Raw genomic sequence first — 54,601 nt, 5'->3', positions numbered from 1 at the left:
CATATAGCAGGCGACATTGGGGTTGTCGCCGAGGGCTGGCATGACGGAGTTGCCGCTCTTGCGGCCGCTCGCGACGACCGAGACGAAGTCGCCATAGCTCATCGTCTTCAGCGATTCCTGTAACGCTGGCGCATAGGTCGATCCCATCCCGTCGGGGCCATGGCAGACGTGGCATTCGGAATGATAGCGACGGTATCCGGAGTAGGTGTACCAATCGACCGTGCCATCGGCCCCGACTTTGTATGTCGGGTTTCCTTCCTTGTCGAAATACTTACCGTCCTCGGTCTTGACCGCGGCAGCATCGTCCGCAGCGAAGGCAATATTTCCCGGCGCCACCAACGTGAGAGCGGCCGCAATCAACCAGATTTTACGCAAGAGCTCATCCTCGATATCAGATGCAGGCCACAACCGGCGCGTGGAGCAAGCCACGCGCCGGACGAGGTGGTCCTGCTTTACTGCGGCAGCGCGAACACGGTGAGCGTGCCGCCAAGTGCGGTATAGTTGCTCAACGCGGCATAGCCACCGACGGCACCGAGGCCCGCAGTCGGATCGGTCAGACCTGCGGCAAGGCCGATACCCGCCCAGCCGCCAACACCGGACAGCACTGCAACATACTGCCTGCCGCCCTGCTCATAGGTGTTGACGTTACCGATGATACCGGACGGGGTCTTGAACTTGTAGAGCTCCTTGCCCGTCTTGGCATCGACCGCCTTGAAGTAACCTTCGAGCGTTCCGTAGAACACCACGCCGCCGGCGGTAGCGAGCGCACCTGACCACACCGAGAACGGCTCCTTGTTCGACCAGACGATCTTGCCCTTGTTGTCCCAGGCGATGAAATTGCCCATATGGCTTTCGCCTTGGGGCGGATACATCGAGAGCGTCGCGCCGACGTAAGGCTGACCCGCCGTGTAGCTCACCTTGAACGGCTCATAGTCCATGCAGACGTGGTTGGTCGGGACATAGAACAGTTGCGTATCGGGCGAGTAGGCTGCCGGTTGCTGGTCCTTGGTGCCGAGCGCGGCCGGGCAGATACCCTTGACGTTTACGTCCTCACCCGCCTTGTCGGTCGAGTACTGGTCCACCACCTTCGGTCGACCGTAGGTAGGCGAGTTCTTGTTCATGTCGACGCCTGTGGTCCAGTTAACCTTCGGGTCGTACTTCTCGGCCACCAGCAGTTCACCGCTTTCGCGATCCATCGTATAGGCGAGCCCGTTGCGGTCGAAGTGGGTCAGCAGCTTGCGAGGCTGGCCATTGAACGGCTGATCGGTAAGGATCATTTCGTTGACGCCGTCATAATCCCATTCGTCGTGAGGCGTCATCTGATAGACCCACTTGGCCATTCCGTCGTCGGCATTGCGCGCGAAGATGGTCATCGACCACTTGTTGTCGCCGGGACGCTGCTTCGGATTCCAGGTCGAGGGATTTCCCGAGCCGTAGTAGACGAGGTTCAGGCTGGGATCATAGGACAGCCAGCCCCATGTGCAGCCGCCGCCGATCTTCCACTGGTCGCCCTGCCAGGTTTTGAGGCTCGAGTCCTTGCCGACCGGCTTTCCGAGCTCGGTGGTCTTCACGGGATCCACCTTGATCATATCGTCCGGCCCTTCCGAGTAGGCGCGCCAGACCTGCTTGCCGCTCTTGAGGTCGTAAGCCGTGACGTGGCAATGCACGCCGAATTCGCCTCCCGAGATACCGATTAGAACCTTGTCCTTGACGACCAGCGGCGAAGAAGTGCCCGTCTCGCCCTTGGCGGGGTCGCCGTTCTTCGTGGTCCACTCCACCTTGCCGGTCTTGGCATCGAGGGCGACCAGGGTGGTGTCGGCCTGATGCAGGAAGATCTTGCCGTCGCCATAGGCTACGCCGCGATTAACCGTGTCGCAGCACATCACCGGAATGACGTTCGGATCCTGCTTCGGCTCGTACTTCCAGACGATCTTGTTGTCCTGCGAAAGGTCAAGAGCATAGACCTTGTTCGGGAACGGAGTATGGACGTACATCATGTTGCCGATGACGAGCGGGCCGCCTTCGTGGCCGCGCAGCACGCCGGTCGAGAAGGTCCAGGCGACCTGGAGTTTGCCGACATTGGATGCATTGATCTGATTAAGTTTCGAGTAGCGAGTGTTGGCGTAGTCGCCGGCCGGCTGCACCCAGTCCTTTGGGTTCTGCGACATCTTGATCAGTTCTTCGTTGGCGTATGCGACACCGACAACGAATGTCGCCATAGCGCCAAGACAGGCTGCGGATAGCACCTTGCGCATAGTGGTTTCCTCCAAGATACGAGTTCTGGGTTTCCGCCGAAACGGCCCATTCTTCCATTATTGGTCCCTATTCCTATCCCGCCCGGAGATGGGAAACTTGCCCAAGAGCGAAGCGCGTTTGCTCAATAGCGAAACCCAACTGAATTTTTTAGTTTCGCGCTGGCACGCTGTTTCGGCCGCGATGCTGCGAAGCATCATGCCGTGGGCGTGTTCCCACGGCCTTCCCTGCGCGACTCTCGGTCTAGGTTTCCCTTGACGCCGCCGAAACTAAGTTGGAGGATTGTCAAAGGGATATTGGGAAGAATCTGCGCGCTTTCCTGACGACTGCCTAAATTGGGGCCAAATGTCGCGACCATCTGACCGACGCCTCGGCGGAGGTTGTAGCCTGTTCTCAAATCGGTGGCTGGGCAATGCCTGATACGGTTCGTTCACTCAGCACTTCCGGGTTAGCGCCGAAGAAGCAGATCCAAACTTGGTCAGACGCACTGACCGATCTATGTGGCCAGTTTGATGTCGATCCGCTGGAAGGTTCCTCGCTGGAGGGGCGGATAAATTACACCACCGTCTCGCAGCTCAAACTCTGTCAGATCGAGGCGAGCCAGCATCGTATCGCGCATACGATCTCGGGCACGAAGCTGAGCGAACATCCCTACGTCAAGATACTGTTCCAGACCTACGGCATCTCGCATTTCGAACAGAACGGCCGCCGCATCGATATCATGCCTGGCGATTGTCTTGCCTATGATGTCTCATGTCCGCACACGATCGTGAGCCCCTCATTGACCCGGCATGAGGTCGTGATCGTCCCGAAGGAGCTGCTTCACGAGCGCGGCTTCCGGACGGCGAAGATGTTGCCTTGCAAGCTCTCTGCGCGCAACGGCACCGGCCGCATCGCCTACGACTTCGTGCACACCGCGTTTGATGAAGCAAAGAGACTGTCGCCTCACAACGCCATCGGCGTCGCCGATTCGCTCATTGATCTCTTGCTGTTACCGCTGCGCGAGGCCGACACGATGTTCGATCGCGTCGGTCCCGAAGCAATGTACATTCGCGCGCAGGCCTTCATCCGCGAACATTTGCGCGACCCGGATCTTTGCATCGACCAGATATCCGCGGCATTGGGCTGCACCAAGCGCTATCTGCACATGCTGTTCAGCGACAAGGGCATGACCGTCAGCGATTACATCTGGCGGGCGAGACTGCTGCACTGCCGGCAGGAGCTGGAGACCCAGCACGGAAAGACGATCACCGATGTCGCGTTTTCGTGGGGCTTTTCGAGTTCGTCGCACTTCAGCCGCGTGTTCCGGAAGCATTTTGGCTTCGTTCCGTCCGCGATCCACAAGGCGCACTGCGTCGATCCGTCGCCGGATGTTTCCTGACGAGAACATCCCGGTGGTGCGCCAAGCTGAACACTCTGCCGCGCATCATCGCTGAGCCGCCTTTGCGCTTCCCACTCTCTAGAAGGTTGCCTTCAGGCCCGCGTAAAAGGCGCGCGGCCGAGCCGGGCTGACCGAGCGGGCGTCAGTAAAGTCCGCACCACCATTGGCGAAGTTGGGGATGTCATCTTTTTCGAAGAACGTCCCGTAAACCGCATAGCGGTGGTCCAGGATGTTGTCGACGCGGGCATAGAGCTGGAACGTCTTGTTGATCTGATACGAGGCGTGCACGTTGAAAACGGAATACCCTGGCAGCCTCGCTGCCTGATTAGATTCATCGCCGACAAAATACTGGCTGCCGACGAACAATGCATCGCCACCGACCTTGAAGGCGTCTGTGATCGAATAGTCGATGCCAACTTTGACCCGGTTGCGGGGTATCGCCGGAATGCGATTGCCGGGCAGAACCTGAATATTCCCGTCGGCATCGGCGAACGGGCTGTTGGAAGTGAGCGTCAGAGGGTCGAGGAAGCGCGCATCCACGAGGGCATAGCTGGCATAAAGTTGCAGCGTTTTTGACGTCAGATTGACCTGAGCCTCGATACCCTGGCGGCGCGTCCGGCCTACGTTCTGGAAATAGCCAAATCCCTGCAACTCCGGGCTCGGGATCGCCAGGATGTCATCGGCATTGGTTGCGCGGAACGCGCCAACCTTCCATCCGAGCGTTCCGATATTCAGCTCCTTGGTGCCGCGGAAGCCCGCCTCAAAGGTGCGAGACACAACCTGCTTCAGCGGCGGGTCCGCGATCAGGAAGGCCGCGATGAGACAGGGGCGCGCAGGATCGGCGCATGCGAGTTCCAACGGGGTCGGCGCGCGATTGGCTTCAGAATACCCGGCATAGGCCGTCAGTTCTGGCGTAATCTTGTAGGTGCCGCCGATCATCGGATTGAAGCGGCTGAAGGTATGATTGCCGTTGAGCGCAGTGCCGATCTGATCCTGAAGCACGATGCTTGCGTAGTTGAACCGGCCGCCACCAGAGATTGAGAACGCGTCCGTCACGTCGAACGTGTCGAGCGCATAAAGCCCGGTGTAGCGGTTGGTGGCACGAAGCGAGACCGGGCCGATGGATACGGGCTCGCCGGACGGGCCGAGAAATATGCCACTGCCGCTGACGACGTAGTTTGAGCCGATCGTGCCCAGTTCCGCGCTGGCACCGAAGCGGGTGACGCCGGAATCAAAACTGGTGCCAATCATGAACTGGTTGTTGTGGCCGAACAACTGGTCGGTGTTCGTTGCCTGCAGGGTCGCCCCTGTCGTGGTCGAACGGGTTGTCGTCCGATCGATCTGCCCCAACACGGCGTCGGCGGGGAACGGATTTGCGAGTTGGACGCCGTTAAGGCCATTTGCTGGCACGTCATCGTCGTTGAAGCAAAGCAGCCCCGGATCGGCGGCACACGGCTCCGTCTCGGTCGGGTTTCCGTCCACCGTCTTCTGCCGGAAGGCGCGGACGCGCGCCGAGCCTTCGATCGTCCAGGTCGGCGTAACCTCGACCTTGCCGGTCAAATTGGCGTAGGCAACGCGGTTATCCGTGGTCTGCGGTGTCGTATAGGTCGCGCCCCAATATCTCTGGAGCAGTTCGACCGGAACGGCCGCCGCCGCGCCAAAGTTATTCTTGGCGACGCCCACGTTGAGGTGAAACTCACTGCTGTCGGTCCGGTAGCCCACGTCACCGTAAAACCGGCGAATCGCCGATTCCGAAAAATTGCGATAGCCGTTGTCGCGCACGCCTTCGAGCGCGCCATAGACGGAAACATTGTCGATCTGCTTGCCATACTGCGCCGAGCTCTGGATCCGTCCGAACGAGCCTCCCATGGTGTTGATCTCAGCGCCTTGATAGTTGAAGCCGTCCTTCATCAGTACGTTGACGGCTCCGCCGAGCGCGTTGAGGCCGAACGCGGGGTTGTTGGTTACGACGGTAACGGACCTGATTGCGGCGGTCGGGATCAAGTCCCAATTGACGGTATCGCCGAACGCTTCGTTAATGCGCACCCCGTTCTGGTAAACCGCCAGTCCTTGGGGAGTGCCGGAGACCGGAGATGCAACGAAACCTCGAAATTGCACGTCGGGCATAAAGGGATTGCCGGTCGTATCACTGAGGACGATACCCGGGACCCGTTGCTGTAATGCATCCGCGATGTTCAGCGAGTCGGTGCGGGCGATTTGGGCGGCACCCACGGCATTGATCGCTGCCGGTACCTTATCGACATCCATTCCCGATCGCGCCGTCGGCGTAGGCGCGGTCGGGTAAACATAGACCCTCCGCACATTTCGGGTGGCTCGAGGTGCGGTACTGCCGCGGGCTGGTCTGGCTGATGTCGGCGGGGCGACTACCTCGATGGCGGGCAAGACTTCACTCTCGCCAGATGCGGTTTGGGCCTCGGCATGGTCGATCCCGGGAACCAGGCATAGTGAGATTGTCCCGATCACCAGTACGCGTACGCCCATGTCCCACCCCACGAGATTCCGGCGCATTGGCGATGCCGGTTCGATGCGGACGATACTAGTGAGAAGGCATCGACGCGCGCTAGCCGCAAAAGGTCGGGCTTCCCAAATGTCCTCCTTCCCGAAGAAACCGGGAAAAATTCCCGCCCACGCTCGCCGCCTCAGTGCGATCCGTGGGGAACTATCGCCTCTACCGTGAGGCCCCCGTTGCCGGAGACCACATTCAGTGTCCCGCCCAGCGCCAGTATTCTCTCGCGCATGCCGATCAAGCCGAAACCAAGCTTGTGATCCGGCGCCAAACCGCGGCCGTTGTCGCTGACGCGCACCAAGGCGCAGGCGCGACTTCCATGCATTCCTGCAGCCTGTTCCACCGTGACGCTGACGGCGGTCGCGTCGGCGTGGCGGAAGGCATTCGTCAGGGCTTCCTGGACGATGCGGTAAACCGTCAAGTCCGTGACTTCTCCAGTCTCGTCCGGCGCGTCCGCAATGTTCGCGTCGATGGTTACGTCGGGACGGGATTCACGCCACAAACGCAAGAGCACGCCGAGCGCCTCGCGCAGTCCAAGCTCTGCAAGCCCAACGGGCCTCAGCTTTTCCAGTATCCTGCGGTTGAATTGCTGGAGTGCGTTGATCTGCTCCATGATTGCGGCGCCATGCTTGCGTAACGCATCCGCGCTCGGCGCGCGCCCGTCCTCCGCTAGCCGCATCAGGGCGCCAGCGTGAGCACGCAGCGTAAAGAGATAGGGCCCAAACTCATCATGTAGCTCGCGCGCAATCTCCTTGCGTTCCATATCCTGCAGCGAGACCGTGCGCTCGGCGAGCCGCCGCTTGTCCTCGACAGCTTCGCCAAGGGCGCCCGCGAGGTGGTTCAGCTTGGCACAGATCGCCGCCAGTTCGGGCGTGCCGCCGGGCTCGACGCGTGATCCATAGTGCCCGGCCTCGATGTTTGCCATGGTCTGCGAAAGCGCCTGCAGCGGCGCCAGCGCGCGACCAACCACGACTATCGTCACCAGAAAGAGCGCGATGGCGAGCGCGGAACTAACCGCTAGCTGGGTAACGATTCCGTCCCAGATTTCGGCCATTTCGTCGTTCGGATGCGAGGTGATCAGGAGCGACTGCGGCTTTCCGTGGATCGTGATCGGTACGCTTACGGTGGTCGTTTCGGGATGCACGAGCGTGATAAACCATGCCGGCGGCGATCGTTCGTCGCCGCCATCGGCCGAGCGCTCGGCCACGCTTGCATCGCCCTGCCGCGTGATACTGACGTGACGGAGCCTGCTGAGGTCGTGGACGATCTGGTTTAGCCGCGCCTCCGGATCTGCCGCCTCGTTCAGGCCGGGAACGATCGTCTCCACGAATTCGCGTGCCAGCCGGATGACGCTCTGATCTTCGGCCCGGACACGGGGCGCCGCTTCGACCACCAGCCGCGCGATATTGATCGCCAGGCCAAGCGTGAGTCCCAGCGCCAGCAGCAAATTGATCCGCCCGCGCAACGATAATTTCTGCCACATGACGTCTGCCCCAATCGCGTCGCAATCAGTTCCCCGTCGAGAGGACCGTTGACAGCCGAAAAACCGACGATCAGATTGAAGCGTACAGCAATCTCGCAGGCATTGCATGACCGGCTCGCGCCGATGTCGATGCAGCTTGACGCGATGCAACAACGCGAGCGAAGCAGCTATCGGGGATCTATGCCATGCGAGTACTGATCGTCGACGATCATCCCATCGTTGCTTCGGGCTGCCGCACCGTATTTGCCGACGAACCGGAGGTCGTGCTGCTGGAGGCCGCCGACGCGGAGAGCGGCGAACGCGTATTCGTCACTGAGCGCCCCGACATCTGCGTGATCGATATCAATCTTCCCACCGTCTCGGGGTTTGAACTGGCGCGGCGCATTCTTGCGCGAACTGCGTCGGCACGAATCATCATGTTCAGCATGAACGACGATCCGGTCTTCGCCGCGCGCGCCATCGAGATCGGCGCCAAAGGCTATGTCGCGAAAACGGGCGATCCGCAGGATCTGGTCGAGGCCATCCGTGAAGTCGGCAAGGGCGGGGTCTACCTGCCCTCCGCGATTGCGCGAAGCATCGCATTCGCCGGACCCGCTTTCGCTCGCAGCCCGCTTGCAAAACTCACCTCGCGGGAGATGGAGATCCTGCGCCTGCTCAGCGCGGGCAAGAGTCTTTCCGAGATCGCGTGGCTGGTTCATTCCTCGTACAAAACCGTTGCCAACACATCCTCGATCATGCGCCAAAAGCTCGGCGTGCGAACTTCCGCCGAACTGGTGCGGCTGGCAATCGAAAGTGGCATTGGCATAAGCGTGCCGCACGGCGCCGGAGTAGCAAGGCCATGAGCATGCAGACGGTTTCACTGAACAAGGCATATGGCGGAACGCAAGGCGTCTACCGGCACGCCAGCCGCGAAACCCGGACCGACATGACGTTCTCGGTGTATGTGCCTCCGCACGCCGCCGGCACCAAGCTGCCGGTCGTCTGGTATCTCTCAGGCCTGACCTGCACCCACGCCAACGTGACGGAAAAGGGCGAATTCCGCAGCGCCTGCGCCGAACTCGGCCTGATCTTTGTTGCGCCCGACACCAGCCCGCGCGGCGAAGGCGTGCCGGGCGATCCCGCCAATGCCTACGATTTCGGGCTCGGCGCCGGCTTCTATGTCGATGCGACGCAGGAGCCGTTCGCCCGCAATTACCGCATGTGGAGCTATGTCACGGAGGAACTGCCAAAACAGGTCGCCGAAAACTTTCCTGTCGATGCAAGCCGGCAATCCATTCTTGGCCATTCCATGGGCGGCCACGGCGCACTGACGATCGCCCTGCGCCATCCCGACCGCTACCGCGCTGCCAGTGCCTTTGCGCCGATTGTCGCTCCCTCGCAGGTGCCATGGGGCATCAAGGCGCTCGGCGGCTATCTCGGCAGCGACCGGCAAGCATGGCGCAAGCACGATGCGGTAGCCCTGATCGAGGACGGCGCCAGATTACCCGATCTGCTGGTCGACTATGGCGATGCCGATCAGTTTCTAACCGAACAGCTCCGCCCGGAGCTGCTGCAAGGCACCTGCGAGAGAGCCCAAATCCCCCTCACCTTGCGCCGGCAGCCTGGCTACGACCACAGCTACTACTTCATCTCCACATTCATGGCCGATCATCTGCGTTGGCACGCCGCACGCCTGAAGGGCTGAAACGACGCGAAGTCGGCGCAACAGAATTGAGTTGCAAGCCCAGACAATTCGGTCATGGTTCGAGCCAAAGGTCTTCCATACCAAATCGAGAAGACCTGTCAGGGAGAAGCCATGATCCGATGCTTGGTCGCTGCGATCGGCTTGAGCATTGCAGCTACCTCCGTGCTCGCGGCCGCCCCCATCGAGATCGGCGTCGGCTATCTTGGCCGCGCCGGCATCAAGGCGAAATTGTCCCTCGTCGAACTGCCGGCGGAGAACGACGGGTTTGCCGGCGCGCGCCTTGCCATCGAGGACAACAACACAACGGGCAAGTTCCTCAATCAGCGCTTCACGCTGGAAGAGGTCCGACTCAAGGACGATGAGGACGTCGCGAAGACTGCCGCGGCGCTTGCCGAGCGCACCGGCTTCATCATTGCCGACCTTCCGGCAGACGACCTGCTGAAGGCCGCCAACGCACTTCGCGAACGTGGGACGTTGCTGTTGAACGCCGGAGCAATCGACGATCGCCTGCGCGAGCAGGATTGTCGCGGCAACGTGATCCATGTTGCGCCGACGCGCTCGATGCTTGCGGATGCGCTCGCGCAATATCTGGTGTGGAAGCAATGGAAGCGCTGGTTGCTCGTGGTCGGCTCGCATGATCAGGACAAGCTCTACGCCGACGCACTGCGGCGCGCGGCCACCCGCTTTGGCGCCAAGATCGTTCAGGAGCGAACCTTTGAAGATACCGGCGGCGCGCGCCGCACAGACAGTGGCGTCACACTGATCCAGCGGCAAATTCCGGTATTCACCCAGCAAGCACCCGCCTATGACGTCCTCGTGGCAGCCGACGAAAGCGAGGTGTTCGCGTCCTACCTGCCCTACCGCACCTGGGATCCGCGCCCGGTTGCCGGCTCGGCGGGCCTCGTTCCGACCAGTTGGCACGCCGCACAGGATCAGTGGGGCGCGATCCAGATTCAGAACCGATTTGCCAAACTGAACTCGCGACACATGAGCGCATTGGACATGAAGGCCTGGACGGCAGCACGCATGGTCGGTGAAGCTGCGTCGCGCACGAAGTCTGGCGACCCAAAGGTGGTGTCGGATTTTATTAGAGGGAAAGACTTTTCCGTTGCTGCGTTCAAAGGCCGGCGGTTGACGCTGCGGGACTGGAATTTGCAACTTCGCCAGCCGATCCTTTTGGTCGATGGACGCATGGTGGTCTCGGTTTCGCCGCAGGAGGGTTTCCTGCATCAGGTGTCGGAGCTCGACACGCTTGGCGTTGATCGGCCGGAAACCAAATGCAAGCTGAATTGAAGGAGGATGGATTGCATATGTGGCGTCATTGCCTGCTTTTCGGGGTGGCTGCATGGCTCGCGGCGGCGACGCCCGCATCGGCCTTCATCGCCTATGTGTCCAACGAGAAGAGCAACACCGTATCGGTGATCGATACGAACAGTTGGACCGTCACCAAGACCATCAAGGTCGGCCAGCGGCCACGCGGCATCGAATTCACCAGGGACGGCAAGTTTGTGTTCGTCGCGGTCGGCGACGATGACAGCATTCAGGTCATCGACGTTGCGAAGCAGGAGGTCGTCGACTCCCTGCCCTCCGGCCCGGACCCCGAGCTGTTCGCCCTCGATGCCGACGGCAAGATTCTCTATGTCGCCAATGAGAACGACAATACGGTGACCATCATCGACGTCGAGAAGCGCGCCCGTCTCGGCGAGATCCAGGTCGGCGTCGAACCGGAGGGAATGGCGATCAGCCCGGACGGCAAAATCCTGATCAATACGTCCGAGACGACCAACATGGCGCATTTCATCGACACCACGACGCGCGAGATCGTCGCCAACGTTCTAGTCGATGCGCGCCCGCGCTACGCCGAGTTCAAACGTGACAATTCCGAGGTGTGGGTATCGTCGGAGATCGGCGGTACTGTTTCAGTGATCGACCCGGCCAAGCGGGAGGTGACGAAGAAGATTTCATTCGAAATTCCCGGCCTGCGAAGTGAAGCCATCCAGCCGGTCGGCATCGGCATGACCAAGGACGGCAAGACCGCTTTCGTCGCACTCGGCCCGGCCAATCGCGTCGCCGTCGTCGACGCCGTTAGCCACAAGGTCACCAAATATCTGCTGGTGGGCCAGCGTGTCTGGCACATGGCATTCACGCCGGACGAGAAATATCTGCTGACCACCAATGGCGTATCGAACGACGTCTCGGTGATCGATGTCGCAGCCCAAAAGGTGATCAAGACGATCCAGGTCGGCGAACTGCCCTGGGGTATGACGATTGCACAGCCATGACGGCCACTGACGCCTTTTCCGCCGGTCAGAGCACGCAGGGTTTCCCTCCCCGGCCCGATACCGTCGGGATGCCTGCGCTGTCGATCGAAGGCGTCAGCCATGTCTATGGCACCCGGCGCGCGCTGATCGACATCGCCTTTTCGGTCGCCCCGGCAAGTTTCACCGCGTTGCTCGGCCTGAACGGCGCCGGCAAGAGCACCCTGTTCTCGCTGATCACACGGCTGTTCGGAATTCAGCACGGACGTATCGGGATTTTCGGCCATGACGTCGCGCAGACACCAGGCGAAGCCTTGCGGCTGCTCGGCGTGGTGTTTCAGCCCCGTACGCTCGATCTCGACCTCTCGGTGACGCAGAATCTGCTTTATCACGCCGCCTTGCACGGCATCGGCAGGCGCGATGCCCGCGCGCGCAGCGGTGAGGTGCTTGCGCGCATCGGCCTTGCCGACCGGGCCGGCAGCAAGGTGCGCGATCTCTCCGGCGGCCAGATGCGACGATTGGAAATCGCGCGAGCGCTGCTGCATCGCCCGCGCCTGCTCCTGCTCGACGAGGCAACGGTCGGCCTCGACGTCAAGGCGCGCGCCGACATCCTCAACCACGTTCGGCAGCTCGTTGCCGAACAGGGAATAAGCGTGCTTTGGGCGACGCATCTGTTCGACGAGATCGGTTCGAACGACGATCTCGTCGTGCTGCATCAGGGCCGCGTATTGGCCCAGGGCAAAGTGGCGCGGGTCATCGCCGATGCTGCCGGCAGCGATATCAACACGGCGTTCATGCGGCTGACCGGCTCCACTGCTCAGAGCGGGAGTCCAACGTCATGACATCGACAGCCATGACGCCAATCCAGCGCGGCTTCTCGGCGGCCGAATATCTGATCTGCTTGAACGGCATTGTGTGGCGCGAGGCGCTTCGGTTCCTGCACCAGCGCGAACGCTTCATCTCCGCGCTCGTGCGCCCCCTGGTGTGGCTGTTCATCTTCGCCGCCGGCTTCCGCCAGGTGCTCGGCCTCTCCATCATCCCCCCATATGAGACCTACATTCTTTACGAGGTCTATATCGCGCCCGGGCTGATGGCGATGATCCAGCTTTTCAACGGCATGCAGTCCTCGCTTTCCATGGTCTACGACCGCGAAATGGGCAATATGCGGACCTTGCTGGTGAGCCCGCTGCCGCGATGGTTCCTCCTGTCCTGCAAGCTTCTGGCGGGAACCGCGGTCTCGCTGCTTCAGGTCTATGCCTTCCTGCTGATCGCCTGGTTCTGGGATATCGCCGCGCCCCCGACCGGCTATCTTACGGTGCTGCCGGCGCTGGTCCTCTCTGGCCTGATGCTCGGGGCGTTGGGCATGCTGATCTCGTCCGGCATCAAACAGCTCGAGAACTTTGCGGGCGTGATGAACTTTGTCATCTTTCCGATGTTCTTTGCTTCCTCGGCGCTCTATCCGCTGTGGCGCATCCTGGAGAGCAGCCCGATGCTCTATTATGTCTGCCTGTTCAATCCGTTCACGCATGCGGTGGAGCTGATTCGTTTTGCGCTGTATGGGCAAATGAACTGGATCGCGCTCGCAGTGGTGGGAGGCTGCACGATCGCCTTCATGATCGGCGCCATCCTCGCCTACGATCCATCGCGTGGTCTGATCCGCCGCGGCCCGGCCGGAGGCGAGACATGAAATACCGGATCGCGATCTCCGTACTCCTCCTTGCCGGCGCGGCCATGAGCGGGTACGGCCATGCCGCCGATCCGCGCTATCCGGACTGGCCGTGCACGCAGGCCAAGGTGCCCGAGATATCCGTCGCCGCGGTGTGGGCAGGCCCGCCGCTCGACGATGTCTCCGGCAAGTGGAAGGACGATGCCAAGGTCAGCGCGCTGGTTGCGAAGCTCGCGGCAAGGCGGACCCCGCTCGAGGAGGCGCAAAAGGCAATCACGGAATATTTGAACGGTGCAGCCGACAAGGCCGCAAGCGGGAAACTGCTGTTTGCCGGCCTGTTCGAATCTCTCAATGTCCAACGCTCCCAGGTTATGAACGGGCTGGAGCGCGTCACCCGCAAACAGCGCGAGGCAGCGGATAAAATCCGCAGCGACACGCTGGCCTTGCAAGCGCTGCAAGGCGAAACCCCACCCAACCAAGCGAAGATCGACGAGCTCTCAAATCAGGTCATCTGGCAAACGCGCATCTTCGAAGACCGGCGGAACGTCATCAAATTCGTCTGCGAGGTGCCGACGGCGATCGACCAGCGGCTGTTCGCCCTCGGACGAACGATTCAGCAGGAGATCGAGTAGTCGCTAACGCGGCGATGCGATCTCCTCGCCTGTCCGCGGCTCCGGTTGCGACTCCACCAGCGCCAGACCGGCCCGTTCCCAGCCATCAGTCCCGTCAGGATACCACGCCACGTTGGAATAGCCGTAAGTGAGGATGCGCTTGGCGGCGTTCCAGGACATCCAGCAATCCGCAAGGCAGTAGATCACCAGCAGCGCGGCCTTGTTGCCGGCCGTCGCGCGGGCAAGCCCGCGCTGCAGATCGTCTTCCGTTACGGCCGCGAGCTTTCCGTAGCCGGTGTCCGGCAGCCACACGCTGCCGGGAATGTTGAGCCGCGGCTTGTCGCGCCAGATGGTGCCTTCGGGAAGATTCTGCGGCTTCGGCGCGCGAGGCATGACGTCGATGAATGCTCCGGCCTTGGCGCGCCAGATCGCCTCGGCCTCTGCGGTGGTCAGCACGCGTACGCCGGCAAGGGTCGCGGGAACGGGCGCACGGTAGTCTTCCATGCGGTACCCGTCGGGCTCGGGAGGCCTCTCCTGCGCGAAGGTCGAGACGATGAATGGGAATGTCGCAAGGATCAGGCCTGCGAGCGCTGCTCTCATGGCGTTTTGGTTGCCGTCTCCGCGCCGATCGGTCGGTCATTCTCGTCGAGCAAGGGAACGCCGAAGTCCAGCAGTATCTTGTTGACGGCCGGCTGGTTTTCCTGGATCAGGCGATTGAGCTGCCGCTTCCAGTTCTGGTCGGCGGCACGCACTCCCATGCCGATACGGTACGCCAATCGAGGACCTGTCTTTTCCTTCACGAGGGGCGTGACATGGAGCGGCGGGTCCGCCTTTTTCGCATAGAAGCCTGCCATTGGCCCCCAGAGAATGCCGGCGTCGATCTTCCCCGACTTCAGGTCGGCTATCATCGCCTCCGCTGACGAATCCAAACGGGTATCGACCATCAACTGATACGGTTTGGCATTCGCCATCAGGCCGTTGACCGCCATATTCGTGGCAGGCGGTGTTCCGGCCACGATGCCGATGTGCTTGCCCTTGAGACGCTCGTCTTCCAGCGTGGTCACTTCGTCGAGGCCACTGCCCTTCTTGGCGACCAGCGCGTAGGCGGTGCGGTAATAGGGATTGGTGCCCTGAACGAGGTCATCTCCCTGTGGGAAGCCCATGATGACGTCGCAACGATGGGCGCCAAGCGTCATCCGGACGAAGCCCGTAGCCTGCGGGAAGTACATGTAGTCCAGTTTCTTGTTCAGCTTCTCGGCGAACAGTTCGGCGAGCTTGTTCTCGAACCCCTCGCCCTTGTCGTTGGAAAACGGCAAATTGTGCGGATCGGCACAGACGCGCAGCACCTTGGGATCGACGAGCTCAATCGACAGATCGCCGCCTTCCTTGATCTGCGCGCGCGCAACATCGCGCCCGAAAAACGCCGCGAGCATCACCAAACTTGAAATCGCCAGCCAGCGCTTCTGTCTGGCACATGTCATCGAAAGCTGCAGCACTTCCGGCTCGCTATTGTTGCCAACTCGCAAAAGATATCGGCAACCTCGACGAATGAAGTTCCGTAGAAGCCGCAGACACGCAAAATGCTATGCTTGTCAATTGGGGCGCGCAACAGGAATAATCCCGGCGAACTCGCCGCCCGTGCTGCGACGCAAACGCGGCATCGATGAAACGCTGAATTGCCGGCTGCGCTTCGTGGAGAGACGAAGGCCGAATTATGGCTCATCCCGCCTGGATCCTTGCCGCGCTCGCGATGATCGCGACGATCACCGCTTCCTTCGCGCAGCAACAGGAGCTGCCCGTCAACTCCATTGCGAATGGCGTATTCGTACACAACGGCCAAACCGCGCAGATGACGCGCGAGAACGCCGGTGCGATCGCCAATGTCGGGTTCATCGTTGGCCAGGATGCCGTCGCGGTGATCGATACCGGCGGCAGCCTTCGCGGGGGACGGCAGTTGCTGGCCGCCATTCGCGCCCGGACCGACAAGCCGATCCGCTACGTCATCAATACGCACGGCCACCCCGATCACGTCTTCGGCAACGGCGCTTTCGTGCAGGACGGAACGACGTTTGTCGGCCACGCGAACCTGCCGCGTGCGCTGGCGGCGCGCGGTCAATTCTATCTCGACGCATTTCGCCGCACGATGGGTGATCAATTGATCGACGAAATACGCATCGTGCCCCCGACGCTGCTCGTCAGCGGCACGCTCCAGCTCGATCTCGGCGGACGAATCCTTATCGTACGGGCGTGGCCTGCCGCGCACAGCGATTGCGATCTCACCGTGCTAGATGACGAGACCGGCACCCTGTTCGCGGGCGACCTCGTGTTCTTGGCCCACACGCCCGTGCTGGACGGCAGCATCCGCGGCTGGCTGTCCGTCATCGGTGAGCTCGGCGCCTTGCCTGCGGAGCGCGTGGTTCCTGGTCACGGTCCCGTGAGCCGATGGCCGGCCGCCCTCGCCGACCAGCGCCGTTATCTCGAAACGCTGGCCTCGGACGTACGCGGGCTCATCGCCCGCGGCGAACCGATAGGGGCAGCGGCGGATACTGCAGCAAACTCCGAGCGATCCCGATGGGAATTGTTCGACGACTTCAACGCCCGCAACGCAACCGCAGCATTTTCGGAAATTGAATGGGAATAGCATGCGCATTGCCCTATATTGCGTGCGTTGCTTCCATCCGCGCGAAGGTCGTGACCATGTCCGGATATCTGTTCCGCCTCTTCGGCGTCGTTGGTTTGCTACTCTGCGGCGCACCGATGGCGCTCGCGGCGGAGACACGCGACCTCTGGCCCGGCCTGGTGCAGGACATCTTCAACGGTCGTCCGATGAACGATGGTAGCGACGTGATCGGCATCGAAATGCCGTCGCGTGCCGAGGATGCCGCGATCGTCCCGGTGACCTTGCGAACGAAACTTGCGGCCGGCGATAGCCGACAGGTGCTGAGCATTACGCTGGTCATCGACCAGAATCCCGCGCCGATGGCGGCGAAGTTCCAGCTTGGGCCGAACGCCAACGTCTCGGAAATCTCCACCCGCGTCCGCGTCAACAATTACACCGACGTCCGCGCGGTCGCCGAACTCAGCGACGGCAAACTTTACATGACCAAAACCTATGTAAAGGCCTCCGGCGGCTGTTCGGCGCCTGCCGCCAAAAACGCCGACGAGGCCAAGGCCAGGCTCGGCCAGATGCGTTATCGGCAGTTCGCGAAGACCGGCGAAGGCCCGGCCAGTGGCGCGCGCGAGGCCCAGATCATGATCGGCCACCCCAACAATTCCGGCTTGCAGATGGACCAGGTCACGCACCTGTATGTCCCGGCCTTCTTCATCAATGAACTGCGGCTCTGGCAGGATGACAGCCTGGTGTTGACGATGGAAGGCGGCATTTCCATTTCAGAGGACCCCAATATCAGATTCACCTATGTCTCCAATGGCGCGAAACGTTTCCGCGCCGAAGCAAAAGATACCGAGGGGCACGTCTTCCAGCGCGAATGGAAGGTGGAAGATTCGGGGACTTGATACCGACTATCAGGCGTCAGCCGTTTCTCTCGTGCCCCGGACGCAGCGCAGCACGGAGTGATGCGCTGTAGAGCCGGGGCCATGTCGCCAGCGCGTGCAATGTCCGCAATGGGTCCCGGCTCTGCGGAGCAGCTCTGTCGCGCTGCTCCGCGTCCGGGACACGGATGCTACTCTGCCCCTGACGCGTCTTCGAAGCGGCGGCCGTTTCGCCTTCAGAAGCAGCGCACTTCCGCTTCCGCCTGGGCGCGCCGGAGCTCGTTGAGGGCGCTTGCCGCCTGCTGCGACGTGCGGAACGGGCCGCCCAGGTCGCTCCGGACCTGCGACATGCTGAGCACGGTTTCGGCCGTGACGTAGCGCTCATAGGGCACGAGCGATGCGATAACATCGATCGAACAGGAGCATTGCTCGATCGCTTGCCGCGTCTCGCCATTCGCTTTCAAACAGCCAAACGCGTATTCAACGCGCGCCGACGTCGGATAATCATTGATGTCCTGGGCGTGCGCGACCACTGTAACCGCAATCAGCGCTGTCAACGCGGCGACAATACGTCGTACCCATCCGACAAGCGTCATCGTCTTCCTCCCGCTGTTAACCGTGGAAGCTATGCTATGACTGGCCGGCTGAAAAGCAGACGTTCAAGGATACGGCTCAAGGCACCATGACGCATTTTGTTCGCACGCTGCTCGTTACGATTGTCTTGGTCTCGCTGGGCACGTGCTGCAGCGCCGAGGCCTTACGCGTTGCGGTGCAGAAGACCGGAACATTCGCCTGGGAACTTGCAGTGATCCGCGCGCACGGTCTAGACAAGCAGGCTAATCTTTCCGTTGAGGTTCTCGAACTGGCGAGCCCCGAGGCGGGCAAGATTGCGCTTCGCGCCGGGAATGCGGACATTGTGGTCACCGACTGGCTTTGGGTGTCGCGCGAACGCGTGCTTGGCGCCAAGCTGACATTCTACCCCTATTCGAGCGCGCTCGGCGCCGTGATGGTCCCCGGCTCATCACCGATCCAGACCTTGGCCGATCTCAAGGGCCGCAAGCTTGCCGTCGCGGGCGGGCCGATCGACAAGAACTGGCTGCTGCTTTTGGCATGGTTGAAACAGGGCGGCATCGACCTGAAGTCGGACGCGACAATCGCTTACGGCGCGCCACCGCTGCTGGCGGCCAAGACGCTCGGCGGCGAAATGGATGCGACCGTGAACTACTGGAATTTCTGTGCGGCACTGGAAGCAAAAGGCTTCCGCCGCATCGCCGGCATCGAGGACCTGCTGCCGAAACTGGGCGCCAAAGGCCGCACCGCGATGCTCGGATACGTCTTCGACGAAACATGGGCGAATGCAAACCAGGACAAAATTGCCCGCTTCATCGCCATGACCCGCGCGGCGAAGGAGATTCTGGCGACCTCGGATGCCGAGTGGGAGAAAATTGCGTCACTGACCGGCGCTCCAGACGCCGCAACGTTGCGCGCCTATCGTGATCGCTATCGAGAGGGAATTCCGCGACGTCCGATCGCCGACGAGGAAGCCGACGCACGCATTCTCTACCGCGTGCTGGCTGAAATCGGCGGCCGTGAACTTGTCGGGCCAGCGCCTGAACTGGATGCCGGAACATTTTATCACGCGATCCCGGGAGATTGAGGTGGCACGCCTGCTGTCATTCGCGGTGTTCGTCGCAATCTGGTGGATCGCTTCGCTGTTTGCCGGTAACGCAAAGCTGCCACCTCCGCCAACCGTGCTCACGGCCATGATCGCGGAAGCCAGGTCGGGCAACCTGTTCTTCCATCTCGGCGCGACATTAGCGCGCGTTGCGCTCGCCTTCACGCTAGCGATGGCACTGGGCGCGGCCATCGGATACCTGATGGGCCGGGTGCGGCTTGCCGATCGGCTTGGCGACCCCTGGCTGATCCTACTGCTCAATCTGCCGGCGCTCGTGGTGATCGTGCTCGCCTACATCTGGGCCGGATTGACTGAAGTCGCTGCAATTGCGGCAATCGCCATCAACAAGCTCCCGACAGCCGTCGTGACGCTGCGTGAGGGCGCGCGTACCCTCGACGCGGCGCTGGACGAAATGGCGACGGTGTTCGCGTTGCCTCGTTGGAGCAGGTTTCGACACGTCATTTTGCCGCAACTGTCGCCCTACATCGCAGCCGCGGCACGATCAGGACTTTCCCTGGTCTGGAAGATCGTACTTGTTGCGGAATTGCTTGGACGTCCAAATGGTGTCGGTTTCGAGATTGGCGTGGCGTTCCAGCTATTCGACATTCCCCTGTTGCTTGCCTACTCGCTGAGCTTCGCCGCGGTCGTGCTCCTCATTGAAACCTTGTTGGTGCAGCCGTTTGAGGCCCGGTCATCCCGGTGGCGTCCCCGTGCGGCTTGAGGTCGAAATCGCCAGCAAGACGTTCAAGAGCGCGGCGGGCGAACAGCACGACGTGATCTCGGGCGTCGCCTTTGCGCTTAATGCAGGAGAGGTTGGTGTATTGGTCGGCCCGTCCGGGTGCGGCAAGAGTACGATGCTTCGGATCATCGCCGGCCTCGACCCCGACTTTCAGGGGCGCGTCTCGCGACCCGCCGGCGCGCGGATTGGCTTCGTATTCCAGGAGCCGCGGCTGTTGCCGTGGCGGTCGGTCGAGGAAAATGTGCGACTTGCCGCGCCTCTCGCCGATGAGCCGAAGCTTTCAGCGCTCTTCGAAATTCTGGAGCTGAAGGCACATCGCAACCATTTTCCCGGCGAGTTATCGCTCGGCCTCGCGCGGCGCGTTGCACTTGCCCGCGCCTTCGCCGTCGAGCCGGAGTTGCTCATTCTCGACGAACCGCTAGCCTCGCTCGATACCGCCCTTGCGAGCCGCCTGCGCGATGAGATCGCCATGTTGGTGGACGGTCGCCCCGTGATAACGCTGCTGGTCACCCATGATGTAGACGACGCGGTTCGTCTCGGCGATCGCGTGATCCTGCTGTCGCCGCGCCCGGCCCGGGTTCTCGCGGACCTGCCTATCCGTATGCCGCGAGGCGCACGCGGAGAGGTCGAGATCGCCGCAATCAAATCCGAAATCATGCGGCGGATCGATAGCTGTCCCACCAGGCAGGATGGGTCATAGGCAGTACCCTGGGCCGGTGCTAGGATGCGTGATCGGTTGGGGTTGACGATGAAACGCTCGATCGGAACTGCAGCGCTCGGTCTTGCTCTTGTGGCGATGACGGCAACGGCCCAGGACATGATGCGTCATATTGACCTGTCGTCGCCCGATATGGTCTCGGCCGAATTGACCCGCGGAGAGGTTGAGGCCGCGCTCGCTGCGGCGACCATCGCCGCACCCGCCGATTTCACCGGGAAGAGATTATCCGGCCTGGACCTGTCGGGACTCAACCTGTCCGGCGCAACTTTCCGCGCGGCCCGGCTCAACAAGACAAAGCTCGCCGGCGCTAGGCTCGACCGCGCAATCCTCGACCAGGCATGGCTAGTCGGAGCCGACCTGACCGGCGCAAGCCTCAGGAACGCAAATCTGTTCGCTTCGCAGATGGCTCGCGCCCGCCTCGACGGCGCCGATCTTTCGGGAGCACGCGTCGCTGCCGATCTCACCGGTGCGAGCCTCGTCGGTGCTTCGATCGCGGGCGCAAATCTCGGTGCCGACATGCGCAACCAATCGATGGGCCTGATGCGCGCTGTGCTGAAATCGGCCAATCTGGAACGCCTGAACGCGCGCGGCGCCGATCTGTCTCGCGTCGATCTCGAATTTGCGGTGCTGAAGAGCGGCGACCTCACCGGCGCTTCTCTCAAGGGTGCCCAACTGGGTGGAGCCGACCTGACCAGCATCACCGTCGTCGATACCGATTTCGACGGTGCCGATCTCGATACGGCCCGATTGATCGCCCCGATCGGTCTCGATCGGGCAAGAAACTTCGATAAAATCAAAAATCGAGACCGTCTGATCAGGCAATGACGGCTCCAGGCGCTCCGCGACGAAAGGATGACCGATGCGATGGATACTGGCTTTGGTGGCACTGCTGTCAACGAGCGCCAACGAGGTGGTCGCGCAGGGAAAAGGCATCCGGTTGTGGAATCTTACGACGGCGACCATTTCCGAGTTTCAGCTTTCCCCGCCCGGCAAGAACAATTGGGGTCCCAATCTCACCCTTAACGACAAGGACAAAGAAGTCGACCACGACGAACGCCTGCGCATTACGGGCGTGGAGCCGGGACGTTATGATGCCAAGGTCGGCTATCGCGGCTCAAAGCACTGCTTCGTTCGCGACGTCGAAATCAAGGCTGACGCCGTGTTTTCGATCGCAGACAAGGATTTAACGGACTGTAACAAATAGCCGCCGCTGGACGACCATTCAGCCTGCCGACCACGTGGCGTCGCCGGATGCCTTTCGATTGGTGCCTGGATATTCGCAGCGCCACTTGACCGCGGTCCATTTCGGGTGTTCGCCAATCCACTGCGCGATGTAGGGCTGCGCGTTCATGGCACATTGCCGCAACGAAGCATTTGAAGAAAAGACCAAATGGGTTTCCTCGCAAGTGGTGGGCGAGAGCACCGCACAAACGGTCACGACCAAATCTATTGGAGTCATATCTGATATCCCTTGCATTGTTCCCGAACAGATAACGCAAAGAGCTACGGCAATGGATGGCCTGACGTTTCACTACCCCGTGAAACAGTCGGAACTCGGGCTATGCGCGCAGCCGCCAGCCCTAGAGCCTTTTCGGTTCTGATTGAATCAGAACCGGGCTCTAGATTCTTGTTTTGACGCGTTTTCTTGACGCGAGCCGGTGTCCCCTTCGCTGGAAAACGCTCTAAAAGTTGACGCCAAATACCAGTCGCGCCTGGTGACGTTCGAAATTGACGAGATCAAGGCCGGCCGTCGACCCCGCCGGACGCCCCCATGCTTGCAAGCTCCAGCTCGCGGTCAGCCGCGAGCTTTTCGACAACTGGAAATATGCGGTCGGACCGACAAACAACGCCTGCCCTGCAAGTTTGTCCAGACTGATCCCCTCATATTTTCGCAGGTAACGCGCCTCTCCGCCTAGCAAGAAACCGGGACGCAACTGTGCCATGACCCCAAGCGCCGTGCCGGCGGTGGACTCCCGCTCCATCGCGCCACTGCCGATCAATCGTGTCCACTCTGGTTCGTAGATCAGGTTGAACGCTGCGACGACGCGGTTCGGTACGAGCTCGCGATCGAACGCCAGCCTGAATTCAGTCCCGAAACTCCGGACCGCTTCAGCGGTCGTCTCCTCGACACGATGCACGTGCGCTTCCGTCGCGAACGTAACTCCGAATGGTGCCGTTTCCCGATCGAGAAAGCGGTAGCGCAAATCGATCGACCCACCCTGCCATGACAGCCGGCGCTGGTCGTCAATGCCCGGCACGCTACTGATCAGATGCGACGCAAACGTGCTTCCGACCTCGATTCTATAATTCCGGGCCGGCACAAACTCCAGTTCAAACTCCTGGCCAACCGCCCGGTAAGCACCTCCGTTTCTGCCGAAGCGCCCGGTCGTCTCGCTCTGAAACTCCCGTTCGCCGACATTGCCGACATTGGTCCCGATCATAAAGCCGAACAGATGCTCGGTGTCGATGCCCTCGGCATAGCCACAAGCCGGCAGTAACGCAGCAAAGGACACGACCGCCGCCTGGAAGGTCCTTGCACGCATAGACATTCGCATTCAGCGGGTCATGGGTTGAACGGGTGATTCCCGGCGGTGCCGGCCGGGCATACCCTAGCACGATGCGGCGACCGTCCGCGAGCCATGGGAAGACACGGAATGCAGGTGGAGCAGCGCAGAAACTCGGCTGCATCGCCACCGTCGGCCGCCCACGGAAGATCCCGCTGGCTTTGGCAGGATCCGCGGGCTCACGCTTGGTGCAAGCGACAGAGCACTTCGCGGTAGTTGAACAGCCTGCCCGGCCCGCAGCAACATGCTGGTGCCGGAGCCAGGCAGACCGCTTCGACGCGTCTATTTACGCGCCGCGCAGGCGTACATGTTGATTTCCATGCCCACCGACACTTCCACAATCTTCGGAGTTTTCCAACTCATCAGGGTCCTCCCAAGCAGTGCTGACACGACGTCGTGCCGGGACGAAAACTAGGGTCACCGTGGACGGAGCGCAAGTACGGAAGGTCGAAGGCCGCGCTATGCGCACCATCTCCGAAGGAAGAAGTTCGCTCTTGGGCAAGCCTACTTCCCTCTTGGACAAACTGCCGATGAGGGCGCCGCATCGACGCATGCACCGCGAGGGTTCGTCCAATCACAGTTCGAACGACCTTCTATTATGCATCCGCGCTTGTCTGCCGAACCAGTATGGCGACCAGGGCCGATACGTATCTTCAGCAGTCCTTATCTGCCTCTGTGACCTTGTCGGCCTTGGCACCTTCAGCCTGCTGTGCCGCCGTCGGTTCGCCTTGCATCTGCCGCTGCGTATCTTGTGAAGATGCAGCAGTGTCTCCCGCCGCTCGATTCATTCTATCGGTCGGCGGATGTTGATCGGTGCTGCCAGCCATACCCGTTGTCTGGCTCTCGCCCATCTTGGCCGGTCCGGAGCCAGCATCCTTCAGGTTGGCCGCGCGTCCCGTCTCGCAAGGACCCGCAAGTGCTGCGCCGGTACTCAAGACCAGGATCGAGCAACCAGCAAGAATGAGCAGTTTCATTTTCATCTGTTTCTCCTTCCTTTTCTTGTGAAGCGCGCGCAACACGATGAGAGGCAACCGATCCATTGTCCGCAGGTTCCGGGTGGCTACGTGAATATCGACATGTTTAATCTGACATAAACTGACACGTGGGTTGCTGGTGAGGACAATCCGATGGAACCGATTCACCGAGGGTTGATCAGTTTTCTTTTTGCGCTGTGCTTTGCATCGCAGGTGTTTGCGCAGGAAAGGCAGCCTGGCCAAACCGCACCGAATGCGGAAACCGCCCTGCCCGCTGACGGGTCATCGCTGACCGGAAAGGAACGCCTGGGAAAAAAGTGGATGGACGAGCAACGGATCGACAATTGCAACGTGCCTATCGACAAGCGCGGCAGCAAGCCGCGATCCATGACCTGCCCGCATGTTCCGGCAGGATGATCAGCGACGACGATCAGCGCATCACCACATCGTCTGCCGCGCGCGCTCCGGCCATTCCCGATCGTATTTTTCGCCGCCGACGGTATTGTCGCTCATCTCGGCCAGGATCTGGCCGGGCGTCGGCAAGCTTCTCGGGTCGACGCGCTTGTCGGGATTCCAGAGATCGGAACGCACGATGGCGCGCGCGCACTGGAAATAAACCTCCTCGACCGTCATGACGATGACGGTGCGCGGCGCCTTACCCTCCATCTTGAACGACGTGAGCAGTTCCGGATCGGCGGAGACCTGTGCGCGGCCGTTGATGCGCAGCGTGCTGCCTGAGCCGGGGATGAGAAACAACAGCGCCACCCGCGGATCGCGCACGATATTGCGCAGCGAATCGCAACGGTTGTTGCCGCGGCGATCCGGCATCATCAGCGTTTTCTCATCGTGGATACGAACGAAGCCCGGCAGGTCGCCGCGTGGCGAGCAGTCCAGCCCTTCGGGTCCGCAGGTCGCGAGCGCTGCGAACGGCGATTTGTCCATCAACGCCCGATAGGCCGGCGTGATCCTGTCCGCGACTTTGACAGTCGAGGCATCGTTGGGAAAGCCGTAGATGGCCTCGAGCTGCTCGATGGTCGCGATAACAGTCATTTTAGCTCTCCCGTCGATCGTCCCATTTCTCGCCCTTGATGACGCGGACGAGCTGGCGGGCATGATATTCGGCGCTGCCGGTATTGACGATGGTGACATCGGGCGCGGCCGCCGCATCCTCCACCGTGCGACCCAGGCGGGCTTCGAGCCTGCCGTCGCTGCTCCGCTGCCGCATCGCCAGCCGTTCGGCCAGAACGTTTGGCGGGGCCGTGATGAAAACCACCACCACGTCGGCATAAGCGCGGCGCATCTCGCCAATCACGGTGCGCGATACGTTGGCAACGATGGTTCGCCCGGCGCGGATATCGTCGTCGATCACGCGCGACAGTGCGTAGCAATGACCGTGGGCTTCCCAATGCATGGCGTATTCGCCGCGCGCCAGCGCCTCCCGGAACGTTTCGGCGCTGACCTGTTGGTTTTCTTCCGACGCCGACGCCTCGCGCGTAATCACGCGGAGTGGAAACACAATTTTGCTGTCATCGGCGCAGGTGGCCTTGGCGAGGCCCAGCAGCGTGTCCTTGCCGGCACCGCTCGGACCGACCACCAGGATCAAACGGCCCGGCCCGATTGCGGCGGCCTGGTCTGGCGCTGCGGTTGTCAAGATTTCCGTCATGCCACGCGCCGCCCTTCCCGCCAGACGCTGCGCACCACCGGAACGTTACGGGCGACATGCACCCGGATCACATCGGCCCGCTTGCCGGCTGCGATCTCGCCACGGTCCGCAAGGCCCACGGCCTCGGCTGGTGTCTTGGTGACGGTGCGGACGGCGGAGGCCAGATCGATCGCTGGAACGTGCTGCGGCAACTGCAGGGCTGCCATCAAAAGGCTCGAAGGGATGTAGTCGGACGACAGGATGTCCAACAGTCCCTCACGGGCGAGATCGATGGCGGCGATGTTGCCGGAATGCGAGCCGCCGCGGACCACATTCGGTGCGCCCATCAGGATGCCGATGCCGGCCTGATGCAGGCCGCGCGCGGCTTCCATCGTGGTCGGAAATTCAGCGACGGAAACGCGATCCTGGATCGCATCGGCGACATTTTCCTCGGTCGTGTCGTCGTGGCTGGCGAGCGGAATTTCATATCGATGGGCAAGCGCCACGATTTCGCGCATGTTGGTCGCGGCATAGGCCTTCTGATAGGCAAAGCGCTTCTCGAACAGTACATCGAGTTCGGCGTCGGTCATGCCGCCGCCCTTGCCGCGGTAGTAATCGCGGAGCTTGACCTCGTCGCGGAACTGGCGCTGACCCGGCGTATGGTCCATCAGCGACATCAGCCGCACGTCCGGCCGGTCGATCAGCTCCTTGGCTTCCTCGACCACGCTGGGCATCGGAATTTCGCAGCGCAGATGCAGGAAGTGTTCTGCGCGCAGCAGGTTTGCTTCACGCGCCGCCGTGATCGCACCCGCGAGCACGCCTGCCCTGCCGTCAACGTCCTCGGCGCCGTCCTCGCGCCAGACCCGGAGCGAATCCAGAACCGTGGTGATGCCCGAGGTGGCCAACTGTCCGTCGTAGGAAACCACCGCCGCGATCGGATCCCAAAACACCTTTGGGCGCGGCACATAGTGCATTTCAAGATGGTCGGTGTGGAGCTCGATCAGGCCTGGCATGATCAGGTCGCCGCCGGCGTCCTCGCTGCCTGACGGCGCAGTGCCCTCGCCATATTCGGCGATGCGGCCATCTGCGAAAGCGACCCAGCCGTGCTCGATCACGCGATCGGCCAGTACGAGGCGGGCGTTGCCGAGTATGGTTTCGTGCTTCGAAGTCATCTTACATCTTCCTTCATGCCGCGGCGGCAAACGACGTCACGTCGACGATGCGGTCCGCGATCAGATGGCGAATTTCATCGTCATGGACGATCGCCACCATCGCGACGCGCTGTCGTTTCTTCTGTTCAATCAACTCAACGACTACAGCGCGATTGGCCGCGTCGAGCGAGGCGGTCGGTTCGTCCAGCAGCAGAATTGGCAGATCGGAAATGAAACCGCGCGCAATGTTGACGCGCTGCTGCTCGCCGCCGGAGAACGTCGATGGCGGCAGTGCCCACAGCCGCTCGGGAATGTTGAGGCGGCGCAGCAGCGCGCCCGCCTTCTCGCGGGCTTCCGCGCGTGCAATTCCGTTCGCGATCAGCGGCTCCGCCACCACATCGATGGAGGCGACCCGCGGCACCGCTCGCAAGAATTGGCTGACATAGCCGATGGTCGAACGGCGGACGCTGAGCACCTGCCGCGGTTCGGCCGCAGCAAGATCGATCACCGTGCCCTGATGTCGGATGCCGATCCGGCCGCCATCGCAGCGGTAATTGCCAAAGATCATTTTCAGGATCGAGGATTTGCCAGCGCCCGAGGGGCCCGACAGCACGACGCATTCGCCCGGCTCGACCTGAAACGAGACGCCGCGCACCACAGGCAGCTCGACGCCGCCCTGCAGATGCATGGTAAAGGTCTTTTCGGCGCTGGTGATGTCGATCATCGCAGTCATTCGCGTGCTCATGCCGGCAAAATCGAGGAAACGAGCAGTTGGGTATAGGGCTCGCGGGGGTCGTCGAGCACCTGGTCGGTCAGGCCGGTTTCGATGACGAGCCCACCCTTCATCACCATCACGCGGTGCGACAACAGCCGGGCCACAGCGAGGTCATGGGTGACGACGATTGCGGCAAGGCCGAGCTCGCTGACGAGATTGCGCATCAGATCGAGTAGCCGCGCCTGCACCGACACGTCGAGCCCGCCGGTCGGCTCGTCCATGAATACCAGCCGCGGCTCGGTGACCAGATTGCGCGCGATCTGCAACCGCTGCCGCATGCCGCCGGAATAGGTGCGCGGCGCGTCGTCGATGCGCGCGGTATCGATCTCGACCCGCTCCAGCCAGGACGAGGCGGTATCGCGGATGCGACCATAGTGATTCCAGCCCACCGCCATCAGCCGCTCGCCGACATTGGCGCCGGCCGAGACCGCCATCCGCAAGCCCTGCGCGGCGTCCTGGTGCACATAGCCCCAATCCGTACGGAACAAGAAACGGCGCTCGGCCTCGCCGAGGCCGGCCAGATCGCGCAACACGCCATCCCGCATCCGATATGACACCCGCCCGGCGCTCGGCGCGAGCTGCGCGGACAACAGTTGCAGCAGCGTGGACTTGCCCGAGCCGGACTCGCCGACGACAGCCAGCACCTCGCCAGGATAGAGCGCAAACGATACGTCGCGGCAGGCGGTCAACCGGCCATAGTTCTTGCCAACGTTTTCGGCGACCAGAAGCGGCTGGTCGTCTTGCATGGGGTCTTGCGGCTCAGCCATGCGCCCTCTCCTTGTGCGGCGCCGCGCTCTCGCTGCCGCGATGGCCGGCCAATCGGCGAGACTCGCAATAATCGGTATCCGAGCAGACGAACATCCGGCCGCCCTTGTCATCGGTGACGATCTCGTCGAGATAGGAATCGCCGGCGCCGCACAGCGCGCAAGGCGCGTTGAACCGATAGCGCGTGAACGGGTGATCCTCGAAGTCGAGCGATACCACGTCCGTGTGAGGCGGGATCGCGTAGATGCGCTTTTCGCGCCCTGCGCCGAACAGTTGCAGCGCCGGGCAATTGTCCATCTTCGGATTGTCGAATTTCGGCGTCGGCGACGGGTCCATCACATAGCGTGCATTCACCTTCACCGGATAGGCGTAGGACGTCGCGATATGGCCGAAGCGCGCAATGTCTTCATACAGCTTGACGTGCATCAGGCCATATTCTGCCAGCGCATGCATGCGCCGCGTCTCGGTCTCGCGCGGCTCCAGAAACCGCAGCGGCTCGGGGATCGGCACCTGATAAACCAGCACCTGCCCGGCATGCAGCGGCGCTTCGGGAATCCGGTGCCGGGTCTGGATCACGGTGGCGTCTGTCGTGGATGTGGTGGTCGCGACACCAGCGGTCTTGCCGAAGAATTTCCGGATCGAGATCGCGTTGGTGGTGTCGTCCGAACCCTGGTCGATCACCTTCAGCACATCCTGGGGTCCCAGGATCGCGGCCGTCACCTGCACGCCGCCGGTGCCCCAGCCATAGGGCATCGGCATCTCGCGGCTGGCGAACGGCACCTGATAGCCGGGAATCGCGATCGCCTTCAGAATCGCGCGGCGGATCATCCGCTTTGTTTGTTCGTCGAGATAGGCGAAATTGTAAGCCGGCGCGTTCATTCCGCGGCCTCCTGCATGTCCGGCGCCTCATTGGCCTCGGCGAACTCCTGGCGCAGCTTGCGCAACAGACCGAGCTCGGACTGAAAGTCGACGTAGTGCGGCAGCTTGAGATGCTCGACGAAGCCGGTCGCCTGAACGTTGTCCGAGTGCGACATCACGAATTCCTCGTCCTGGGCCGGAGCGATCACTTCCTCGCCCAGCTCGCGAGCGCGCAGGCTGCGATCGACCAACGCCATCGACATGGTCTTGCGCTCGCTTTGTCCGAAGGCCAGGCCATAGCCGCGCGTAAAACACGGCGCTTCGGTCGCCGATCCCTTGAACTGGTTGACCATCTGGCACTCGGTCAGCGCGATCGAGCCGAGCGGGACGGCAAAACCCGCATCCTCGGCGTAGAATTCCACCTCCACGTCGCCGAAGCGAATTTCGCCGGCAAAGGGGTGGTTGCGGCCATAGCCGCGCTGTGAGGAGTAGCCGAGCGCCAGCAGGAACCCCTCGTCGGCACGCGCAAGATTTTGCAGCCGCAGATCGCGGTCGGCGGGAAAACTCAGCGGCTCGCGCGTGAGATCGCCGACCGGCGCGTCGGCATCCGCTTCCGGCGAAGGTTCGATCAAGCCATCGCGACCAAGAATGTCGGTGACGCGCGGCGTTGCCTGCTGCGTTGCCTCCGACGTCGCCGGCCGCTCCGGCACAAAGCCGTCCGCAAGCTGCGGATCCAACAAGCGATGGGTATAATCGAAAGTCGGCCCCAGGATCTGGCCACCCGGAATATCCTTAAACGTCGAGGAGATGCGCCGGCGGACCTGCATCTCGCCGGTGTTGACCGGCTCGGTCGCACCAAAACGAGGCAGCGTGGCGCGGAAGGCGCGGACCAGGAAGATCGCTTCGATCAGGTCACCGCGCGCCTGCTTGATCGCAAGTGCCGCCAGCTCGCGGTCGTAGAGCGAGCCTTCGGTCATGACGCGGTCGACGCCGAGCGAGAGCTGTTCGGCAATTTGCGCCAGGGAGAGTTCGGGCACATCACGGTCGCCACGCCGCTCATGCGCCAGCAGGCGGTGGGCGTTCTCAATGGCGCGCTCGCCTCCTTTGACGGCTACATACATGGGCTACGCTCCGCTTGCGACCAGCCGCGTGGTTCGGGGGATCGCGACTATCAAATCGTCATGAACCAGCACGACATCGATGCCGCGCGGGAACAGGGCTTCGTTGATGGTGAGCCGCTGAAAGAGGTCGCGCGGCTGGAGCATCGCCTGCAGCAGCGCTGTACCTTCGATGCCTGGCCCCTTCATCTCGAAGGTGGGCCCCTGCGTCAGGCTCTCGGCCTGCAGGATCAGCGTCGTCGACTTGTCAGGATATTCGTTGCTGCCGAATGCGAAGCGATCGAGCGTCGGCAGGTTCTTGGCGTCGCCGACCAGGGCGAAGCTGGCGATCGATGAATCCGCGACCACCGGCGCACTGGCATGGAACTTGAGCCACTTCGCAACGTCAGGCGTGGCCGACATCGCGGCATCGAGCCAGATCGGCGTGTCGTGATCGAACAGCGTCAGCGCGATCGCGGCCGCGCCGCGCATCATCCCGGCCGGCGCGCCCACAGAAGCCGTGACCCGTTGCGCGCTCCCCGGACGCGCCATCGCATCCATCACGGAACGGAAGGTCGACTGCGCCGACAACACCTTGTCGGCAAACCCTGCGGGCAATTCTGCAACCGTCGTCATCGCATCACCCCTCGCCGCGCACCATGGTATAGAAATCGACCCGCGTCGCCGCAGCCTCGGCCGCCTTGCGGCTGCGATCGGCGATCATGGCCTCGCGCAACGGCCCGATCACCTTGGTCTCGACCTCACCCGAAAGCTCCATCGACTGCACCATGGCGTCGCATAGCGCGATCATCTGGGCCTTCTGCCGGTCGCGGCCGAGCACGTAGCCGAAGCCGATCTCGCCGGTGGCAAGACGCACCGCTGCGCGCGACACCGTGGCCTCGCCTAGGTTGAACGGCGCACCGTCGCCGCCGATGCGGCCGCGCACCATCACGAGGCCATTCTCAGGTTCGCGCAGATTCTCGTGTGCGGGTACCGCGATCGCCGCGAGATGGCCCGCAATGTCGCCAGCCTCGGAATGCGCCAGCACCGCCATCGCTGCCTTGCGCTGCGCTTCTCTGCTGTTCCGCCCGGTCAATCCCATGGGCAACCTTGCCTGAATGAAGTTGTCTATGATAATAGACAACTTGATAACGGAGCGCCATGACTGTTTCGTGACAAACGGATAATTTCTGGGTATCACCACGCCATGAGCCTGCAGGAGAGTTCCGGCGTCGCCTTGTGGCGGCAGGTTGCCGATGGTATCGAACGCGGCATTGCCGACGGCCGCTTTGCTGCGGGCGAAAAGCTGCCGGGCGAGATCGAGATCGCCGATACCTATCGGGTCAACCGCCATACCGTGCGGCGCGCCCTGGCTGCGCTTGCCGAACGCGGCCTGGTCCGCGCCGAACGCGGCAGCGGCACCTATGTCGAGGCTCAGCGCCTCGCCTATCCCTTGCGCTCGCGGACGCGATTTTCCGAAATCGTCGGCGCCGGCGGCCGCGAGCCTCGCGGCCAATTGATCGATGCCTCGGAAGAGCCCGCGACGCGCGAACTGGCCCGTGAGCTCGGACTGAAGACCGGCGCGCCGCTGGTCCGGATCGAATCGGTGCGGCTCGCCGACCGCACGCCGATCTGCATCAGCACCAGTTGGCTTTCCGCCGATCGCTTTCCGGGCGCCGGAGCGGTCTTCGCCAACGTACGCTCAATGACCAAACTGCTGGCGCATTACGGCGTTCGCGATTACCGCCGCGCCTCAACCCGCGTCACCGCAACCATCGTGGACGCCTCCGACGCCGCAAGGCTCGATCTCGCGCTCGGGCGTCCCGTTCTCGTGGTCGATAGTACCGATGTCGATACCGACGGCAAACCGTTGGTAACCAAACGCGCGCGCTTCGCCGCGGAGCGTGTCGAATTTCTGGTGGAGAACAGTTGATGCTTGTAGGGTGGGCAAAGCGATAGCGTGCCCACCATTCGGTGACGTGCTCTAGATGGTGGGCACGTCGCTAGCGAGCCCTTTGCCCACCCTACAGAAGCATCATGCGACGGCGCGGCGCCCGATGATCGCGAAGCGGAGTTTGCCGGAAATCCAGTCAATCGCGGAAACCGCGATGAGGATAAGCAGAATCAGAAACGATACCTTTTGCCATTCCAGCACCCGGATTTGTTCGGCAAGCTGAAGGCCGATTCCGCCGGCCCCGACGATTCCGATAATCGTCGCCGAGCGCGTATTCGATTCGAAGTAGTAAAGCACTTGGCTCAGCAGAATTGGAAAGACCTGCGGCAACAGCCCGAACCGGACGCTATGGAGATGGTTGCCGCCCGCCGATCGAACTCCCTCTGCGGGGTTCTTGTCGGCAGCCTCGATAGCTTCCGAGAATAGCTTTCCAAACGTCCCGAAATCGCTGCAGATGACCGCAAGGATACCTGCAAACGGACCCAATCCCACGACGCCGACCCAGATGAGCGCCCAGATCAAGATATCGACACCACGGATGGTGTCGAGGCTACGGCGTGAGAAGAAGTGGACGATCCGGTTCGCAACCACATTGCGTGCGGCCAGCAGGGCCACTGGCAATGCCAGCAGTGCTCCGCCCAGCGTACCGAGAAATGCGATCGACACCGTCTCGCCGAGCGCATTCAAATACTTCAATGCCTCCGCCCATGAACCAGGATCGGGCGGCAACATTAGCCGAAGGAATCCGCCTAGCCTGGCCAGTCCGTCAGAAAGCCGGTGAAACGGAATGTCTAGCTGGGCAATCCCGAACAGAAAAAGCGCGACAGCCGTGCCAAGGCCTATCGTGATCTTTGCCCTGCTCCACCAATCCGGGCGGAAATGGCTCGGATAGCGTTCAACGATTGCGGCCTGAGCGTCGGAGCTGAACGATTTCATGCGCCGGTGCCCTCTAGCCCAAGAAGGCGATGGCGCACGCGCTCTGTAATGAAATCGAACAGCATGACCGTGACGATGATGAGCAAGAGGATGGCGCTAACGTCACTGTAGTAAAACTTACGCACGGCTTCGATCAAATCCTGCCCGATCCCGCCGGCCCCGACGAAGCCCATCACCGCCGCGCCGCGCACGTTGATCTCGAACCTCAGCAGGGCATAGCTTACGAAATTCGAAAGAACCTGAGGCACCGCGCCGAACCGGACAATCTGAATCCAGCTACCTCCGCTCGCCGCCACCCCCTCGACCGGCTTGTTATCGATATTCTCGACAACCTCGGCGAACTGCTTGCCGAGCGCGCCAGTGGTATGGATCGCGATGGCAAGAACACCCGGCAGCGGCCCGAGGCCGAACGCCAGTACAAAAATCAAGGCAAAGACGATATCTGGGACGGTGCGGCAAAACTCGAGCAAGCGCCGCGTAACAAAAACGATCGTTCGCGACCTGACGAGATTGGCCGATGCCAGAAAGCAGAGAACGAAACCGCATATAGCTCCCGAAAGGGTTCCCATATACGCAATCAGCAGGGTATCTCCGAGAAGCAGCGTCCAGCGAGGCAAGCCCCAAAGCCATTCCGAGAGATCATTCCAAGCAGACGAGAACGAAAACGTGGGAGCTATGCTGGCGAAATAGGCCGGGAAGCGCCAGAAATTCTCGGCAAACTTCCAAAGATCGACGTCGCCCATCCAGCCGGCGGCAAGCGCCGCGGCGATCAGGACCGCCGAACCCAACCATATACGCCGTCGCTTGGCGGCAACTGCAGCCGCATAGCGATCGGCCAGCTCACGCAGCCTGGCTTCCGGGAATTCGGGGACTGCTGTTCGCATGGAATTTTCTGAAGAGACAATGGGCGGACCTCACGATCCGCCCCAATCGTCTGGAAACGTCGTTCCGTTCAGGACTTCTGCTTGCGCAAGCTGTCGACAAACTTGGTCAGATCGATCACGGCCTCATAGGCTTTGTGGTCAACCTCGACGAAAGGCAGTTGCTTCCCTTCGTAAATCTTGTCGAAAGTGGCCTTGTCCTTCACCGCAATTTCCAGCACTGCCTTCTTGATCGCCGCCTTGAGGTCGGCAGGCAGGCTACCGAGATATGCCATCGGCGAATTCACAATCTGTTCGGACTTCAGGATGATCCTGAAATCGGCGGCCTTCGCCATGCCCTTGCGTTCCATCCGCAGCAGGTTCGATTCTTTTTCGTCATTCCACCAGTTGAACGCCGCATCGCAGGTACCTTGGGCAAGCCCGATCACCGCGTTTTCATGGCTTCCCGAATAAACCACCTTGGAAAAGAACTTCTCCGGGTCGATGCCCATCTTGTCCATCGCGAAACGCGGCACGTTGTTGCCTGACGTTGAATTGGGGTCGACAAGGCAGAGATTCTTGCCTTTCAGGTCCTTGATGTCCTTGTAGCCCGAGTCGCTTTTGACATAGAGGACCGAGTAATAGCCCTTGGTGCCGTCGCCATTGACTTCGATCGCGAACGGCTCGACCTTGGCGCCAATAATGTAGGCGCGGGCATAAGACGCCGGACCGTACATCGCGATGTGGATGTTGCCGGCCCGCTGGCCTTCGATCACGGCGGCGTAGTCGTTGGCGATCCGCAGCGTCACCTTCGTGCCGAGCTCGCGGGACAGATACTCCGCCAAAGGCGTCCAACGGTTGGTCGTGCCCGAAGCATTCTCATCGGGGACCTTTGCGAACACCAGTTCGGGATATTTCGCTTTCCAGTCCTGGGCCGATGCGGGGGAAGCTGAGAATACCAATCCCGCCGCAGCGGCGAGAATAATAAGACGATTGAACATGACGTCTCCTGTTTTTGCAGCAATGTAGCTTGCGGATTTCAATCCCGCGCAGCTCTTGATTTTTGGACCGCAACACTCAGGCCGCGGCGACCGTACCGAGCGCGGGAACCGCCGAACCGACTGGCGCAAGCGCCGGCGTCGCATCCATCACCTCATTCGCCTCAAGATCGTAGAGCTCACGCGCGATGCGATCTGTCAGCGCCACCGGCGCGCCGTCGAACACTATCCGCCCCGACGCCATGCCGATCAGACGGTCACAGTAGCTTCGCGCCAGATCGAGCGAGTGCAGATTGCAGACTACGGTAATCCCGAAATGCTTGTTGATGCGCAGCAAGGCATCCATGACCACACGGGTGTTGCGAGGATCGAGCGAAGCAATTGGCTCGTCGGCAAGTATGATGTCTGGCTCCTGTACCAGCGCACGCGCAATCGCGACGCGCTGCTGCTGACCGCCGGAGAGCTGGTCGGCGCGTTGGGCGGCAATAGACGCCATATCGAACTGTTCGAGCGCCGACATCGCTATTGCCTTGTCACGTTCGGGCCAAAGCTGAGCGAGGGAACGCCATGACGGTACCGCAGCCAACCGCCCCATCAATACGTTGGTGAGAACGTCGAGCCGGCCGACCAGATTGAACTGCTGGAAGATCATCGCCGAGCGCGCGCGCCATTGCCGCAAATCCTTGCCGCGCAGCGCGGTCACGTCGACGCCCTCGAACAGGATGCGCCCCTCGGAAGGCTCGGCGAGGCGGTTGATCATGCGAAGCAGCGTCGACTTGCCGGCCCCGGAGCGGCCGATCACGCCGACGAAGCTGCCCGGCTGAATCGAGAATGACGCGTTATCCACCGCGGCCTTGGTGCCGAACCGACACGTCAAACCTTCAACCACCAGCATGCAATGCTCCAGAGTCCCGATCGTGGAGCATCGCTAGCGGCTCGATCTTACAATTGTGTGACACGCACGCTGCGGTGCGGCGTTCGTCCACAGCAGCGGGCGTCATGTGTCCGTCATGATCCTGTCATCAAGCGCATCGAAGACGAGCGGGTGCCCCTTTATCCCGATTGTAGATGGACGTACGCGATGGCCGGCAAGATGCTTTCCACTGATCCATTGGTCGATCCCACCGCGTCAGTGCGCGACTGCCAGCTTGGTGCCTATACCGAAGTGGGCGCCCGAACGATCCTGCTCGAGGTCACGATGGCAAATTATTCGTATGTCGTGAACGACTCGCAGATCACCTATACGACGATCGGGAAATTCTGTTCGATCGCGGCGATGACGCGCATCAACCCGGGCAATCATCCGATGCACCGGGCCTCGCAGGCGCATTTCACCTACCGCGCCTCCAGCTACTTTTCGGGCGAGAGCGACGATGCCGAGTTTTTTGCGTGGCGCCGCAAGCATCACGTCCATATCGGCCATGACGTCTGGATCGGCCACGGCGCGGTTATTCTGCCTGGCCGCTCGATCGGCACCGGCGCAGTGGTCGCGGCCGGCGCCATCGTGACCAAGGATGTCCCCGCCTATACGATCGTTGCAGGCAATCCGGCACGGCCGATCAAGCGGCGTTTTACGGAATCCATTGCGGAGCGGCTTGCGGAACTCGCGTGGTGGGATTGGGACCATGAGACGCTGCGCCGCGCGCTGCCCGATTTCCGCAAGCTCGATGTAGAGGGCTTTCTCGAAAAGTACGAAGCCGCCGCAGCAGCTACTCGCCGTCCATTCAGCCAGAGTGCCGCATCGTGACCGAACTGTTCATCGAAGGTGGCCGGGCGCTGCTCGGCCACGAGATCGTCGAAACCTCATTGCGGATCGCTGGCCGCGAGATCGCAGCCGTAGGTGCGGACAGCAACCACCGCGTCGGCGGCGTCAATGCCGATGGCCTCCTGATATTGCCGGGCATTGTCGATCTGCATGGCGATGCCTTCGAGCGGCAGATGATGCCGCGCCCCGGGGTCGATTTTCCGATCGATGTGGCGCTTGTCGACAGTGACCGGCAGGCGATCAGCAACGGGATCACGACCGTCTATCATGCCACGACCTGGTCGTGGGAGCCTGGCTTGCGCAGCGCCGACAATGCCAGGCGCTTGCTGGAGGCGATCGAGCAGATGCGGCCGCAACTCGCCGCCGACACCCGCTTCCATCTGCGGCACGAGACCTACAATCTCGACGCGGAAAGCGAAATCATCGGCTGGCTGTCGGAAGGACGCGTCGACCTGTTCGCCTTCAACGACCATATGGACTCGACGGTCGCCAGCCTCGCCAAGCCGCAAAAGCGCAGCCGAATGGTCGAGCGCACAGGGCTCAGCGATGAGGCATTCGATCGCCTGGTGGAACGTGTAGTCTGCCGCGGCCACTACGTGCCGGCTTCGATCGCCCGGCTGGCGCAGGCAGCGCGCGCGGCAAACGTCCGGATGCTCTCGCATGACGACGAGAGCCCGGCGATGCGGCAGGCCTTCCGTGCGCAGGGCGTTGCGATCGCCGAATTCCCGGTCAACGAGGAAACTGCACGCGATGCTGCCGAAGCCGGCGACTTCATCGTGTTTGGCGCGCCCAATGTCGTCCGCGGCGGCAGCCATACCGGCTGGACCATGGCCTCCGACATGATCGCCAAGGGCCTCTGTTCGGTGCTTGCGTCGGACTATTATTATCCGGCGCCGCTATTGGCGGCATTTCGGCTTGCGGCCGATGGCGTTCTGTCGCTGGCCGCGGCATGGCAATTGATCTCGGTGGCACCGGCGCGCGCCGCCGGCCTCGCCGATCGCGGCGCGCTCGACGCGGGGCAGCGCGCCGACATCCTTCTCGTCGATGACACGGTGCCATTGCGCCCGCGCATCGTCGCCGTCATTGCCGCGGGGCGTCTCGTATATCTGACGGAGGCGAACCGTCTCGTCCATTCGTCCGCCGCATCACGCAAGGCGGTTGCAGCCGCGTGAGGCGGCCCTATTCTGGCGCAATGGCAAATTACCCCCGTTACGCAATCTATTATACCGCCACGCCTGACAGCGCGCTCGACCGGTTCGGCGCCTCGCTGCTCGGCTACGATGCCCATAGCGGCGAAGACCTGCCCTTTCCGGACGGTCTCCCGTTGGACTGGCGCGAGCTGACTCGCGATCCGCGCAAATACGGCTTTCACGCTACGCTGAAGGCGCCGATAGCGCTGGCCGACGGCAAGGCCGAGGCGCAGCTTGCTGCGGCATGCGAATTGTTCGCCGATCTGGCTCGGCCAGTGCCCGTGATCCAACCGGTCGTCGATTCGATCAGCGGTTTCATTGCGGTCATTCCCGCCGAACCGTTGGCAGATCTCGACCTGCTTGCCGCCCAGGCGACCAGGGCATTCGATTCGTTCCGTGCTCCACTCAGCGCGGAAGATCGCGCGCGGCGAAGTCCGGAGGCGCTGACGCCACGGCAGCGCGACTATCTCGACAGCTGGGGCTACCCTTACGTCTTCGAAGAATTTCGCTTCCACATGACGCTGACGGGACGGCTTCCCGCCGAACGGCGCGAGCCGATTGTGGCAATGCTTCGCAGCAGGTTTTCAACAACCGGCATCGGCCCGCTCGCGATCGATGCCATCGCCTTGTGTCGTCAGGACAATGCAAATTCGCGGTTTCGGGTCATCGGCCGCTGGCAATTGCGCGGCTGACGCCCATACCGCTCATTCCGCCAGCGCCTCTTTCCGCGTTCTCAGAATTGCCGGCGAAAGCATTGCCAGCAACAAGGCGGCGACGACTGCAAGGATGACCGCGCTGATCGGCCGCGACAGAAAGACGGTGAAATCGCCGTCAGCGATCAACATCGCGCGCCGGAAGTTTTCTTCCAATTGCGGACCAAGCACGAGGCCAAGCAGCAGCGGCGCCGGCTCGACGCCGACCTTGATGAAGAAATAGCCGATCAAGGCGCAGCCCATCATCAGCCAGACATTGAACAGGCTGTTGGCGATCCCGTAAGTGCCGATGCAGCAGAACAGCACGATGGCGGGAAACAGCAGCCGATACGGAATTTTTAGCATCGAGACCCACAGGCCGATGAGCGGCAGGTTGATGATCAGCAGCATCAGGTTGCCGACCCACATGCTGGCGATGACGCCCCAGACGAGCTTGGGTTGCTCGGTCATGATCTGCGGGCCGGGCTGGATGCCCTGCATCATCAGCGCGCCGATCATCAGCGCCATCAGGGCGTTGGCGGGAATGCCGAGCGTCAAGAGCGGAATGAAGCTGGTCTGGGCGCCGGCGTTGTTGGCGGCCTCCGGACCGGCAACGCCCTCGATGGCGCCCTTGCCGAAGCGGGAGGGATCGCGGGCGAGCTTCTTCTCCAGCGCGTAGGAGGAGAACGGCGGAAGCGCAGCACCACCGCCGGGCAACACCCCCAGCACGGAGCCCAGCGCCGTGCCGCGCACCACGGCCGGAAAAGCCGCCCGCAAGTCTTCCCAACTCGGGATCAGGCTGCGGATCGACTGGCTGACGACGCGGCGCTCGGCGGGTCTCTCCAGATTGGCGATGATTTCACCCAGCCCGAACAGGCCCATCGCGATCGGCACGAAATCAAGACCATCCGATAGAGCGGCGATGCCGAAGGTCATGCGCGCGACGCCCGAGGAGACATCGATCCCGACGAGGCCAAGCAAGAGTCCCAGCAGCACCATTGCCAGCGATTTGGCGACCGAACCATGCGCGAGCACGACCGCGGCAATCAGGCCGAGCACGAGGAGACTGAAATATTCGACCGCGGTAAATTTGAGCGCCAGCACCGACAACGGCACGCTGAGTACCGCGATCACGATCGTCGCCATTGTGCCGGCAAAGAACGAGGCAATCGCGGCAATGGCCAGCGCGGTTCCGGCCTTGCCCTGCTTGGCCATCTCGTGACCGTCGATACAGGTGACGACCGACGACGTCTCGCCCGGCACATTGACCAGGATGGCGGTGGTCGAGCCGCCATATTGCGCGCCGTAGAAGATGCCGGCCAGCATGATCATGGCGCTCGCAGGCGACAGGCCGAAGGTGAAGGGCAACAGCAACGCCACCGTGGGAATCGGACCGATGCCGGGCAGCACGCCGATCGCGGTCCCAATGACCACGCCGATCAGGCAGAACAACAAATTGTTGAGTTGAAGGGCCGTCGAAAAACCCATCAGCAGATTGTCAAACAGTTCCATATGCGTCTGCCTGCGAAGCGTGCCGCCCTAGCGGGGCCAGATCGGGATCGGCAAGCCCAGCAACTTGACGAACAGAAGAACGGCGGCGCCCGAAAGCACGACTGCAAACGCCACGGTCTCGACAACCCGGCCTTCTCGCGTGGCGAAGCTGGCGAGCATCACGGCGGCGACGGAGGCGATCGCGAGGCCCAACCGCTCCGCCGTCAGCGCGAAAACGCCGACAGAAGTCAGGATCGCCAGCAGTGGCCGCAACTGAACGGGCGCGATGCCGCGACCCGCGCGCCAGAGCCCGCGTCCGCTGAAGAAAAGGCCGAACGCCATCAGCGCGAGTGCGACGACGCGGGGCATGTAGCCCGGCCCCATATCGGCGGCGTGGCCGACCGTCAGATTGCGCGTGGCGACGAGCGTACCCGTCGCCACCGCCACGAGGAACAGGCCAAACAGCAGGTCCTGCAGGTCGATCCGGTAACGCGTCATCGACCCGCCCTTAGCTGCCCTTGATGCCGGCCTCGCGAATGATCGTGCCCCAGCGCGTCGTCGCATCCTTGAGCCAGTTGCGGAATTCCTCCGGCGATTGGGCGCGCACCACGCCACCCTGCTCGGCGATCTTCTGCTGAACCTCGGGCAGCTCCAGGATCTTGCGGATTTCGGCGTTCAATCGCGCGACCATGGCGGGCGGCGTGCCACCGGTGGTCAGGATGCCCTGCCAGGTCCCGGCGTCGCCGCCGGGCAGGCCGGCCTCCTTGAAGGTCGGCAGATCGGGAGCCGAGGCAATACGCTGCTCGCCGGTGACGGCAAGTCCGACAAGCTGCTTGTTTGTCACAAAGGGCATCGTCGCCGCAGCGCCGTTGATGATCACGCCGCTCTCCCCGGACACCACGGCGCGCGAGGCGGCCGCCCCGCCCTTGTAGGGAACGTTCTTCCACTGAATTCCCAATTCCTTCGCCATCACCACGGCGGTGATATGATTGGCACCGCCGACGCCGGAATTGGCAACGGTGAGCTTGTTCGGATTGGCCTTGGCGTATTCGATCAGTTCCTTGGACGTCTTCGCCGGGACCGATTCATGGACGGCCAGGACGTAGGGGCCGAACATCACCATGGAAATGGGCGCAAGGTCCTTCTGAACGTCGAAAGTAAGATCGGAAAACAGGCTGGGCGCCGTCGCCAGCGATCCGACATCCATCAGCAACAGGGTGTGGCCGTCGGGCTGCGCCTTGGCGACAGCGTCGGCCCCGAGATTGCCCGCTGCGCCCGGCTTGTTCTCGACCACGACCGACTGACCGATGGCGGCGGATAGTTTTGGGCTGATCAGGCGCGCCAAAATGTCCGAGGTGCCGCCGGGAGCGAACGGCACGATCAGCCGCACGGGCCGCTCAAAATTCTGAGCGCTGGCTCCGCTTGGCGCCAAGGCGCACACCGCAAGGACAGCGGCGGCAATCGCCCGGGCGAGAGATGGCATAGACATCGGTCGTTCCTCCGTTTCAAAGCGCAATTCAGCGCGATCCCGCCTTTTCACCGGCAGGCTGCAGACCTTCGAGGCAGCGTTGGGAAGGAATGATAGGTCATGGATAGGGTGGCCTATGAACTAGTCTGCGGATAGGTCGATACCTTTTTTGGATGGATCGGCCGCGCTTCAGCCGGTAGAAGTCGGACATCCGGCCGGTCACCGGCCCTTCGTCTCAGGTTGAAAATACAGATTTCATGTTTGAGCTGAGCCAGTTGCGCTGCTTTGTTGCAGTTGCGGAAGAACTGCATTTCGGGCGCGCGGCACAGCGGCTGAACATGACGCAGCCGCCGCTCAGCCGCCAGATCCAGATTCTCGAACGCGTCCTCGATGTGACGCTGCTGGAGCGCAGCAACCGGGCCGTCCGGCTGACGCCGGCAGGGCAGCGTTTTCTGATCGATGCGCGGCATCTCCTCAAGCTCGCGGAAAGCGCGGCCGTGCTGGCCCGGCGGATGGCAAGCGGCAAGGCGGGATCGATCAATATCGGCTTCACGGCTACATCCGCCTACAGCTACGTGCCGGCGCTGGTCGCGGCCTGCCGGCGTGAACTTCCCGATATCGAGATATCGCTGAAGGAAATGGTCTCCAGCGACCAGCTCAAGCGGCTCGATTCCGGCGAGATCGATATCGGCCTGCTCCGCCCGCCGATACCGCGCGGTGGTCTTGACGCCTTCCGCGTGACAGCGGAGCCGCTGGTCGCGGCACTGCCGAGCGACCATCCGCAGGCTCAGGCGGACGAGTTACGTCTGGAGGATCTCGCAAGCGAGCCCTTCATCATGTACGAGCCCTATGAAGCCCGCTATTTCCACGATCTTCTGGTCGAGCTGTTCTCACGCGCAAATCTAGTGCCGAACTACGCGCAGCATCTTGCGCAGATCCATTCGATCCTTGCCATGGTGCATTCGGGTGTCGGCGTGGCGTTAGTCCCCGAGACCGCGGCGAATCTGCGCTTCAGCGGCGTCGTGCTGCGGCCCGTCCTGATGCCGTGGCAGCGCCCGGCCGAATTGTTCTTTGTCCGGCGCGGCGACAATGACAATCCGCTTCTCCCCGTCATTGCCGGCATTGCCCGAGACCTTGCCGGCCAACCCGGCTCGATGCAATCAATGGATCGATCGATACAGTGATTGGGTCTCCGTCCGTGGGCATCTTGCATTAATCCTTCGGCGTAAGCCGCTGAAGGATCAGAGCATGAGCAGGATGACCCCCAAGGAGATGGCCAGCCGGATCGGCGATGGCCTGCTGTCGTTCCCCGTCACGCCATTTGGGCCCGACAACACGTTCAACGAGACTCGCTACCGCTCCAATCTCGACTGGCTGTGCGGGTATGAGGTGGCGGGTCTGTTTGCCGCCGGCGGCACCGGCGAATTCTTCTCGCTGAGCCCGGCGGAGGTCGCAAAGGTCGTGGCAACGGCTGTGGACGAGACCAAGGGACGCGTGCCGGTGCTCGCCGGGATCGGCCATGGCACCGCGATGGCGATGCAACTTGCCATTGGGGTCGAGGCGGCCGGCGCCGACGGCTTGCTGCTGCTACCACCCTATCTGGTCTTTTCGGAACAGGAAGGACTGGCCGCCCATATCGAAGCGGTGTGCAACGCGACCAAGCTCGGTGTCATCGTCTACAACCGCGATAATGCGATCGTGAACGAGGATACGCTCGAGAAACTGTGCCAGCGCTGCCCCAATCTGGTCGGCTACAAGGACGGCATCGGCGACATCGAGCTGATGACCCGCATCCACCTGCGCATGGGCGACCGGCTGACCTATATCGGCGGATTGCCGACGGCCGAGACTTTTGCACTGCCTTATCTGGAAATGGGCGTAACCACTTATTCCTCCGCGGTATTCAACTTCGTCCCGGAGTTCTCGACCAAGTTCTACGCGGCCGTGCGCCGCCGCGACCGCGAGACGGTGCAGGCGGGGCTGCGCGATTTCATCCTGCCCCTGATCGCGATCCGCAATCGCAAACGCGGCTATGCCGTCTCGATCATCAAGGCGGGGATGAAGGTGATCGGCCGTGATAGCGGTCATGTCCGTTCACCACTGACGGACCTGACGCCCGCCGAGACCGAAGAAGTGGCGGCACTCGTCGCGCGTCTCAAGACCAGCGAGTTCGCGAAGCGGGAGCTCGCGGCCGCGTAGCCGCAGCGCCCTATCGTCGCTGGTTGTAGACGTCCAGGCAGACCGCGCCGAGCAGCACCAGGCCCTTGATCACCTGCTGGTAGTCGATGCCGATGCCGAGGATGGACATGCCGTTGTTCATGACGCCCATGATCATGGCGCCGATCACGGCGCCGCCGACCTTGCCGACGCCGCCATAGGCTGACGCGCCTCCGATGAAACAGGCGGCGATGACGTCGAGCTCGAAGCCGGCGCCGGCCTTCGGCGTCGCCGTATTGAGCCGCGCGGCGAACACGAGGCCGGCGAGAGCCGCCAGTACGCCCATATTGACGAAGGTCAGAAACGTCAGCCGTTCGGTCTTGATGCCGGACAGGCTGGCGGCCCTGGCGTTGCCGCCGATGGCATAGATGTGGCGGCCGATCACGGTGCGGGTGGTGACGAAGCCATAGAGCGCGATCAGCGCCGTCATGATCACCAGCACATTGGGAAGGCCGCGATGCGAGGCGATCAGGCCGGCGAAGAACACGATCACGGCGAACAGCACCGCGCTCTTGGCGACGAAGAAACCAAACGGCTCGACCTCGATGCCGTGCGAGGCCTGCCGCGCCCGGCCCTTGGCGCTGGTATAGACAAGGGCCACCGCCAATGCCGCACCGATCAACAGCGAGGTCGGATAAAGCGTGCCGGCGCCTGGAAACAGTTCCGGGATGAAGCCCGAGGACAGTTTCTGGAAAGTCGGCGGAAATGGCCCGACCGACTGACCCGCCAGGATGGCAAGCGCAAGCCCCTTGAACACCAGCATGCCGGCCAGCGTCACGATAAAGGACGGGATCTTGAAATAGGCAACCCAGTAGCCTTGCGCGGCGCCGATCAGGGCGCCCACCAGCAGGCAGGCGATGAAGGCCAGCGGATAGGCAACGTGATAGCGCACCATCAGCACGGCTGCGACGGCGCCGACAAAGCCCGCGACCGAGCCCACCGACAGGTCGATGTGGCCGGTGACGATGATCAGCAGCATGCCGAGCGCCATGATCACGATGTAGCTGTTCTGCAGGACCAGATTGGTCAGGTTCAGCGGCTGCAGCAGCGTACCGTCGGTCATGACCTGGAAAAACAACATGATCGCAAACAGCGACAGGAGCATGCCGTAGTTGCGCAAATTGTTCTTGATGAATCCAGCGTGCCCGGGCAGCGCAACCGTCTTGTCGGTCATGGCCGCAAATCTCCCTGAAGTACCTTCTTGTGCATTTCCTTGTTGCGCATGATGGCGCGCATGATCCTTTCCTGGGTGGCTTCCGCAGCGCCGAATTCTCCGACCAAAGCGCCGTCATTCATCACGCAGATACGGTCGCAGACGCCGAGCAGCTCCGGCATTTCCGACGAGATCATCACCACGCCCTTGCCAGCCTCGGCAAGCTCGTTGATGATACAATAGATTTCGTATTTTGCCCCGACATCGATGCCGCGCGTAGGCTCGTCGAGGATTAATACTTTCGGATCGGTCATCAGCCATTTCGACAACACCACCTTCTGCTGATTGCCGCCGGAGAGCTGCCCGGTCTCCTGATAGACGTCGGAACAGCGAATCCGCATTCGGTTGCGGTATTCGCTCGCGACACGCAGCTCGGCCATGTCATCGATCCTGCCCTGGCGCGCCACGCGGCTCAGGCTCGCCAGCGTGATGTTCTTGCGGACGTCGGCATCCAGGATCAGGCCGAGCTCCTTGCGATCCTCGGTGACGTAAGCAAGGCCGGCGTCGATCGCCGCAGCCACACTCGTCAGGTTGACCTCCCTTCCGTCGAGCCAGATACGCCCGCTGATCCGCTCGCCCCAGGCTCGGCCGAACAGGCTCATGGCGAACTCGGTACGGCCGGCGCCCATCAGCCCGGCGATCCCGACCACCTCGCCGCGCCGGACTTCGAAATCGACGCCCTTGATAACCCTGCGGTCCCTGTGCAGCGGGTGATGCACCGTCCAGTCCTGCACCGCGAAGACCGGTGCGCCGATGGTTGCGGTGCGTTGCGGAAAGCGATGCGCCAGGTCGCGGTTGACCATGCTGCGGATGACCCGGTCCTCTTCCACGGGCTCAGCCCGGCAATCGATGCTGTCGACAGTGCGGCCGTCGCGCAGCACCGTGATCCGGTCGGCGACGCGGGCGACCTCCGATAATTTGTGCGAGATCAGGATCGAGGCGATGCCCTGGGCGCGGAAGGCAAGCAGACGGTCCAGCAACGCAGCGCTGTCATTCTCGTTCAGGCTGGCGGTCGGCTCGTCGAGGATCAGCAATCGCACCCTCTTGGATAGCGCCTTGGCGATCTCCACCAGTTGCTGCTTACCGACGCCGAGGTCCGTCACCAGCGTATCGGGCATCTCCGTGAGGCCGACCTGGGCCAGCAGTTCCTGGGTGCGGCGGTAAACCGTGTCGCGGTCGATCACGCCGAGGCGAGATGGCGGATGCGACAGGAAGATGTTCTCCGCGATCGACATCAGCGGAATCAGCGCCAGCTCCTGATGGATGATGATGATGCCGAGAGCCTCGGAATCATTGACGTCGCGAAAGCGCCGCTCCTCGCCGTCGAATATGATGCTGCCTTCGTAATCGCCGTGGGGATAAACGCCGCTGAGGACCTTCATCAGGGTCGACTTGCCGGCGCCATTCTCGCCGACCAGCGCATGGATCTGCCCCGCCTCCACCGTGAAGTTGACGTCGCGCAGGGCCTGCACGCCGGCAAAGCTCTTGCTTACGCCGCGCATTTCGAGAATTGCGGTCATCGCACCATCGCGTCCTTATCTGCGGTCGGTACAGGCAGGTGGCGGCGCCGGCAATGACCGACGCCGCCATCCTTTCAGTCGATCTGCGAACGCTTGTAGTAGCCGCTGTCGATCAGCACCTTCTCCCAGTTGCTCTTGTCGACGACGACGGGCTTCAGGAGAAAGGACGGTACCACCTTGATGCCGTTGTTGTAGGTCTTGGTATCGTTGACGGTGACTTCCTTGCCGCTGAGGGCTGCGTCCACCATGTCGGCGGTGACGCGGGCGAGATCGCGGGTGTCCTTGAAGATGGTCGAATACTGCTCGCCGCGCAGCATCGATTTGATCGACGGAACCTCGGCATCCTGGCCGCTCACGATCGGCATCGGCATGTTGCCGCTGCCGTAGCCGACACCCTTCAGCGACGACAGAATGCCGATGGAAAGGCCGTCATAGGGCGAGAGCACGGCATCGACCCGCTTGCGGCCGTAGAACGCGCTCAGCAGGTTGTCCATCCGCGCCTGGGCGGTGGCGCCGTCCCAGCGCAGGGTCGAGACCTTGTCCATGCCCTTCTGGCCGCTGCCAATCACCAGCTTGCCGTTGTCGATATAGGGCTGCAGCACCGACATCGATCCGTTGTAGAAGAAGTAGGCGTTGTTGTCGTCCGGCGAGCCGCCGAACAGTTCGATGTTGAAGGGGCCCTTGCCTTCCTTCAAGCCCAGCGCCTGCTCGATCGATTGGGCCTGCAGCACGCCGACCTGAAAATTGTCGAAGGTGGCATAGTAGTCGACATTGGGCGTGTCGCGGATCAACCGGTCGTAGGCGATCACGATGATCCCCTTGGCCTTGGCCTGCTTCAACACGTCGGACAGTGTGGTGCCGTCGATCGCCGCGATCACCAGCACCTTGGCGCCCTTGGTCACCATGTTCTCGACCTGCGAGAGCTGGTTCGGGATGTCATCCTCGGCATACTGCAGGTCGGTGCCGTAGCCACGCTCCTTCAGGATCTTGACGATGTTGTTGCCGTCGTCGATCCAGCGCGCCGACGATTTGGTCGGCATCGCGATGCCGACGGTCCCCTTGCTTTGGGCGAACGCGCCGGTCACCGCCGTCGCGGCCATTGTCGCTGCCAGCGCCAAGGCCGACAATGTGGTTTTCAGACTAGTCATGCTTCTCTCCCTTGATCACCGAGGATCTGTGATTCCTGGATTTTCAGACCGCTGGCTGCGGTTCTCGAAACTCAGTCGCTCTGCGCGTTTGTGCCGCGCCTCGTATTCCTCCATCAACCCGTTGCAAGTTTGACGTCTGGTTCGGGACGGCCACGCGCTGCAACGTCGAGCAGGAAGGTGCGGCCATGATCGGGATCGGCGTGTTTCGCGTCCTCCCCCATCCCCTGCCAGGCCGAGGTAACGAGCAGGTGCGAAAAGTCTTGCCCGACAAAAACGGGACAACTCGATTGCCGTGCCGGGACGTGGAGACTGCGCAGATGCTCGCCTTGCGGGCTGTAGACGTCAATGCAGCCGCCACCCCAGCGCGCGTTCCAGATCAGCCCGTCGGCATCGACTACCGCACCGTCGATGCCGCCGCCACCCCGCCGGGTAACTAGCGCGCTCGGCTCTCGGCGCGGCAGGCCGGTCGCCGCGTCGAGCTCGACGCGAAACAGCACGTTCTCACCGGTGTCGGCGAAATAGCCGACGGTCCCGTCCGGCGAGAAGCAGATCGCGTTGGGAATCGTGATGTGATCATAAAGGCGCGATAGCTCGCCGCGGTGCAGCGCATAGATGGCGCCCAGTCCCCGCTCGGCCTGGCGGCCCATGGTGCTGATCCAGAAGGTGCCGGACGGGTGCACCCGCGCATCGTTCGAACGCGTCGCGGCATTGTCGGCTTCCAGCGGGCAGTACCGCGTCATCCGTCCTTCCGGCGTATCGCGGACATAGAGACCGTCATCCGCGACGAGCAACTGCCGATGCGCGTCGATCCGCCCAAGCGCGCTACCCATCACGCCGAGAGAATGGATGCTGGTCCGCCCGGTATCGAGCCGCGCCTCGAACAGCCGGCGCCCGATGATATCGAACCACCAGGCTGTATCGGTGGCGACGTCGTAGGTCGGCCCTTCGCCAAGATGGCACCGCTCGCTGCAGAGAACGGTCGTCGGCACCTCTTCCTTCTTGCAACCACCAATCATCGCCCGCTCTCCCCGGGCAACTCTACCTCGGATTGTGTCCCGATTGCACCCTCGATCGCATGCGTGAAGCGATACAGCGTGGAGTGGTGATAGACCTCGCCCGGCGAAAGCCGTGCCGTCGGGAAGTCCGGCCGATTGGGCGTATCGGGCCACGCGTGCGGCTCGAGGCAGATGGCATCGGACTGCCGATACAGGCGGCCGCCTTTTCCAGCGGTGGAGCCGTCGAGAAAGTTTCCGGAATAGACCTGCAGGCCGGGCTGGTTGGTGAATAGTTCGAGCACGCGGCCGGATGCTGGCGCTGCGAGCCGCGCGGCGAAGCGAGGCTCGCCACTTGGCGGTGCGAGACAGAAATTATGATCATAACCGCGGCCAACACGGAGCTGCGGATGGTCGTTGCGTATCCGCGCGCCGATCTCGATGTCTGTACGGAAGTCGAACGGCGTACCGTCCACCGCGGAAGGTGGCTCGGGCAGCGGAATCGCGCCAGCATCGATGGCAAGGAAATGATCCGCCGCCACGGTGAGGCGATGATCGAGAATGGTCTGGCCGGAGCACGCACCCGCCAGATTGAAAAAGCTATGATTGGTGAGATTGACCACGGTGGGACGATCGGTCCGCGCCGTCATCTCGAGAGACAGTTCCATCGGCCCGGTGAGACGCCAGGTCACCTCTACCTCGAGCGCGCCGGGATATCCCTCCTCGCCATCGGCGCTGGTGTAGGCGAGCGTCACGGCCGGACGATCGCCGTCCTCGATCGCCGCAATCCGCCAGTTGCGGCGATCGAAACCCTCCAGCCCGCCATGCAACGCATTGGGGCCGTTGTTGGCCGCGAGCTGCACCTCAGTGCCATCGAGCACAAAGCGCGCGCCGGCGATACGGTTGGCGTAACGCCCGACGGTGGCGCCGAAGAACTGCCGCCGGGCGAGATATCCCTCGAAGGCGTCGTGACCAAGCACGATGTCGTCGCGACGTCCGGCGACATCCGGCACCAGCAAGGCCTGCAGGCTTGCGCCATAGGTGATGATGCGCGCTTCCAATCCGCCATCGCATTGCAAGACGATGCGCTCGACTTCGCTGCCGTCAGGCAGGACGCCGAAGCGGGAACGCACCGCGCGAGGGACGGACGGCGTGTTCATGTCTCGTCCTCGAATGGCTCAACCGTGCGGCGGCGCCCCAGCAGGAACGCGTCGGCGACGAGTTGCAGCGGCGCAAGATCGACGTCGCTATCGCCGGTTGTGGCGAGTTCACTAAAGCGACGATAGAGCCCGGCATACTCGGCCTCAGCGGCATCGACGAGTTGTTTGCCCCCTGCCCTCAACCTCGCCCCGCCCATGGACAGGGTGACGGGACCGCCGTCGGTATCGAGATGGATGTCCCAGCTCTGCGGGCCAGTCTGGCGGAAGTCGAACTCGGCCGTGATCTTCAGCCCCTGCGCATCACTGAGTGCAAGGGTCGCGGCGATCGGCGCGTCGCGATTGGCGGGGAACGCGAGATCGGCCGAGGTCACGAACAATGGCTGGCTCAAAATACGCGTTAGGATCGAAAGCGCGTTGATGCCGGGGTCGAACACGCCGAGCCCGCCCGGCTCAAAGATCCAGGCCTGCCCGGGATGCCAGACCCGCACGTCTTCCTTCCAGGCAATGTGGACAGCCGTGACCTTCCGGTCAGCCAGCAATTGCCGCGCAGACTCGACAGCCGGAGCGAAGCGCGAGTGCCATGTGGCGAACAGCGTGCGTCGCGCGGTCCTCGCGGCGGTCACGAGCGGACTGATCTCAGCCACCGTAGCGCCGGGCGGCTTTTCCAGCATCACATGCTTGCCGGCGGCAAGCGCCGTTGCCGCTTGTGCGTGGCGAACCTGCGGCGGGGTGCACAGCGCCACCGCGTCGATCGGCGGACCGTCGCGCAGCAGTTCATCGAGCGTCGCCGCATGCGGCACGCCGGAAAGCGAGGCATTGCGGCTCGCGACGGCAACCAGCTCGACGCCGTCGGTTGCAGCAATCGCCGGCACGTGCTGGTCGCGTGCGATCTTGCCGAAGCCGACGATGGCGACACGAAGCGCGTTCATGATTGCTCTCCAGGCTCGACCACCGCGGAGACCGCAGGCGCGGCGCTGGACGATGGCGAAACGTCCTCATGACGACGCAATCCGTTGTGGATCACCTCGGTCATGGCTGCGGTGGCTGCCTCGGCATCGCCGCTGGCGATCGCATCGACGATGCGCTGGTGCCACAGCAGCACGGTCTCGCGGTCCTGCGTTTCGACCGGGGCGCTGAGCAGGAACGAAGCGCGCAACGCCGCCTCGATGACGTTGCCGATCGAGCGCATGAACAGATTGCCGGACGCGTTGGCGACGGCCAGATGCAGGGCAAGATCGCCGTCGGCAAAACCGACGGAGTCGGAAGCCTCACGCCGCATCCGCTCCATGCTCCGATTGAGTTCGGCGATGTCGGCCTCCGAGCGCCGGGCCGCCGCCAGCGCGGCAGCGCGCGGCTCAACCGCGAGCCGGATTTCGGCGAGATCGTTGAGAAAGCGCCGGTCGATGCCGGCATCAAGATGCCAGGCCAGCACATCGGCGTCGAACATGTTCCAGGCGCCGCGCTCGCGCACTACCGTGCCGACCCTCGCCTTGGTGGTGAGCAGCCCCTTGGCAACCAGGGTTTTGACGCTCTCGCGCAACACCGGCCGGGACACGCCGAACATCGCCGTGAGCTCGGCGTCGCCCGGAAGGCGGGCGCCTTCGGGGTAACGGCCAGCGATGATGTCGACGCCGATGCTGCGGGCGACCTCGGCGTGGTTGGAATGCGCGCGCCGCGTCGGGATGACGACAAGCCGGGAGGTCATGATTTGAGAACTCCTGCCTTACGGGGGCCGGCGCGACGGGCGATGCCGATCATGGCCTGCTGCAGGGCGATGAAAGCGAAAAGCAGGATACCGGTCACGATCTTGGTCCACCAGCTCGACAAGGTTCCATCGAAATTGATGTAGGTCTGGATCAGGCCCTGAATCAGCACGCCGAGCAATGTGCCGACGACCGATCCCTGACCGCCGGTCAGCAAGGTGCCGCCGATCACCACGGCCGCGATCGAATCGAGTTCGACGCCGACCGCGGACAAGGAGTAGCCCGCCGCAGTGTAGAAGGAGAACACAATGCCGGCGAGCCCCGCAAGCACGCTCGACAGCATGTAGATGCGCACCGTCATCGATCCGACCGGTATGCCCATCAGCGCCGTGGTCGCGCGGCTGCCGCCGAGCGCATAGACGTTGGCCCCGAAGCGGGTGAAATGCAGCAGTACGGCTCCCGCCGCGACCACCGCGAGCATGATCAAGGCAATGGCGGTGAGCCGGCCTCCCCCGGGCAGCCGCAGCGCGAAATCCGACACTGTCGAATAGAGCGGCGCGCTGATCGGCGTCGATTCCGTCGACATGAGAAAGCTGGCGCCGCGGGCGAGGAACATGCCGGCCAGCGTGACGATGAAGGGCGGCATGTCGAAGACGTGGATGATGGCGCCCATGGCCGCGCCAAAGGCGGCGCATAGCATCAGGATCGCGGCAAAGGCGACCAGCGGCGGCACGCCGAGGCGCTCGATCGCCAGCGCGACGAAGACGGTGGTGAAGCCGATCACCGAGCCGACCGACAGGTCGATGCCCCCGGAAATGATCACGAAGGTCATGCCGGTGGCGACGATGCCGAGAAAGGCATTGTCGGTCAGCAGATTGGCCGCCACGCGGGTGGAAGCGAAATTGGGGAATTGCGCTGTGCAGAGCGCAAATCCGACGACAAAAACGATGGCCGTTATCGCGACCGGCGGCAGCCGCCTCATTGTCGCGCCCTCCCCAGCACGGCCCCAGCATTGGCGAAGCGCGGCGACTGCAGCAGCAGCACGATCAACACGACGGCCGCTTTCACGAGAAGATTGAACTCCGGCGGATAGCCCGACAGCAAAATCCCGGTGTTCATGGCCTGGATGATCAACGCGCCGACCATCGCCAGCACGAGGCTAAAGCGTCCACCGAACAGCGAGGTGCCGCCGATCACGACGGCCAGAATGGCATCGAGTTCGAGCCAGAGCCCGGCATTGTTGGCGTCCGCGCCCATGATGTCAGCGGCAGCGATAACGCCGCCAAGCGCCGCGCACAGGCCGCACCAGACATAGACCGCGAGGATCATGGTACGGGTGCCGATGCCCGCCAGTTCGCTCGCCCTTGCATTGCCGCCGGTCGCCTCGATCAACAGGCCGAGCGCCGAGCCGCGGACCACCGCGCCGGTGACAACCAGCATGCCGAGGACCACCACGACCGGCGTCGGCACGCCGAGCACGGCGCCGTTACCGAGCCAGACCAGGTCGGGTGCGGTGAAAGTGACAATCCGGCCTTCGGTTATGAGTTGCGCGACGCCGCGGCCCGCCACCATCAGGATCAGAGTGGCGACAATCGGCTGGATGCCGAGCACCGCCACAAGGAAGCCGTTCCACAACCCGCACAGCAACCCGGCGCCGAGCGCGGCGGCAAGCGCCAGCGGCAGGCCGTGGGCGTCGGCCAGGCTCGCGGCAATGGCGCCAGCGATCGCCATGACTGCTCCCACTGACAGATCGATGCCGCGCGTGGCGATGACCAGCACCATGCCGAGCGCAAGCAGCGCGACCGGCGCGACGCGGTTCAAGACGTCGATCAGGCTGCCGAACAGGCGTCCATCCTGCATCCGCAGATCGAAGAATTGCGGCGAGACCGCGCGGTCGATCGCAAGGATCACCAGCAAGGCGACAATCTGGGCGAGGCCACGGCTTTGCAGCAGTCTTTGCATCATGCTTGGCATCATGCTTGCCCGGCTTCCGCGACAATGGTGCTGCTAGCGGCAATCGCCGCAAGAATATTGGAGATGTCGATGGCTTCCCCTTCCAGCTCGTCGATGTGGCTGCGATCGCGCAGCACGATCACCCGGTCGGAATAGGTCACGATCTCGTCGAGCTCGGAAGAAATCACCAGGAGCGCCAGGCCGTCGTCGCACAGTTCGCGGATCAGGCGGATGATCTCGGCATGCGCACCGACATCGATGCCGCGGGTCGGCTCGTCCAGCACCAGAACGCGCGGCGCCGTGGCGAGCCACCGGGCGAGCAGCACCTTCTGCTGGTTGCCGCCCGACAATAGCCCAATCGGCCGCTCCGGCTCCGGCGGGCGAATGTCGAGCAGGCGGATGAACCGCATCGCGATCTCGTCCTGTTCGGAACGAGACAGCGGTTTTGCGAGGCCCCGCTTGGCCTGCAGCGCCAGCACGATGTTTTCGCGCACGGTCAGGTCAGCAATGATGCCCTCGGTCTTGCGCTCTTCGGGACAATAGCCGAAGCCATGGGCAACCGCATCGCGCGGCGATCGCAGCCGGACCGGATTGCCGTCGACCGTGGCGCTGCCACTGTCGGCGCGCTCGGCGCCAAACACCAGCCGCGCGGTTTCGGTGCGCCCCGATCCGAGCAGGCCGGCCAGACCAACCACCTCGCCGCGCCGAAGCGCGAGATCGAACGGCGCAACATAGCCGGCCTTGCCGTAACCCTCGAAGCGCGCATAGAGCTCCCCCGCCTGCCGCACCTGCGCTGCCGCGCGCTCACTCGTCCTCTCTGCGAGTTCGCGGCCGAGCATCATGCGGATCAACTCGATCCGCGGCAGTTCGGCCGTCTTCCGCTCGCCGATCAGCCGGCCATTTCGCAGGACCGTGATGCGGTCGCAGATCTCATAGACCTGATCGAGAAAATGCGTGACGAAGACGACGCCGATCCCGCGCGTGGCCAGCTTGCGCATCACCGCGAACAGAACCTCGACTTCGTGGCG

59 protein-coding genes (2 of these 59 running past the window's edge) are annotated in these 54,601 nt (G+C 62.5%); 22 read left to right on the top strand and 37 right to left on the bottom strand.

Annotated elements, in window-relative coordinates; genetic code table 11:
• On the bottom strand, positions 1–336 hold the 5' portion of the coding sequence (locus tag KJQ96_RS03830; RefSeq protein ID WP_309142363.1) for a c-type cytochrome, methanol metabolism-related. Its footprint begins 126 nt before the window's first position; 336 of the gene's 462 nt are visible here — the first part of the coding sequence; it begins with the start codon at positions 334–336; the stop codon falls past the left edge of the window.
• A gap of 116 nt (positions 337–452) precedes the next feature.
• On the bottom strand, positions 453–2,255 hold the full coding sequence (xoxF5, locus tag KJQ96_RS03825) for a lanthanide-dependent methanol dehydrogenase XoxF5 (RefSeq protein WP_213285368.1): 1,803 nt from the start codon (positions 2,253–2,255) through the stop codon (positions 453–455).
• 410 nt (positions 2,256–2,665) lie between these two features.
• Here xoxF5 and KJQ96_RS03820 point away from each other — a divergent pair, with 410 nt between their 5' ends.
• Complete coding sequence (locus KJQ96_RS03820; protein WP_057847777.1) at positions 2,666–3,634, top strand: helix-turn-helix domain-containing protein; 969 nt, start codon at positions 2,666–2,668, stop codon at positions 3,632–3,634.
• A 78-nt stretch (positions 3,635–3,712) separates the two neighbouring features.
• On the opposite strand, the gene KJQ96_RS03815 is transcribed toward KJQ96_RS03820, so the two are convergent.
• Positions 3,713–6,136: a TonB-dependent receptor gene (locus KJQ96_RS03815; RefSeq protein WP_213285367.1), complete on the bottom strand. Its 2,424-nt coding sequence runs from the start codon at positions 6,134–6,136 to the stop codon at positions 3,713–3,715.
• A gap of 158 nt (positions 6,137–6,294) precedes the next feature.
• Positions 6,295–7,644, bottom strand: a complete 1,350-nt coding sequence (locus tag KJQ96_RS03810) for a histidine kinase (protein ID WP_213285366.1) — start codon at positions 7,642–7,644, stop codon at positions 6,295–6,297.
• Positions 7,645–7,829: 185 nt separating this feature from the next.
• Between KJQ96_RS03810 and KJQ96_RS03805 the strand changes: the two genes are divergently transcribed.
• The 7 genes from KJQ96_RS03805 to KJQ96_RS03775 all read left to right on the top strand — a co-directional run bounded on the left by KJQ96_RS03805 (position 7,830) and on the right by KJQ96_RS03775 (position 13,884).
• Positions 7,830–8,486: a response regulator transcription factor gene (locus tag KJQ96_RS03805; protein WP_213285365.1), complete on the top strand. Its 657-nt coding sequence runs from the start codon at positions 7,830–7,832 to the stop codon at positions 8,484–8,486.
• Positions 8,483–9,328: an S-formylglutathione hydrolase gene (fghA, locus tag KJQ96_RS03800; protein ID WP_213285364.1), complete on the top strand. Its 846-nt coding sequence runs from the start codon at positions 8,483–8,485 to the stop codon at positions 9,326–9,328. The genes KJQ96_RS03805 and fghA overlap by 4 nt, the downstream gene beginning before the upstream one ends.
• 111 nt (positions 9,329–9,439) lie before the next feature.
• Positions 9,440–10,621 (top strand): ABC transporter substrate-binding protein, encoded by a 1,182-nt coding sequence (locus KJQ96_RS03795; RefSeq protein WP_213285363.1) that lies wholly within the window; start codon positions 9,440–9,442, stop codon positions 10,619–10,621.
• Positions 10,606–11,610, top strand: coding sequence for a YVTN family beta-propeller repeat protein (locus tag KJQ96_RS03790; protein WP_213285362.1), 1,005 nt, complete (start codon positions 10,606–10,608; stop codon positions 11,608–11,610). The genes KJQ96_RS03795 and KJQ96_RS03790 overlap by 16 nt, the downstream gene beginning before the upstream one ends.
• A 68-nt stretch (positions 11,611–11,678) precedes the next feature.
• Positions 11,679–12,428 (top strand): ABC transporter ATP-binding protein, encoded by a 750-nt coding sequence (locus tag KJQ96_RS03785; RefSeq protein WP_213285506.1) that lies wholly within the window; start codon positions 11,679–11,681, stop codon positions 12,426–12,428.
• Positions 12,425–13,273 carry an ABC transporter permease gene (locus KJQ96_RS03780; protein WP_213285361.1) on the top strand — a complete coding sequence of 283 codons (849 nt, stop codon included), beginning with the start codon at positions 12,425–12,427 and terminating at the stop codon, positions 13,271–13,273. The genes KJQ96_RS03785 and KJQ96_RS03780 overlap by 4 nt, the downstream gene beginning before the upstream one ends.
• Positions 13,270–13,884 carry a hypothetical protein gene (locus tag KJQ96_RS03775; RefSeq protein ID WP_213285360.1) on the top strand — a complete coding sequence of 205 codons (615 nt, stop codon included), beginning with the start codon at positions 13,270–13,272 and terminating at the stop codon, positions 13,882–13,884. Before KJQ96_RS03780 ends, KJQ96_RS03775 begins: the two co-directional genes overlap by 4 nt.
• A gap of 3 nt (positions 13,885–13,887) precedes the next feature.
• Here KJQ96_RS03775 and KJQ96_RS03770 read toward each other — a convergent pair whose 3' ends face one another.
• A complete protein-coding gene (locus KJQ96_RS03770) occupies positions 13,888–14,463 on the bottom strand; it encodes a PQQ-dependent catabolism-associated CXXCW motif protein (RefSeq protein ID WP_213285359.1) in 576 nt (191 codons plus the stop codon).
• A complete protein-coding gene (locus KJQ96_RS03765) occupies positions 14,460–15,344 on the bottom strand; it encodes a substrate-binding domain-containing protein (protein ID WP_213285358.1) in 885 nt (294 codons plus the stop codon). The genes KJQ96_RS03770 and KJQ96_RS03765 overlap by 4 nt, the downstream gene beginning before the upstream one ends.
• A 233-nt stretch (positions 15,345–15,577) precedes the next feature.
• On the opposite strand from KJQ96_RS03765, the gene KJQ96_RS03760 reads away from it, so the two are divergent.
• Positions 15,578–16,504, top strand: coding sequence for a quinoprotein relay system zinc metallohydrolase 2 (locus KJQ96_RS03760; RefSeq protein WP_213285357.1), 927 nt, complete (start codon positions 15,578–15,580; stop codon positions 16,502–16,504).
• A gap of 56 nt (positions 16,505–16,560) precedes the next feature.
• Positions 16,561–17,379 carry a quinoprotein dehydrogenase-associated SoxYZ-like carrier gene (locus tag KJQ96_RS03755; RefSeq protein ID WP_213285356.1) on the top strand — a complete coding sequence of 273 codons (819 nt, stop codon included), beginning with the start codon at positions 16,561–16,563 and terminating at the stop codon, positions 17,377–17,379.
• 212 nt (positions 17,380–17,591) lie between these two features.
• Here the strand turns inward: KJQ96_RS03755 and KJQ96_RS03750 are convergent, their stop codons facing one another.
• Positions 17,592–17,951 (bottom strand): hypothetical protein, encoded by a 360-nt coding sequence (locus KJQ96_RS03750; protein WP_213285355.1) that lies wholly within the window; start codon positions 17,949–17,951, stop codon positions 17,592–17,594.
• Positions 17,952–18,037: 86 nt separating this feature from the next.
• Here KJQ96_RS03750 and KJQ96_RS03745 point away from each other — a divergent pair, with 86 nt between their 5' ends.
• The 5 genes from KJQ96_RS03745 to KJQ96_RS03725 are packed head-to-tail and all read left to right on the top strand — an operon-like array spanning position 18,038 to position 21,691.
• Entirely contained in the window at positions 18,038–19,012 is a 975-nt protein-coding gene (locus KJQ96_RS03745; RefSeq protein ID WP_213285354.1) for an ABC transporter substrate-binding protein, read from the top strand.
• Between the two features lies 1 nt (position 19,013).
• On the top strand, positions 19,014–19,751 hold the full coding sequence (locus KJQ96_RS03740) for an ABC transporter permease (protein ID WP_213285353.1): 738 nt from the start codon (positions 19,014–19,016) through the stop codon (positions 19,749–19,751).
• Positions 19,741–20,469, top strand: coding sequence for an ABC transporter ATP-binding protein (locus KJQ96_RS03735; RefSeq protein WP_213285352.1), 729 nt, complete (start codon positions 19,741–19,743; stop codon positions 20,467–20,469). Before KJQ96_RS03740 ends, KJQ96_RS03735 begins: the two co-directional genes overlap by 11 nt.
• Positions 20,470–20,517: 48 nt before the next feature.
• Entirely contained in the window at positions 20,518–21,312 is a 795-nt protein-coding gene (locus KJQ96_RS03730) for a pentapeptide repeat-containing protein (protein WP_213285351.1), read from the top strand.
• Positions 21,313–21,346: 34 nt separating this feature from the next.
• Positions 21,347–21,691 carry a hypothetical protein gene (locus KJQ96_RS03725; RefSeq protein WP_213285350.1) on the top strand — a complete coding sequence of 115 codons (345 nt, stop codon included), beginning with the start codon at positions 21,347–21,349 and terminating at the stop codon, positions 21,689–21,691.
• Positions 21,692–21,709: 18 nt separating this feature from the next.
• Here the strand turns inward: KJQ96_RS03725 and KJQ96_RS41710 are convergent, their stop codons facing one another.
• From KJQ96_RS41710 to KJQ96_RS03710, 4 genes are all read right to left on the bottom strand, one after another.
• Complete coding sequence (locus tag KJQ96_RS41710) at positions 21,710–21,946, bottom strand: hypothetical protein (RefSeq protein WP_309142359.1); 237 nt, start codon at positions 21,944–21,946, stop codon at positions 21,710–21,712.
• 223 nt (positions 21,947–22,169) lie between these two features.
• Complete coding sequence (locus KJQ96_RS03720; protein WP_213285349.1) at positions 22,170–23,030, bottom strand: hypothetical protein; 861 nt, start codon at positions 23,028–23,030, stop codon at positions 22,170–22,172.
• Between the two features lie 303 nt (positions 23,031–23,333).
• Positions 23,334–23,414 carry a pyrroloquinoline quinone precursor peptide PqqA gene (pqqA, locus tag KJQ96_RS03715; RefSeq protein WP_035728097.1) on the bottom strand — a complete coding sequence of 27 codons (81 nt, stop codon included), beginning with the start codon at positions 23,412–23,414 and terminating at the stop codon, positions 23,334–23,336.
• Between the two features lie 290 nt (positions 23,415–23,704).
• Positions 23,705–24,031, bottom strand: a complete 327-nt coding sequence (locus KJQ96_RS03710) for a hypothetical protein (RefSeq protein ID WP_213285348.1) — start codon at positions 24,029–24,031, stop codon at positions 23,705–23,707.
• Positions 24,032–24,178: 147 nt separating this feature from the next.
• Between KJQ96_RS03710 and KJQ96_RS03705 the strand changes: the two genes are divergently transcribed.
• Positions 24,179–24,442, top strand: coding sequence for a hypothetical protein (locus KJQ96_RS03705; protein ID WP_213285524.1), 264 nt, complete (start codon positions 24,179–24,181; stop codon positions 24,440–24,442).
• Between the two features lie 21 nt (positions 24,443–24,463).
• On the opposite strand, the gene KJQ96_RS03700 is transcribed toward KJQ96_RS03705, so the two are convergent.
• From KJQ96_RS03700 to phnG, 9 genes are read right to left on the bottom strand one after another with little or no spacing between them, the layout of a single operon-like run.
• Entirely contained in the window at positions 24,464–25,075 is a 612-nt protein-coding gene (locus KJQ96_RS03700) for a pyridoxamine 5'-phosphate oxidase family protein (protein WP_213285347.1), read from the bottom strand.
• 1 nt (position 25,076) lies between these two features.
• On the bottom strand, positions 25,077–25,688 hold the full coding sequence (phnN, locus tag KJQ96_RS03695; protein WP_213285346.1) for a phosphonate metabolism protein/1,5-bisphosphokinase (PRPP-forming) PhnN: 612 nt from the start codon (positions 25,686–25,688) through the stop codon (positions 25,077–25,079).
• Entirely contained in the window at positions 25,685–26,839 is a 1,155-nt protein-coding gene (locus KJQ96_RS03690; protein WP_213285345.1) for an alpha-D-ribose 1-methylphosphonate 5-triphosphate diphosphatase, read from the bottom strand. The genes phnN and KJQ96_RS03690 overlap by 4 nt, the downstream gene beginning before the upstream one ends.
• Before the next feature lie 13 nt (positions 26,840–26,852).
• Positions 26,853–27,551 (bottom strand): phosphonate C-P lyase system protein PhnL, encoded by a 699-nt coding sequence (gene phnL, locus KJQ96_RS03685; RefSeq protein WP_213285344.1) that lies wholly within the window; start codon positions 27,549–27,551, stop codon positions 26,853–26,855.
• Positions 27,552–27,559: 8 nt separating this feature from the next.
• Positions 27,560–28,360, bottom strand: coding sequence for a phosphonate C-P lyase system protein PhnK (phnK, locus tag KJQ96_RS03680; RefSeq protein ID WP_213285343.1), 801 nt, complete (start codon positions 28,358–28,360; stop codon positions 27,560–27,562).
• Entirely contained in the window at positions 28,353–29,237 is an 885-nt protein-coding gene (locus KJQ96_RS03675) for an alpha-D-ribose 1-methylphosphonate 5-phosphate C-P-lyase PhnJ (protein ID WP_213285342.1), read from the bottom strand. The genes phnK and KJQ96_RS03675 overlap by 8 nt, the downstream gene beginning before the upstream one ends.
• Entirely contained in the window at positions 29,234–30,337 is a 1,104-nt protein-coding gene (locus KJQ96_RS03670; RefSeq protein ID WP_213285341.1) for a carbon-phosphorus lyase complex subunit PhnI, read from the bottom strand. Before KJQ96_RS03670 ends, KJQ96_RS03675 begins: the two co-directional genes overlap by 4 nt.
• A 3-nt stretch (positions 30,338–30,340) precedes the next feature.
• Positions 30,341–30,949, bottom strand: coding sequence for a phosphonate C-P lyase system protein PhnH (phnH, locus tag KJQ96_RS03665; RefSeq protein WP_213285340.1), 609 nt, complete (start codon positions 30,947–30,949; stop codon positions 30,341–30,343).
• A 4-nt stretch (positions 30,950–30,953) separates the two neighbouring features.
• On the bottom strand, positions 30,954–31,415 hold the full coding sequence (gene phnG / locus KJQ96_RS03660) for a phosphonate C-P lyase system protein PhnG (protein ID WP_213285339.1): 462 nt from the start codon (positions 31,413–31,415) through the stop codon (positions 30,954–30,956).
• A 105-nt stretch (positions 31,416–31,520) separates the two neighbouring features.
• Between phnG and phnF the strand changes: the two genes are divergently transcribed.
• Entirely contained in the window at positions 31,521–32,246 is a 726-nt protein-coding gene (phnF, locus tag KJQ96_RS03655; RefSeq protein ID WP_213285338.1) for a phosphonate metabolism transcriptional regulator PhnF, read from the top strand.
• A gap of 102 nt (positions 32,247–32,348) precedes the next feature.
• On the opposite strand, the gene phnE (KJQ96_RS03650) is transcribed toward phnF, so the two are convergent.
• The 4 genes from phnE (KJQ96_RS03650) to phnC form a co-directional block, all read right to left on the bottom strand.
• On the bottom strand, positions 32,349–33,203 hold the full coding sequence (phnE, locus tag KJQ96_RS03650) for a phosphonate ABC transporter, permease protein PhnE (RefSeq protein ID WP_213285337.1): 855 nt from the start codon (positions 33,201–33,203) through the stop codon (positions 32,349–32,351).
• Entirely contained in the window at positions 33,200–34,087 is an 888-nt protein-coding gene (gene phnE / locus KJQ96_RS03645) for a phosphonate ABC transporter, permease protein PhnE (protein WP_213285336.1), read from the bottom strand. Before phnE (KJQ96_RS03645) ends, phnE (KJQ96_RS03650) begins: the two co-directional genes overlap by 4 nt.
• Positions 34,088–34,155: 68 nt before the next feature.
• On the bottom strand, positions 34,156–35,064 hold the full coding sequence (phnD, locus tag KJQ96_RS03640) for a phosphonate ABC transporter substrate-binding protein (RefSeq protein ID WP_213285335.1): 909 nt from the start codon (positions 35,062–35,064) through the stop codon (positions 34,156–34,158).
• A gap of 76 nt (positions 35,065–35,140) precedes the next feature.
• Complete coding sequence (gene phnC / locus KJQ96_RS03635) at positions 35,141–35,956, bottom strand: phosphonate ABC transporter ATP-binding protein (protein WP_213285334.1); 816 nt, start codon at positions 35,954–35,956, stop codon at positions 35,141–35,143.
• 186 nt (positions 35,957–36,142) lie between these two features.
• Between phnC and KJQ96_RS03630 the strand changes: the two genes are divergently transcribed.
• The 3 genes from KJQ96_RS03630 to KJQ96_RS03620 are packed head-to-tail and all read left to right on the top strand — an operon-like array spanning position 36,143 to position 38,708.
• On the top strand, positions 36,143–36,808 hold the full coding sequence (locus KJQ96_RS03630) for a DapH/DapD/GlmU-related protein (RefSeq protein ID WP_213285505.1): 666 nt from the start codon (positions 36,143–36,145) through the stop codon (positions 36,806–36,808).
• Positions 36,805–37,998, top strand: a complete 1,194-nt coding sequence (locus tag KJQ96_RS03625) for an alpha-D-ribose 1-methylphosphonate 5-triphosphate diphosphatase (RefSeq protein ID WP_213285333.1) — start codon at positions 36,805–36,807, stop codon at positions 37,996–37,998. The genes KJQ96_RS03630 and KJQ96_RS03625 overlap by 4 nt, the downstream gene beginning before the upstream one ends.
• Before the next feature lie 20 nt (positions 37,999–38,018).
• A complete protein-coding gene (locus tag KJQ96_RS03620; protein ID WP_213285332.1) occupies positions 38,019–38,708 on the top strand; it encodes a DUF1045 domain-containing protein in 690 nt (229 codons plus the stop codon).
• A gap of 12 nt (positions 38,709–38,720) precedes the next feature.
• On the opposite strand, the gene KJQ96_RS03615 is transcribed toward KJQ96_RS03620, so the two are convergent.
• Genes KJQ96_RS03615 through KJQ96_RS03605 form a run of 3 tightly spaced genes read right to left on the bottom strand, consistent with a single transcriptional unit; the run spans position 38,721 to position 41,688 of the window.
• Positions 38,721–40,220 (bottom strand): tripartite tricarboxylate transporter permease, encoded by a 1,500-nt coding sequence (locus KJQ96_RS03615; RefSeq protein ID WP_213285331.1) that lies wholly within the window; start codon positions 40,218–40,220, stop codon positions 38,721–38,723.
• A 27-nt stretch (positions 40,221–40,247) separates the two neighbouring features.
• The gene (locus tag KJQ96_RS03610; protein WP_213285330.1) at positions 40,248–40,697 is read right to left on the bottom strand and encodes a tripartite tricarboxylate transporter TctB family protein; all 450 of its coding nucleotides are present in this window, start codon (positions 40,695–40,697) and stop codon (positions 40,248–40,250) included.
• Between the two features lie 10 nt (positions 40,698–40,707).
• A complete protein-coding gene (locus tag KJQ96_RS03605; protein WP_213285329.1) occupies positions 40,708–41,688 on the bottom strand; it encodes a tripartite tricarboxylate transporter substrate binding protein in 981 nt (326 codons plus the stop codon).
• 236 nt (positions 41,689–41,924) lie between these two features.
• Here KJQ96_RS03605 and KJQ96_RS03600 point away from each other — a divergent pair, with 236 nt between their 5' ends.
• Positions 41,925–42,851, top strand: a complete 927-nt coding sequence (locus KJQ96_RS03600; RefSeq protein WP_213285328.1) for a LysR family transcriptional regulator — start codon at positions 41,925–41,927, stop codon at positions 42,849–42,851.
• Between the two features lie 64 nt (positions 42,852–42,915).
• On the top strand, positions 42,916–43,866 hold the full coding sequence (gene kdgD / locus KJQ96_RS03595; RefSeq protein WP_213285327.1) for a 5-dehydro-4-deoxyglucarate dehydratase: 951 nt from the start codon (positions 42,916–42,918) through the stop codon (positions 43,864–43,866).
• A gap of 10 nt (positions 43,867–43,876) precedes the next feature.
• Here the strand turns inward: kdgD and mmsB are convergent, their stop codons facing one another.
• The 10 genes from mmsB to KJQ96_RS03545 all read right to left on the bottom strand — a co-directional run.
• Positions 43,877–45,058: a multiple monosaccharide ABC transporter permease gene (gene mmsB / locus KJQ96_RS03590; RefSeq protein WP_213285326.1), complete on the bottom strand. Its 1,182-nt coding sequence runs from the start codon at positions 45,056–45,058 to the stop codon at positions 43,877–43,879.
• Positions 45,055–46,617 (bottom strand): multiple monosaccharide ABC transporter ATP-binding protein, encoded by a 1,563-nt coding sequence (gene mmsA, locus KJQ96_RS03585; RefSeq protein WP_213285325.1) that lies wholly within the window; start codon positions 46,615–46,617, stop codon positions 45,055–45,057. Before mmsA ends, mmsB begins: the two co-directional genes overlap by 4 nt.
• 74 nt (positions 46,618–46,691) lie before the next feature.
• Positions 46,692–47,765, bottom strand: a complete 1,074-nt coding sequence (gene chvE, locus KJQ96_RS03580; RefSeq protein WP_305829145.1) for a multiple monosaccharide ABC transporter substrate-binding protein — start codon at positions 47,763–47,765, stop codon at positions 46,692–46,694.
• A gap of 113 nt (positions 47,766–47,878) precedes the next feature.
• Positions 47,879–48,781 (bottom strand): SMP-30/gluconolactonase/LRE family protein, encoded by a 903-nt coding sequence (locus tag KJQ96_RS03575; RefSeq protein WP_213285324.1) that lies wholly within the window; start codon positions 48,779–48,781, stop codon positions 47,879–47,881.
• Positions 48,778–49,917: an aldose epimerase family protein gene (locus tag KJQ96_RS03570; RefSeq protein ID WP_213285323.1), complete on the bottom strand. Its 1,140-nt coding sequence runs from the start codon at positions 49,915–49,917 to the stop codon at positions 48,778–48,780. Before KJQ96_RS03570 ends, KJQ96_RS03575 begins: the two co-directional genes overlap by 4 nt.
• Positions 49,914–50,846: a Gfo/Idh/MocA family protein gene (locus tag KJQ96_RS03565; protein ID WP_213285322.1), complete on the bottom strand. Its 933-nt coding sequence runs from the start codon at positions 50,844–50,846 to the stop codon at positions 49,914–49,916. Before KJQ96_RS03565 ends, KJQ96_RS03570 begins: the two co-directional genes overlap by 4 nt.
• On the bottom strand, positions 50,843–51,622 hold the full coding sequence (locus tag KJQ96_RS03560; RefSeq protein WP_213285321.1) for a FadR/GntR family transcriptional regulator: 780 nt from the start codon (positions 51,620–51,622) through the stop codon (positions 50,843–50,845). Before KJQ96_RS03560 ends, KJQ96_RS03565 begins: the two co-directional genes overlap by 4 nt.
• The gene (yjfF, locus tag KJQ96_RS03555) at positions 51,619–52,602 is read right to left on the bottom strand and encodes a galactofuranose ABC transporter, permease protein YjfF (RefSeq protein ID WP_213285320.1); all 984 of its coding nucleotides are present in this window, start codon (positions 52,600–52,602) and stop codon (positions 51,619–51,621) included. The genes KJQ96_RS03560 and yjfF overlap by 4 nt, the downstream gene beginning before the upstream one ends.
• The gene (locus KJQ96_RS03550) at positions 52,599–53,582 is read right to left on the bottom strand and encodes an ABC transporter permease (protein ID WP_375293135.1); all 984 of its coding nucleotides are present in this window, start codon (positions 53,580–53,582) and stop codon (positions 52,599–52,601) included. The genes yjfF and KJQ96_RS03550 overlap by 4 nt, the downstream gene beginning before the upstream one ends.
• Positions 53,583–53,593: 11 nt before the next feature.
• Positions 53,594–54,601: the 3' portion of a sugar ABC transporter ATP-binding protein gene (locus tag KJQ96_RS03545; protein WP_213285318.1), read on the bottom strand. The gene runs 537 nt beyond the window's last position; 1,008 of the gene's 1,545 nt are visible here — the last part of the coding sequence; the start codon falls outside the window, past its right edge — the gene reads right to left on this strand; the stop codon is at positions 53,594–53,596.

Origin of the sequence: Bradyrhizobium sp. sGM-13 (assembly GCF_018398875.1) — a bacterium.
GTDB lineage: Bacteria > Pseudomonadota > Alphaproteobacteria > Rhizobiales > Xanthobacteraceae > Bradyrhizobium.
The sequence above is the reverse complement of the archived record's forward strand: the minus strand, read 5'-3'. Positions and strand labels throughout refer to the sequence as shown.

Bases quoted from the DNA above. Each gene is read 5' to 3' on its own strand.
- xoxF5 (WP_213285368.1), bottom strand. From the start codon at position 2,255: ATGCGCAAGGTGCTATCCGCAGCCTGTCTTGGCGCTATGGCGACATTC.
- KJQ96_RS03820 (WP_057847777.1), top strand. From the start codon at position 2,666: ATGCCTGATACGGTTCGTTCACTCAGCACTTCCGGGTTAGCGCCGAAG.
- KJQ96_RS03815 (WP_213285367.1), bottom strand. From the start codon at position 6,136: ATGGGCGTACGCGTACTGGTGATCGGGACAATCTCACTATGCCTGGTT.
- KJQ96_RS03810 (WP_213285366.1), bottom strand. From the start codon at position 7,644: ATGTGGCAGAAATTATCGTTGCGCGGGCGGATCAATTTGCTGCTGGCG.
- KJQ96_RS03805 (WP_213285365.1), top strand. From the start codon at position 7,830: ATGCGAGTACTGATCGTCGACGATCATCCCATCGTTGCTTCGGGCTGC.
- fghA (WP_213285364.1), top strand. From the start codon at position 8,483: ATGAGCATGCAGACGGTTTCACTGAACAAGGCATATGGCGGAACGCAA.
- KJQ96_RS03795 (WP_213285363.1), top strand. From the start codon at position 9,440: ATGATCCGATGCTTGGTCGCTGCGATCGGCTTGAGCATTGCAGCTACC.
- KJQ96_RS03790 (WP_213285362.1), top strand. From the start codon at position 10,606: ATGCAAGCTGAATTGAAGGAGGATGGATTGCATATGTGGCGTCATTGC.
- KJQ96_RS03785 (WP_213285506.1), top strand. From the start codon at position 11,679: ATGCCTGCGCTGTCGATCGAAGGCGTCAGCCATGTCTATGGCACCCGG.
- KJQ96_RS03780 (WP_213285361.1), top strand. From the start codon at position 12,425: ATGACATCGACAGCCATGACGCCAATCCAGCGCGGCTTCTCGGCGGCC.
- KJQ96_RS03775 (WP_213285360.1), top strand. From the start codon at position 13,270: ATGAAATACCGGATCGCGATCTCCGTACTCCTCCTTGCCGGCGCGGCC.
- KJQ96_RS03770 (WP_213285359.1), bottom strand. From the start codon at position 14,463: ATGAGAGCAGCGCTCGCAGGCCTGATCCTTGCGACATTCCCATTCATC.
- KJQ96_RS03765 (WP_213285358.1), bottom strand. From the start codon at position 15,344: ATGACATGTGCCAGACAGAAGCGCTGGCTGGCGATTTCAAGTTTGGTG.
- KJQ96_RS03760 (WP_213285357.1), top strand. From the start codon at position 15,578: ATGGCTCATCCCGCCTGGATCCTTGCCGCGCTCGCGATGATCGCGACG.
- KJQ96_RS03755 (WP_213285356.1), top strand. From the start codon at position 16,561: ATGTCCGGATATCTGTTCCGCCTCTTCGGCGTCGTTGGTTTGCTACTC.
- KJQ96_RS03750 (WP_213285355.1), bottom strand. From the start codon at position 17,951: ATGACGCTTGTCGGATGGGTACGACGTATTGTCGCCGCGTTGACAGCG.
- KJQ96_RS03745 (WP_213285354.1), top strand. From the start codon at position 18,038: ATGACGCATTTTGTTCGCACGCTGCTCGTTACGATTGTCTTGGTCTCG.
- KJQ96_RS03730 (WP_213285351.1), top strand. From the start codon at position 20,518: ATGAAACGCTCGATCGGAACTGCAGCGCTCGGTCTTGCTCTTGTGGCG.
- KJQ96_RS03725 (WP_213285350.1), top strand. From the start codon at position 21,347: ATGCGATGGATACTGGCTTTGGTGGCACTGCTGTCAACGAGCGCCAAC.
- KJQ96_RS41710 (WP_309142359.1), bottom strand. From the start codon at position 21,946: ATGACTCCAATAGATTTGGTCGTGACCGTTTGTGCGGTGCTCTCGCCC.
- KJQ96_RS03720 (WP_213285349.1), bottom strand. From the start codon at position 23,030: ATGCGTGCAAGGACCTTCCAGGCGGCGGTCGTGTCCTTTGCTGCGTTA.
- pqqA (WP_035728097.1), bottom strand. From the start codon at position 23,414: ATGAGTTGGAAAACTCCGAAGATTGTGGAAGTGTCGGTGGGCATGGAA.
- KJQ96_RS03710 (WP_213285348.1), bottom strand. From the start codon at position 24,031: ATGAAAATGAAACTGCTCATTCTTGCTGGTTGCTCGATCCTGGTCTTG.
- KJQ96_RS03705 (WP_213285524.1), top strand. From the start codon at position 24,179: ATGGAACCGATTCACCGAGGGTTGATCAGTTTTCTTTTTGCGCTGTGC.
- KJQ96_RS03700 (WP_213285347.1), bottom strand. From the start codon at position 25,075: ATGACTGTTATCGCGACCATCGAGCAGCTCGAGGCCATCTACGGCTTT.
- phnN (WP_213285346.1), bottom strand. From the start codon at position 25,688: ATGACGGAAATCTTGACAACCGCAGCGCCAGACCAGGCCGCCGCAATC.
- KJQ96_RS03690 (WP_213285345.1), bottom strand. From the start codon at position 26,839: ATGACTTCGAAGCACGAAACCATACTCGGCAACGCCCGCCTCGTACTG.
- phnL (WP_213285344.1), bottom strand. From the start codon at position 27,551: ATGACTGCGATGATCGACATCACCAGCGCCGAAAAGACCTTTACCATG.
- phnK (WP_213285343.1), bottom strand. From the start codon at position 28,360: ATGGCTGAGCCGCAAGACCCCATGCAAGACGACCAGCCGCTTCTGGTC.
- KJQ96_RS03675 (WP_213285342.1), bottom strand. From the start codon at position 29,237: ATGAACGCGCCGGCTTACAATTTCGCCTATCTCGACGAACAAACAAAG.
- KJQ96_RS03670 (WP_213285341.1), bottom strand. From the start codon at position 30,337: ATGTATGTAGCCGTCAAAGGAGGCGAGCGCGCCATTGAGAACGCCCAC.
- phnH (WP_213285340.1), bottom strand. From the start codon at position 30,949: ATGACGACGGTTGCAGAATTGCCCGCAGGGTTTGCCGACAAGGTGTTG.
- phnG (WP_213285339.1), bottom strand. From the start codon at position 31,415: ATGGGATTGACCGGGCGGAACAGCAGAGAAGCGCAGCGCAAGGCAGCG.
- phnF (WP_213285338.1), top strand. From the start codon at position 31,521: ATGAGCCTGCAGGAGAGTTCCGGCGTCGCCTTGTGGCGGCAGGTTGCC.
- phnE (WP_213285337.1), bottom strand. From the start codon at position 33,203: ATGAAATCGTTCAGCTCCGACGCTCAGGCCGCAATCGTTGAACGCTAT.
- phnE (WP_213285336.1), bottom strand. From the start codon at position 34,087: ATGCGAACAGCAGTCCCCGAATTCCCGGAAGCCAGGCTGCGTGAGCTG.
- phnD (WP_213285335.1), bottom strand. From the start codon at position 35,064: ATGTTCAATCGTCTTATTATTCTCGCCGCTGCGGCGGGATTGGTATTC.
- phnC (WP_213285334.1), bottom strand. From the start codon at position 35,956: ATGCTGGTGGTTGAAGGTTTGACGTGTCGGTTCGGCACCAAGGCCGCG.
- KJQ96_RS03630 (WP_213285505.1), top strand. From the start codon at position 36,143: ATGGCCGGCAAGATGCTTTCCACTGATCCATTGGTCGATCCCACCGCG.
- KJQ96_RS03620 (WP_213285332.1), top strand. From the start codon at position 38,019: ATGGCAAATTACCCCCGTTACGCAATCTATTATACCGCCACGCCTGAC.
- KJQ96_RS03615 (WP_213285331.1), bottom strand. From the start codon at position 40,220: ATGGAACTGTTTGACAATCTGCTGATGGGTTTTTCGACGGCCCTTCAA.
- KJQ96_RS03610 (WP_213285330.1), bottom strand. From the start codon at position 40,697: ATGACGCGTTACCGGATCGACCTGCAGGACCTGCTGTTTGGCCTGTTC.
- KJQ96_RS03605 (WP_213285329.1), bottom strand. From the start codon at position 41,688: ATGTCTATGCCATCTCTCGCCCGGGCGATTGCCGCCGCTGTCCTTGCG.
- KJQ96_RS03600 (WP_213285328.1), top strand. From the start codon at position 41,925: ATGTTTGAGCTGAGCCAGTTGCGCTGCTTTGTTGCAGTTGCGGAAGAA.
- kdgD (WP_213285327.1), top strand. From the start codon at position 42,916: ATGAGCAGGATGACCCCCAAGGAGATGGCCAGCCGGATCGGCGATGGC.
- mmsB (WP_213285326.1), bottom strand. From the start codon at position 45,058: ATGACCGACAAGACGGTTGCGCTGCCCGGGCACGCTGGATTCATCAAG.
- mmsA (WP_213285325.1), bottom strand. From the start codon at position 46,617: ATGACCGCAATTCTCGAAATGCGCGGCGTAAGCAAGAGCTTTGCCGGC.
- chvE (WP_305829145.1), bottom strand. From the start codon at position 47,765: ATGACTAGTCTGAAAACCACATTGTCGGCCTTGGCGCTGGCAGCGACA.
- KJQ96_RS03575 (WP_213285324.1), bottom strand. From the start codon at position 48,781: ATGATTGGTGGTTGCAAGAAGGAAGAGGTGCCGACGACCGTTCTCTGC.
- KJQ96_RS03570 (WP_213285323.1), bottom strand. From the start codon at position 49,917: ATGAACACGCCGTCCGTCCCTCGCGCGGTGCGTTCCCGCTTCGGCGTC.
- KJQ96_RS03565 (WP_213285322.1), bottom strand. From the start codon at position 50,846: ATGAACGCGCTTCGTGTCGCCATCGTCGGCTTCGGCAAGATCGCACGC.
- KJQ96_RS03560 (WP_213285321.1), bottom strand. From the start codon at position 51,622: ATGACCTCCCGGCTTGTCGTCATCCCGACGCGGCGCGCGCATTCCAAC.
- yjfF (WP_213285320.1), bottom strand. From the start codon at position 52,602: ATGAGGCGGCTGCCGCCGGTCGCGATAACGGCCATCGTTTTTGTCGTC.
- KJQ96_RS03550 (WP_375293135.1), bottom strand. From the start codon at position 53,582: ATGCAAAGACTGCTGCAAAGCCGTGGCCTCGCCCAGATTGTCGCCTTG.